This is a genomic window from Bradyrhizobium betae (assembly GCF_004123905.1).
In the GTDB taxonomy this organism is placed as follows: domain Bacteria; phylum Pseudomonadota; class Alphaproteobacteria; order Rhizobiales; family Xanthobacteraceae; genus Bradyrhizobium; species Bradyrhizobium betae_A.
This window is the reverse complement of record NZ_MZXW01000053.1, coordinates 113,045-169,739: the sequence shown is the minus strand read 5'-3', so window position 1 is coordinate 169,739 and position 56,695 is coordinate 113,045. Positions and strand designations below refer to the sequence as shown.

Genomic DNA, 56,695 nt, shown 5'->3' with positions numbered 1-56,695 from the left:
CGCATTCCCGAGAGATCGGGAAAACCCTCCGCGAGTGCCGGCACCGGCTTCATTGCGGCGCCGCGTTCAGCATGGGCTGGGTGACCGCGTTGGCGCCAAGGCCCCATTTGTCGAGAACGGCCTTGTAGGAGCCATCGGCGATCATGGCGGTGAGTTTTTCCGTCACCACTTCGCGCAAGGCGGCGTCATCCTTGCGGAACATGATGCCCTGATAGCCAGTAGACAATTGCGCACCAATGACGCGGTATTTTCCCGGCTCCTGCGATTGCGCATAGGGCAAGGTCTCGCTGCCCTGGACCGCGGCGTCGATGCGACCCTGCTTGAGCTGGTTGCGGACGTCGATCGAGTTTTCGCCGGGCACGTACTGAATGGCGGGCTTGCCGGCCGTCTCGCAATTCTGCTTGCTCCACTTCTCGATCTCGGCCGGGAAGCTGGTGCTGCGGGTGGTGCCGACCTTCTTGCCGCAGAGATCGGTCGCTGCCTTCGCCTCGCTCTCCGCCATCGCGAAGAACTGCGGACCGGTCGCGAGGTAATCGACGAAATCGGCGGTCTCACGCCGCGAGGCGCGGTCGGAGATGCCAGAGATGATGAAGTCGGCGCGCTTGGTCTGGAGCGACGGGATCAGCTCGGCGAACGGCGTCTCGCTCCAGACGATCTTGAGGCCACCGAGCCGCTTGGCGAGTTCGTTCGCCAGATCGATGTCGAGCCCGACCAGTTCGTTGGTGGCGGGATCGCGATATTCCATCGGCGCGTAGGTGGAGTTCACCGTGAGCTTCAGCGTGCCCGCCTGCTTGATCTCCGCCGGAAGCTCGGCCGCCTGCGCGGACGTCACGGCAGCCAAGGCTGCGAAAGCGAGGAAGTGCGAGAGGCGCGTCATGTCAGCTCCTTTGCCGATCTCTTTGCTAACGCCGTGCCATTTGGTTAGTCAGCGTCGAGAACGGCCGGCTCGATGACGCCGGCGCGCTCGGTGATCACCCTGTATTGGTCGGGCCGCCGGTGGGCGGCGAAGTTGAACATCTTGTCCTTGCCCTGGCGGCAGAGATCGAGGTCGACGTCGGCGACGATCACCTCATCCGTGAGCGTCTGCGCCTGTGCGACAATTCGTCCATTGGGATCGACGATGCAGGAGCCGCCGATCAATCCGGAGCCGTCCTCGTCGCCTGCCTTCGCCACCGAGATCGCCCAGGTCGCGTTCATATAGGCGTTGGCCTGCACCACAAGCGTCGAGTGGAAGGTGCGGAGCGCTCCGTCTTCCGTCGTGCCGCCGTTGGGATCGTAGGCCGCCGAATTGTAGCCGATACAGACGAGCTCGACGCCTTGCAGGCCGAGCACGCGCCAGGATTCCGGCCAGCGGCGATCGTTGCAGATCATCATGCCCATGATGGCGTGGGCCCAGGCCGAGCCGGCGCGGAAGGCGGGAAAGCCGAGGTCACCATATTCGAAATAGCGCTTCTCGAGTTGCTGGTAGCGCGCGCCCTCCCGAGGCTCGACCGAGCCCGGAAGATGCACCTTGCGATAACGGCCGAGGATTTCGCCGTCACGATCGACCAGGATGGCGCAATTGTAGCGGCGGCCGTCCGGGGTCAGTTCGGCATAGCCGACATAGAAGCCGACGCGCAGCGCCCGCGCGCGGTCGAACAGCTTGGCCACGGCCGGGTTCGGCATGCCACGCTCGAAATAATGGTCGAGCGCGTCGCCTTCGAGCAGCCAGCGCGGGAAGAAGGTGGTGAAGGCGAGTTCCGGGAACACCACGAGGCTGGCGCCGCGGCCAGCCGCCTCCTCCAGCATGTCGAGCATCCGCTTCAGCGTATGCCCGCGGCTATCGGCTTTTTGCGTCGGCCCCATTTGAGCTGCGGCGGCGCGAAGGACACGAACCAAGATTGCCTCCAATCTGTGCGCAGTGCTGCCTCAATGGGCGAATGAACCCTTTGATGCGACGTGCAAATCCGCCGCCATTACGCTGAAGCAGGGCTGTAAAATCAATTCGTTCTGCTATGATGTTTTGGCCCAGAGTATAATCGGCAGTGATATGAACCTGCGTCAGCTCGAAATCCTGCGTGCCGTCATCCGCCATCGCACCACAGTGGCTGCGGCGGACGAACTGGCGCTGTCGCAGCCCGCGGTCAGCAACGCGCTGAAGACGATGGAAGCGCAGGCGGGCTTTGCGCTGTTCGAGCGCGTCAACAATCGGCTGTTTCCGACCGCCGAAGCAATGGCGCTCTACAAGGAGAGCGAGGCGATCTTCGCGCTGCACGCAAAACTCGAAAGCCGCGTGCGCGATCTGCGCGAGAACCGGTCCGGGCATCTCGCGCTCGTGGCGACGCCGCCGCTCGCCTACAGCATCATCCCCTCGGCGCTGTCGGGCTTCCTGCGCCGCCGCCCGGAGACACGGGTGTTCTTCGACGTGCGTCGCTATGAGGGCATTATCGAGGGCGTACTGAGCCGCGTCGCCGAGCTCGGTTTCGCGCTCGGGCTGACGCATCATCCCGGCATCGCGCATGAAGTCGTGCACACCGGCGAGATGGTCTGCGTGCTCCCGCCGCAGCATCCGCTCGCAGGCAAGCCGGTGATCTCGGCCGCCGATCTGTCCGGCATGCCCTTCATCGGGCTCGAGCGCGGCACCCGGCTTGGCGAGGCCGTGCGCGACAGCTTTGCCCGCGCCGGTGCGCCGTTCCGGCCGACCGTCGAGGTGCGCTACTGCAACACGGCCTGCGTGCTCGCCAGCGCCGGCGTTGGCGCCGCCGTGGTCGATCCCTTCTCGCCGCGGCAGAACGGGGGCCACGGTCTCGTCGTCCGGCCGTTCACGCCGACGACGCGTGCGGTTGCCTATATGCTATGGTCGGAAGCCGAGCCGCTGTCGCGCCTCGCCAAGGCCTTTCTCAACGAGGTGCGCAAGGAAAGCGCGCTGCTGGAGCGCACAGCGCCGCACCAGCAACATGGGGCAGAAAGCGACTAGGCTTCGCAATCGTTTTGACCGGGGAGCACATGGCACGCATCACCATCATCGAGACCGGACAGGTCCCACCGAAATATCGCGAGCAGCACGGCTCGTTCCCGGACATGTTCGAACGCATGGTCCGCGCCGAGGACCCGACGGCCACGGTCGACGTGGTCAGCATCCCGAATGGCGATGCACTCCCCGATCCGGGCAAGCTGGAGGCCGTGCTGATCACCGGCGCCGCCGCCGGCGTCTATGACGGGCTCGACTGGATCGCGCCGCTGGAAGATTTCGTGCGCACCGCTTACGCGAACAAGACGCCGATGGTCGGAATCTGTTTCGGCCATCAGCTGATCGCGCAGGCGCTCGGTGGCACCGTGCGCAAGTCCGAGAAGGGCTGGGGCATCGGCCGGCACGTCTATCAGGTGCTGCCGGAGAACGGCGTCGTCGAGGGCGATGCGGTCGCTATCGCCGCCTCACATCAGGACCAGGTGATCGATCCGCCTGGTGATGCGCTGACGATCCTCTCATCCGAATTCACCCCGCATGCCGGGCTGCTCTACGCTAATGGCGCGACGCTGACCGTGCAGCCGCATCCGGAGTTTGACGTCGGGTTTGCGGAAGTGTGCTGCGAGCTCCGCGACGGCAAGGCGCCGGAGGATGTCGTCGCCGCGGCGCGGGCGTCGCTGTCCGAACCGATGGACAACGCCAAGCTCGGTGGCGCGATCACGCGGTTTCTGGCGAGGCGCTGACTTCACCTCGCCCCGCTTGCGGGGAGAGGTCGGATTGCATCGCAGATGCAATCCGGGTGAGGGGGGGACTCTCCGCGAGTCTCACTGTCACTATTTTTGCGGAAGCGGCCCCTCACCCCAATCCTCCCAGCGCGAGCGAAGCTCGTCGCGGCCCCGTAAGAACGGGGAGAGGGAGAAGAAACACCTCAGAACGGCTCCGTCCCCAGCCCCGGAACATCCGCCGGCCGCGGCCCTGGCGCCGCCCAGTGAAACCGGCGATCCTTCTCCGCAATCGCGATATCGTTGATCGACGCCTCGCGCCGCCGCATCAGGCCGTGCTCGTCGAACTCCCACTGCTCGTTGCCGTAGGAGCGATACCACTGGCCGCTGGCATCGTGCCATTCGTACTGGAAGCGCACCGCGATGCGGTTGCCGTCGAAGGCCCAGAGGTCCTTGATCAGGCGATACTCCTGTTCCTTCTCCCATTTGCGGGTGAGGAAGGCGACGATGGCCTCGCGGCCCTGAAACACTTCCGAGCGGTTGCGCCAGCGGCTGTCCTCGGTATAGGCGAGCGAGACGCGCACAGGATCGCGCGAATTCCAGGCGTCCTCGGCCATGCGCGCCTTTTGCGCGGCGGTCTCACGGGTGAAAGGCGGAAGCGGCGGGCGCGACATGATTGGCCTCATCGGTTGGTTGGGCCGCAATCTATCGCCGCGATTGGTGGAGTCGATAGGCCATCGCAAATCAGGCGATCACTTATCGGGCGATCAGGAAATCAAATCGGCCTTCATCAGCGTGCGGATCGATTTAGGGATCGGCTGGGCGCGGCCGCCGCTGATGAAGGCGACGCGCACCTCGGCTTTCACCAGCACGTCCTCACCACGCCGCACCTCCTGTGACAGCATGATCGAGGCGCCCTTCACCGCGGTCGGCCAGGTCACGACATCGAGCACGTCGTCCATTCGCGCCGGCTTCAAAAAATCCAGATGCATCGAGCGCACCACGAAGGCGAAGCCGGAATCTTCCGTCTCGGCCTGCTCGAACAGCGCCTGCTGCTCGGCGCCCATCAGCCGCAGATGATTGGTGCGCCCGCGCTCCATGTAGCGCAGATAATTGGCGTGATAGACGATGCCGGAGAAATCCGTGTCCTCGTAGTAGACGCGGACTTGCATATGGTGGCGGCCGTCGCGGATCTCGCCGTCCAGATGGGACATCAAGGCACTCATTGGAAATCCGCAACCAATTTCAACGACCGGGCTGCCGCCAGCAATCGCTTATCGTGTGTCCAGATCGAGGCTTCGGTCGTCAACATTGTTGACGCCAACAAGTGGGCATCGACGTATCCGATGCCCAGCCCGGCCAGCTTTCGCTTGACGATGAAATCCAGGACTTCGTCGTTGTTGGCAATTGTCGCCTTTGGAAGAGTGTTCAAATCATCAAGCATATCTGACGTCCTTGGCATCCCCCCCAGGAGCAATTCGCCGATCACGAACGGATGAGTGACAATATCTCCACGATCGAGGAGGTCGGCCAAACGCGCGTCTGCACGACGGAAGTGATCGACCCAGATTGACGTGTCCGCCAGGACTTTCATTTGGGCCGGCGGCGTGGCGGAGCCTTGGCACGAGGCTCAGTACCTCCCATCCGCGCGAGGCGGCGAGCGGCCTCCCTCTCGACGAATGCCTTCAAGGCTTCCCTGACAACAGCCGACTTTTCACTGACGCCCGCAAACTCCTGCGCCTTGGCGAAAAGCTCGTCGTCTATAGCGATTGTGGTTCTCATGGCGGCACCTCTGCATCAAATGTAGCATCATTTGATGTGACTTTCCATGCCTTACGATACCGCCAACCCCGTTCCCCCCAGCGTCACCTCGACGATCTCCGGCGGCACCCCGAAGCGGACGGGCATGATGCTGCAACCGAGGCCGCCGGAAACGATGAGGTCGCATTTCAGCCGGAAGTGACCATAGGCGAGCCGGATGCCGTGCTTCGGCGAAACGGCCGGCGACCAGCCGAGCACGCGGATCTGGCCGCCATGGGTGTGGCCGGACAGTTGCAGCGCGACGCGCGCAGGCACGCGCAGCGCGACGTCGGGCTCGTGGGCGAGCAGGATCACCGGCGCGTCGTCGGTGACCTTCGCCAGCGTGCCCGCGAGATCGTCGGCGCCGAACCGTTGCACGTGGCGATAGCGCGATGCTGGGAAATAGGCGAGCTGGTCGCCGAGGCCGGCAAGCCAGAACGGGCGGCCATCCTTGGTGAGGCGCACGGCGTCATTCTCGTAGACCGGAATGCCGGCCGCCTCCAGTGCGCGATGCGCGATGGTCGGCCCGTGGCCGGCCTGCTGCACGGTCCGGTCATCCCAATAATCATGGTTGCCCATGACGGCATGGACGCCGAGGGGCGCCTTGAGGCCGGCCAGCACCTTGGCCCATTCGTTCGACGGAATGATGCGCGTGACCCGGCGAACGCCGGCAACATAGTCGCCAAGCAGAACAATGAGGTCAGGCTTCAGCGCGTTGGTGCGGTCGACGATCGCCTCGATCCGCTCCAGCGACATCCAGGGATCGCAGGCATGGATGTCGGCGATCACGGCAATCTTCAGCGGAAGGTCCGCCGGCCATTGCCGCGGCGTCGGATGATAGCGGGTGACACGGAGCCGCAGCACTGGCTCGACGCCGACGCCATAGGCCGCTGTCGAGACGCCGAGGGCGGACAGGGCGCCGATGGAACGGATGAGATGACGACGTGTGATCATGGAAGCCCGATGGTGACGTGCTTACGTGATGCGGCCCGATTCAAGCGGAATTGGGGTGCGTTCGTGCAGACGGCCAGCATCCGCGTGCAGACCGTCTGCATAAGGTTACCGGAAATTCATGACAGCAGGCCCGACCGGCATTCGCCCGGATCAGTCGTCGCTCTCGTCGGTGCCGAACAGGCCGAACTGCGCCGCCGCATCGCGCGAGGGCTCGGCGATGCCGAGATGACGGAAGGCGTGCGCGGTGAGCAGGCGGCCGCGCGGAGTGCGCTGGAGATAGCCGCACTGGATCAGATAGGGTTCGATGATGTCCTCGATCGCATCGCGCGGCTCGGAGAGCGCAGCCGCCATCGTCTCGACACCGACCGGGCCGCCGCCATAGTTTTGCGCGATGGTCGTGAGGTAGCGCCGGTCCATTGCATCGAGGCCGGCGGCGTCGACCTCGAGCGCGCTCAGCGCGTGGTCGGCGATCTTGCGGTCGATCGAGGCGGCATCGGCGGCAGAGGCAAAATCGCGCACACGCCTGAGCAAGCGCCCGGCGATGCGCGGCGTGCCGCGGGCGCGGCGCGCGATCTCGTTGGCGCCATCGGCGCTCATTCCGACATTGAGCACGCGCGCGCCGCGGGTGACGATGCTTTCCAGCTCCTCGATGGTGTAGAAGTTGAGCCGGACCGGTATCCCGAAGCGATCACGCAAGGGATTGGTGAGAAGGCCGGCGCGCGTGGTGGCGCCGACGAGGGTGAATTTCGACAGCTCGATCTTGACCGAGCGCGCCGCCGGACCCTCGCCGATGATGAGATCGAGCTGAAAATCCTCCATAGCGGGATAGAGCACCTCTTCGACCGCCGGACTGAGGCGATGGATCTCGTCGATGAAGAGCACGTCGCGCTCTTCGAGATTGGTGAGCAGCGCGGCAAGGTCGCCGGCCTTGGCGATGACAGGACCCGATGTGGCGCGAAAGCCGACGCCGAGCTCTTTCGCCACGATCTGCGCCAACGTGGTCTTGCCGAGGCCGGGCGGACCGACGAACAGCACGTGATCCAGCGCCTCGCCACGCTTGCGCGCGGCCTCGATGAAGATCGACAGGTTCTTGCGCGCCTGCTGCTGGCCGACGAAATCGGACAGCGACTGCGGACGCAGCGCGGTGTCGCCGACATCGTCGGAGCGGCGCTCGGGCGTGACCACGCGATTGACCTTGGGATCGCTCACTTCGCGAGCTCCTTCAGGCCTAGCCGAATGAGCTGCGCGGTCTCGGCGCCTTCACCCGCACTACGCGATGCCGATGCGATAGCCGCGGCGGCTTGCGGCTGGCCGTAACCGAGATTGACCAGCGCGGAAATCGCGTCCGCCACCGGCCGTGGCGCACGCTGCTCGTCGACGGCGCCGGCGAGATGCACGACGGCGGGATCGACATTGGCAAACGCCGGCGCCTTGTCCTTCAACTCGGTGACGATACGCTCGGCGACCTTGGGGCCGACGCCGGGCGTGCGCGCCACCGCGGCCTTGTCGCGTAGCGCAATGGCATTGGCGAGGTCCGACGGCGCGAGCGTGCCAAGCACGGCCAGCGCGACCTTGGCGCCGACGCCCTGCACGGTCTGGAGCAGGCGAAACCATTCGCGCTCCTGGTCGGTGCGGAAGCCGAACAGCTTTATCGCGTCCTCGCGGACATAGGTCTCGATCGACAGCACGGCCGCTTCGCCGGGCGACGGCAGATGCTGCAGCGTGCGCGTCGAGCAGTGCACCTGGTAGCCGACACCACCGACGTCGAGGATGACGAAATCCTCGCCGTAGGAATCGATCAGACCCTTGAGCTTGCCGATCATATCCCCACCACCCTCAGCCTAAGCGCCGTGCTCTGGCGGTGATGGGCGTGGGTGATGGCGATGGCGAGCGCGTCGGCGGCATCGGCTGACGGCGGCTCGGCTTTCGGCAGCAATATCTTCAGCATCATCGCGATCTGGTGCTTGTCGGCGTGGCCGGCCCCGACCACGGTCTTCTTGACCTGGTTCGGTGCGTATTCGGCGACAGAGATGCCGAACATTGCGGGCGCCAGCATGGCGACGCCGCGGGCCTGGCCAAGCTTCAGCGTCGCAGCGCCGTCTTTGTTGATGAAAGTCTGCTCGACCGCGGCTTCCATCGGCTTGTGATCAGACAGAACGGCGGCGAGCCCCTCGTGAATCCCGAGCAGCCGGCTCGCCAGCGGCAAATCATCCGGCGGTTCCACCGAGCCGCAGGCGACGTAGATCAGGCGATTGCCCTCGGCCTCGATCACGCCCCAGCCGGTGCGGCGCAGGCCGGGGTCGATGCCGATGATGCGAACGGGTTGGCGAATCGGGAGTGCGGTCATGGGCCAGTGATAGCGGTTGGCCCATGATAGCGAAACAGAAACAGAACAAAAGTCCCCGGGGAAAGGAGGTCCCGCGCCCCTACCCGCCCATCTTCGCGACCAGCGCGTCCGACACCTCGAAATTGGCGTAGACGTGCTGGACGTCGTCGTGCTCGTTGAGCAGATCCATCAGCTTGAGCAGCTTCTCGCCGGTCTCGTCGTCGACCGCGACCGTGTTCTGCGGCTTCCAGATCAGCGCGGCCTTGCGCGGCTCGCCGAACTTGGCTTCCAGCGCCTTGGCGACGTCGCGATAGCCCTCGGTCGAGGCGTAGATCTCGTGGCCGCCTTCGCCGGAGATCACGTCGTCGGCGCCGGCCTCGATCGCGGCGTCGAGCACCGCATCGTCATCGGCGACGCTGCGGTCGTATTCGATGATGCCGGTGCGGTCGAACATGAAGGAGACCGAACCGGTTTCGCCGAGATTGCCGCCGGATTTGGTGAAGAAGGAGCGGATGTCGGAGGCGGCGCGGTTGCGGTTGTCGGTCAGGGCCTCGACGATGACGGCGACGCCGCCGGGGCCATAGCCCTCGTAGCGGATCTCGTCATAGTTCTCGCCGTCATTGCCGAGCGCCTTCTTGACGGCGCGCTCGATATTGTCCTTCGGCATGTTCTCCTGGCGCGCCGCGATGATGGCCGCGCGCAGGCGCGGGTTCATGTTGGGGTCGGGCGTGCCGAGCTTGGCCGCGACGGTGATTTCCCGCGCCAGCTTGCCGAACAGTTTTGACTTCTGCGCATCCTGCCGCCCCTTGCGGTGCATGATGTTCTTGAATTGGGAATGTCCGGCCATGCGTGATCTCGTAAAGGAATCGTGCGCCAAGGTGAGCGTGGGAAGCGCGGCGTTATAGGCCGCCAACCCACCGGAATGAAAGAGGCTCTACGACTTTAAGGTAACACCGTAGTGCCCCATGCCCAAGAGTGAGGCACCGTTAACCCTGATTTCATTCCAGGCTGCGAAAATAGCGCCCGACCGTTCCCCGACAAGAGTGACGTGATGGCGTTCGCATTATTTCGGAAGCGTCAGCCGGTGACGGCCGCGCCGGCGTCCGCCCCGCAGGCTGCGCCGGTCGCCCCCGCGCCTGCCCCCGGCGAAGCCGATTCCGCCAGGGAAATCCTGGAACTGCTGGAACTCGAGCTCGGTGCGATGATTCGCCAGCTCGAGCGCGCCGCCAATTCGGTTGCTGGCGGCGCCGAGGCGACCGCCACCACGCTTGCCGCCATCCGCGACCGCACCGACGCCCTGACCGGCCGCACCAACGCCGCGCAATCGAACGCCTCCACCTTCGCCCATGCCGCCGACAAGTTCACCCAATCCGCGCAAGGCATCGGGGCGCAGGTGCGCGCGGCCGGCAAGCTCGCCGACGAGGCCAGCGCCGCGGCGCAGGAGGCCCGTGCCAATGTCAATCGCCTGCGCGAGTCCTCCGCTGCCATCGGCAACGTCGTCAATTTGATCGCGCAGATCGCGCGGCAGACGACGTTGCTCGCGCTCAACTCGACCATCGAGGCCGCGCGTGCGGGCGCCGCCGGCAAAGGTTTTGCGGTCGTCGCCACCGAAGTGAAGGCGCTCGCAGTGCAGACCCAGGGCGCGACGGAAGAAATCACGAAGAAGATCGACGCGCTCCAGCGCGACGCCACCGGTTCAGCCGATGCCGTGCACCGCATCTCGCAGGCGATCGAGGCGATCCGCCCGGTATTCGAGACCGTCAACGGCGCGGTCGCCGAGCAGAACGCCACCACCAGCGAAGTCTCCGGCAATGCCGCCAGCGCCTCGGACTTCATCGTCTCGGTCGGCGAGAGCGCCGCCGAGATCGATGCCGCGACCAAGGCCGCCGAGACCCATGGCGAGAGCGTCGCCAGCGCCGGCAAGGCCGTCACCACTTTCGCGCAGAAGCTGAAATCGCGCTGTGCGGTGCTGCTGCGCCAGAGCGAACACGACGACCGCCGCAAGACCGAGCGGCTGCCCTGCCATCTCAAATTCGAAACGGCACGCGGCGTGATGCCGGTCTATGAGATCTCGATGGACGGCGTGCTGATCGGCGGCGCTGACGCGGGCCGGCTTGCCGCACAGGCCGTCGTCGAGGGCACGCTCGAAAACGTCGGCGCCTGTCGCCTGCGCGTCATCGAGCAGTCCAAGGCCGGCGCCCGCGCACAGTTCGTCAGCCCCAATGCCGAGCTGGCTGAGAAGATCGAAGACCAGCTCTGGTCGATCCACGAGGAGAACACGGAGTTCGTCACCCGCGCGATGGAAGCGGGCACCGCGCTGACCCGGATCTTCGAACAGGCGGTCGCGCGCGGCGAGGTCAAAATCGACGACCTCTTCGACACCGACTATGCCGAGATCGCCGGGACCAATCCGCAGCAGTACCGCACCAAATATCTGGACTGGGCCGATCGCGCGCTGCCGCCGTTCCAGGAAGCCTTTCTCGCCAAGGACTCGCGCATGGCGTTCTGTGCCATGGTCGACCGCAACGGCTTCCTGCCGGTGCACAACAAGATCTATTCGCATCCGCAGCGGCCGGGCGACGCGGCCTGGAACATGGCCAACAGCCGCAACCGGCGGATCTTCAACGATCCGGCGGGGTTGGCAGCCGCACACAACCTGCGCTCGTATTTGGTCCAGAGCTACGCCCGCGACATGGGCAATGGCAACACCGTGATGATGCGCGAGATCGACGTTCCGATCCGCGTGCAGGGCCGGCACTGGGGCGGATTTCGTACTGCCTACAAACTCTAGTGCACGCTCAGGCAAGACGCCGGGCGCGAATCATCATCTAAGCTCGGCATTGGAATGGGAATGCCGCGATGAGCCGATCAACGGCTCCGCTTGGAGGAAGCCCGTACATGTCCCTTGCCCAGCTTGCAGTCATGGACACCGGATCGAACCGGACGCTGGCCGAACGGCTGATCGACCAGCTCGCCGACCGCATCGGCGGTCTTGGCGTGGAGCTCGCCGACATCGCCGGCAACGTCCAGGAAGTCGCAAACCGCGTCGCCAACCAGTCGGAACGGTTCCATCATCTCCAGAAGACCGCCGAGACCATGGTCTCGGCCAACCACGACATCGCCAACGCATCGCAAGCAGTGCAGTCGACCACGTCAGCTGCAGTCGGCGAGATCGCGCAGTCGCGCGGGGCCGTCGACGCCGCGGTCAGCCACATCTCCGAGCTCGTCGCGGCCGTGGAACGGATCGAGGCGCGCTTGAGCGCCGTCGGCTCGGCGCTGGCGCAGGTGGCGAAAGTGTCCGGCTCGATCGAGGCGATCGCGAAACAAACCAACCTGCTCGCGCTGAATGCGACCATCGAAGCGGCGCGCGCCGGCAACGCCGGCCGCGGCTTCGCGGTGGTCGCAAGCGAGGTCAAAAACCTCGCGGAGGCCACCCGCCAGGCCACGCATCAGATCTCAGACACCGTGCGCGATCTCGACGGCCAGATCGAAGGCCTGATCGGCGAGAGCAGCGACGCCTCGCAACGCGCCAAGACGGCCGGCGAAGGCGCCCAGCAGATCTCCGGCATCATCTCGCGGGTCCAGCAGGGCTTTGCCTCGGTGGAGGCTGAGATCGACAGCGTCACGCGCGCGGCGACCTCCAATCTCGGCCACTGCGACACGGTCATCAGCGAGCTCAACGAGCTCGCGAAGGGCGTCGACCTGTCCTCGCGCGATCTCAAGAACGCGGATCAGCGCGTGACAAAGCTGCTCGACACCTCCGAAGGCCTGATCGCCTTGATCGCCGACAGCGGCGTGGAGACCTCGGATGCGCCGCTGATCCGTGTCGTCGTCGAGACCGCCAGGCGGATCTCGGACGAATTCGAGGCCGCGATCGGCCGCGGCGAGATCACGCTCGACCAGCTCATGGACGAGAATTACCGGGAAATCCCCGGCACCGATCCGAAGCAATACAACACTGCTTACGTCGACTTCACCGATCGCGTGCTGCCCGCGATCCAGGACCCGATCCAGAAGTCGGATCCCCGCATCGTGTTCTGCGTCGCCTGGGCCAAGGGCGGCTACCTTCCGACCCACAATCCGAACTATCGCCTGCCGCAGGGCAAGGACCCGGTCTGGAACAACGCCAATTGCCGCAACCGCCGCCTGTTCACCGATCGCGCGGTGAAGAAGGTCGCGGCCAACACAAGGCCGTTCCTGCTCCAGACCTATCGCCGCGACATGGGCGGCGGGCAGTTCGTGCTGATGAAGGATTTGTCCTCGCCGATCATGATCCGCGGCAAGCACTGGGGCGCCTTCCGGATGGGCTTTCGGCAGAGCTGACGGCTCTCGCGGCGGCCCTTCAAATCGGAAACCTGCAAAACAACCCCATGCACAGTAGCCGGAGCGTGGGGAATCAACGGCTTGCGCCGCTAGGTCACGACGCCGCTTGACTCGTCGGGCAAAACAGGTGCATAATGCTATTATTCCGAAATTCCTCTACGCTACTTTCCGACAGGATTGAATTGGCTACACCGAGGTCGCACTGAATTCCCGCCAGCCCTTCTCTCGCAGGCGGCAAGCGTCGCACTGAGTGCATCCGTATCCCCATGAGTGCCTCTTCTCTCTCGCCCCTTCGTAGCAGCTATGCGTCTCCTCCCTGATGAGTTCGAGCAAGGCACTGCCGCCAAGGTCACGCGACAGCCTCCAGACTCCGGCCTTGTCTAGCTCCATCAGGGGGCATTGTACTGACCATGAAAAACCTGTCGCTTCGTTCAGCGCTGCTTCTATTGCGCTCATGGCCTTTCGTCGACAGTCGGGATAACCCGAATATTCAGTCTCGCTGACGCCGCAGGCGAGTGTCTCAATGCCCCTCCGGAACGCTACACTTGCGCTCAAAGACATCATTATGAGGTTTCGCCCGGGGATATACTTCTTCCGAAGGAGCATCTCACTTCGGGAGACGTCGTACGTCGCGATATTGCCTGCGATCTGACCAGCAAGGTCGAGTGCAACCACATGGTCCGGCCCGAGCCGGGTGGCCATTTCAGGGAATTCATCAGCCAAACGAGAGCGGAAAATGGCTCGCTGCTTCATCTCTACAGCGTGCTTCTGCCCGTAATCAAAGCCGATCGTTTCGACCCTTTCATAATTCTTGAGAGCCCACGCGAGAACCGTGGCGGAATCCTGGCCGCCGGAGAATAGGACCAGTGCCGCTGAGTTGCTCAATGCTGCTCCCATTGTCGGCGTCGAATCCAATCACACGCAGAATCGATATCCCTAAATATCTTACGGAGTGCGCAATCGATCATCGGGTTGTCCCCGACAGGAAGCAGAGATCGAACGTCTGTTTTTATGCCAACGCAAATCTTTCCGCGACTGTAAGCATAGCCCAGCTCAAAGCACGCCCCTTCATCGATCACCCGCCCGTCCATAACGATCATGAGAATATCGCATCGATCGATTGCGCGGATGTCCGCAGAAAAAATGGAGCTTTTTGCCTCCTCCAAAGACATTCCGCTTGCGACGAGATCGACGAGTAGAGAGCCATCTTCTTGGGGAAGATAAACGTCCGCAAACCCCGTCAAGCTATCGCGCAATAGGACATTCCACTGGCGCTCTTGAGGAGAAAACAGTGGACCAGCCAGATAAATACTGGGTCGGTTAGAAATCAAAGCGCCCCATCCCCGTCAATAATCTCTCTAAGGCGCTCCGCAAACGGAAACTCCTTGTAGCCCTCGTCCAGTAGGATTTTTCTGGCGATCGCCTTGGCGACCTCGCTCGTCGTAAGGTGGCTCGTATCGAGTACCCGATCATCTTGGATTCGGTAGATTTGCCTAAGAGATTTATCCTGCTTCTTTAGCGTCTCCAACTCAAAGCCGAATTTTCCGTCGGGTTCTTTTGAGGAGCTGCGTTGTAACAGGCGCTCTTCGAGAGCGTCGGGCGATGCGCCAAGAAAGAATAAGTGCCCATCCTCGAATGGCTTTTTATATTGTTCGATGCGGTTCCTTAGTTCAATAGCTTTTCGTTTGACTCGACTTTGTCCCCGTTCTTAGAAAAGGCGAATAAGTCAAGGAACGCACGATCCATGATGCGCACGCCGGAGCTAGGGCGCATCATGTTTCGGTTCTTTTCGATCAACCTAGGAAAGAGATAGTCATCGACAATCTTCTGTTCATCAGGGGTGAGACTAGTGTCATCTTGATACATTTCTTTCGGAACGCGTCCACTGAATTCCTCGAATGTCGTAAAGCAGCGCAATGCATCGACTGTCGAGCTCTTCCCGGACGCAACAGAACCAACGATGTAGTACTTTCTGTGGATAGTGCTCTGCGCCCCCATCGCTAGGAGCAGTTCGTCGAATTGCGCCGCCGATGAAGAGTTCAGTAAGTCAATCAATTCCTTATGCTGGGCAGTGGTCAGGAAGATCGTGATCAGATTGTAGACATGGAGGTTAACATCGAAAATGTCGGATCGGACGCCAGCTGACCTCGGTTCGTTGTCCTTTTCGTGGAGCACAAGGAAGTGGTGATTGGCGGGATTTCGCTTTGCGCTCGACCTCAAGATATTCTTCAGGGAGTTGTCATTAAGCGAAAGCCCAAGCAAGACGAACGTTCGAACTGCGAACTGGTTCACCACATATTCTGCATTGTACGAATTTGGCGACAGCATCACGTCCGCAAAGGCATCCTCGGTAAGTACTACTTTCGCGCTACTGCGCCGTGGCTGGTCGCGCGGAAGACTGCCGTTGATGTGGTATATTACTGGTGCGTGCTTTCGTGTTTCGACCTTTGGATAATAAATGATTTCCGGATTGGCTATCGCTGTATCGGGCGCGGCGGTCAGAATTCCCTCGACATGCGCGGTTACAGCTTGGTCAACGATGTCGTCGAAGTTGAGGGTGACGGCGAAGCCAGATTTGCAGACTAGGCTGGCTAGGCCCTTCAAGTAAGTGTGCTCCTTAGTAATCTCCTCGAAGGTCTTATCGGCAACATCTTGATACAGACATTGCCGAATCTTCTGCTTCCAGGCTGAGTTGACGCGATCCTCGTGGTAGCGGTCGGGTGGATTGTCCGCAGACTTGGAATAATCTGCATGGTGATGCCGATAGAGAATCTCAGCAAGGAACGTCTCTGGAAAGCGTTCCTTTTGGTGCTGAGCCGAAAGTAGGTCAGAAATTCCTGCTGCCTGTGCTAAGCGGCTGACTAGCACACCCCACAGAGGGATCTTTGCGTCGAATGACACCCCCGCGCCCAAGACAAGGCCAAGGCGTCTGTGTTCGGAAGCTCGCTGCCAAAGGTGGGTGAGCCACAGCGGAAGCTTAGGCTGTTCTTTAATGGCCTGTGCAAGAGCGTATGCGGAGGGCTTTGTTGCAACAATACGCCGCCGACTACGCGGTGGCTTTCTTCGAGAAACAGAATGGCTGACTCTCTTAGGTGACATGTTGTGCTCTGTTGCTAGCGATAACCATTTTTGTTCAAGTACGCCTCAAGCAATGCTAGGAACTTCAAGTCGTATTGTTCGCCAACGTCGCGAACATTCCAAAGACCCGTTTCTTTGATGCTGGCCTTGTCAGAGAATTTCCCGAGCCAATTCGGGCTGCCTGATTCAAGCGCACAAAGGTGTTCGGTGAACATCGCGATGAATTGTCGTTCAACTGTTGCTCGCATACTGCTCTTACCGGCCGTGTCGATAACCGGAATGGCGAGGACACGAAGATTTCCGATGTATTGAGAGACCCTTGCCTCTAGAGCCGCCTCGCGATCGGTGATGTCTCGGGGAGCGGATTGTCCTTTGCCCCAATCCGGATATTGATCTTGGAGGCTGTCACGCTCAATGAGGGCGCGGCCAACGTGAAGACGGAATACCGAGGCTCGATGATTGCCTTGACCTGCCTTCGTTCCGAAATGAGTTCGTAGTCGGTTTCTGAGGGTGGCCGTCGATCCCGCAGAGATTCCATGTGTGCCGATACGAACCAGTCGTGGAAAAACTGTTGAAAATCTGGTCGCTTCCGACCCATCGAAGAAGAAGTACACTCCATGTGATGGAAGATCGGTCGCTAGTAAGTCGGCGAGGCGGGGCGGCGTTCGCGATTCTGAAATCCGCTCAAAAAGTGCATACGCGCTCCTGATCGCAGCGCCCCTGCGTTCGATCTTGATTGCCTCATTGAGAAACGCGAGGCGTGTTCCCAGCGACAGGGAGCGCATCGGCGTAAAATAGTTCAATGGGTCGCTGCTGCCCGCCTCAACGAGCGGAGCAAAGTAGTCGTCGCCAGCGAGTACGATAAAGTCCTTCGTCTGAAGTTCGCGTAGTTGCTTGTCCACTCGCTGAGCCCACTCTTGTTTTTCCTTTTTCGTCGCTGTCTTGAGGGTTTGCTCGTAAGGCTCTATCAGCTCGTCGGGACGCAGCAGGCCGTACTTCGCCGACAAAATGTAGAACGGTACACCCCAAAGCTCGGTAAGTTGAAGCGATTTTCGATACAGAGGGGACACGTACATGTCCCTAGCAATGTCCCGGTGGCCGCCCTTACTCTTGCTGCAAGAGATGAGAGCAACGAAGTTGGCAACATCCGGCCGTACCGAATCAGAGCTGGTGAGTGCCAGCCGGGCCAGAGATGTTTGTGCGGTAGTTGGTTTCATTCGGATCGGGCGCTGAATGCACAGGTTGGAGAGGGGGCCGAGTGGGCGGGATTCTATGAACCGGTTTGAGGTTGCTGGCCATTCACGCTAACCGGGGCCGCATTGTCGAAGTCGAACGAGGGCTCGCCCATTCGCCGGTGATCAGATTGCGGTTGATCGGGTGATTTCAAGACCGAGGCCTTGAGCCGAGCAATCCGTTCCTGAATCTCTTCGGTAGAAACCTCAATGCGAAGCTTCTCTTGTACAAATCTAAGCCGCGCGTCGCACTCGCGAATTAGTTCGGCCCAAGACTTTACCCATACTCGGTGATTAGGTTTGTCGATAAAAAGTCCTGCAGGGCGGTTTTCTTGAGTGATGCGCTGCCCGACGACGTCGTCGTACTTCGTCGTTACAAGGAAGAAGTGCCACTGAGTGGAGGTGTTTATGAAATCCGGTTGAGCCAAAATTGCGTTCACATAGTCCTCAAGCTGATCCACCTCCTTTCGGCCTATCTCCAAAGACGGGCGCTTTAGTTCGATAAGGAGATATTCATGCAGGTTGGCGTTCTCTCTGGGAACCACCCGTCCCAAGAACGAATCGATCCGGCCAATTCGTCCGTCCGGCTTACGAACTTTAGCGCCCCGCTTTCGCTTTAAAGCGAGCTCGTCCGACACGCGATCCATAATTTTGGTCAAGCCCGCTTCTGCCATTGTTAGGTGAAACCCCTCGCCGAATATCCACGTGTTGTCTCGAATAAGCGCGTCGAGTTCGCCTCGCTCCTTGATCGTGTTGCGATGCTTCGGTTCGAAAACGATCTCACGAAGAACTTCCAGCGCAACTATCCGGTTCGCAACCAGGCTGGATGCCGAAATGATGTTGCCCAGCTCTGTCCTCTCCAGTAGCTGAGAGAACTCGTCTTGCCGGACTTTCGGAAGATTAAACACGGCCTTCAGGATTCGTGTTACCGACTCCGGATTATTCTTCAGCGCTTCTTTCAGGAGCCCGAGAGCGATCTTTTTTAGAGGATTATCGGCCTTCTTGAAGTCTTTTGAATATGAAACAGCAGCATGTGTGGCGATGTCGAAGACCTGCCGTTCGTGTCGCTCAATCTCATCGCGAGGGTCCCCTTCATAAGGGTAGACACCGGCATCTTTCAGTTCTTGGATAAGCTCGCCAGATCTCTCCGCCTTCCGAGCGCGAAAATAGTCCCCCAAAGTATCTCGAATGTATTCTAGTACTCGCGCGAACGCGGGGTCTGCTAGCCCCCCGTCGAACTCGAGAAGATGAGCCTTAGCGATTTCGTTAAAGAAGGGCGTATAAGCATAAGCCGAGAAGCTAAAGTCGGGTGCCGTGACGCTTGCAGGCAGCGATCCGAGAACGACGCCTGCTTCGCCGCCGAAATAGATCTTTCGTTCGGCAACATGCGATTTCCACTCAATAACGCGCAAAGTCAGGTCTTTAACCGTGCGCCCCGGACATATTATTGGTTGAGACGGAAATTGATAAGAGTGTTCGATGGTCTTGTCCGGATCGACTGCATGTTGATCATAGACAATCTTGACGTCCGGATACTGCAGTATGTAGGGCGCGAATGTTGAGTCGAATTCCGATCGAGCATCTTCGCCACCGAGCCAATCAAATGTATTTTTCAGCGGCGAGAGTTCGACGACCGTGCCGGTGGGCTCGTTGGCTGGGACGGAAGTCGGCTCTGACACCGAACTGTTCTGGAGATGGTTGGCGTCAATTTCTATCTTGATCTGAAAGCGCCCCTCGTTCGTCTCGTAGACAGAGGTCCAGCGAGCGTTCTGGGCAAGCGAGTAGAAGCGCAATCTACCCTGGCCCTCCTTCCCGTGGATCGCGCGGCCGCGCTTAGTTGTTCTTGCGGCGTGCAATTTCCAGGACTCGCCGAGGCTCTCGAAGTCGTGCTCTGCGCGGCTCTGAGAGATGCCCGACCCATTGTCACGTATAACAATGGCCACGATGCCGCCAAGCGATGTTCGGTCTAGATCGACGCTTATCTCCGTGGCGTCAGCGTCGAGAGCATTCCAAACATACTCAGCAATGGCCTTGATGTTGTCGCGGGTGCTCGCGACCCTCTGAAGATGATCGTTCTTTGCCTTCAGCGTTAGGACGACCATTTCGATTTCTTAGGGGCTTGAGGGCGATATTGAGCAGCTAGGGTGGGAAAGGATGAGCGACCAAATCGCGCTACTATATTTCTAGCAACGTAAAGTCGTTTCTTCAAGGAAGATGGACCCTACGATTGGGTGCCCCCCCGCAACAAAAACACTGATTGGGGCACAGAAATTTGGATATGCGCAGCGGCGATGTGACGTCTCGCTAAGGCGTTGCAGCGAAGCCCCGGCCGAGCCGCTGCAGCCGCGCCACGGTACGCGCCACCTGCACAGCCGCCCACTCCGTTGAGCCGCAAGGAGTAGGAACGCCCCGGTTCGTAAGCGCCCTAGCTAGGCCGCTGAACGACGTGATGCCGCTGGATTAAAGGTCCCGAACTATGTGGGCGAGGTCAGCCGCCCGCTCATTGGGCGCGGTTACTTGGGCTTCCGCCGAGCCGCACTCCGCGTCTCTTCGCAGCCGCGAGAACCGCCTTGGTGCGGCCTGAGATCGCGCGGCGCTCTTCATCCGTGACCTGACGCCGCGGCCGCCGCCTGAGCGCGCGCCTCGTCCTTCGAGACGACCGCTTCGCGGTCTCCTCAGGATGAGGCTAAGCAGCATCGGTGCCCGTTGAAATTGCTGCCGCATACACCGCCCTCATCCTGAGGGCCCGCCGCAGGCGGGCGTCTCGAAGGATGGCCACAAGCGAGCCCGTGCCGCCGCCCGACTTTCCCAAACGCACGACTTTCGTCATCGCATGGTTTTGCGCATTCGCACGAACGAATGCGGCGATCAACGATGCATGCCGCAAAAATGCGTCAAAACATGACGCTTATCATATCAATTAGCCCAAAACGCTTGCAGCGATCGCCGCACAAATTCGTGAACGTCATGGCCTGAGGCCTCAGTCGCGCAAATATGCATTGCGGGAAATTTCGACGCTTCATCGTTTCGCATCGGTATGATTATGGTCGCGCGGAAGTTCGCCGAACCGATCGCCGTAAGCGATCCAGAGCAAGGGGATGCATATGGCAACAACTCTCACCGTCAACGGCGAAACGAAATCGTTCGACGCGCCACCGGACATGCCGCTGCTGTGGGTGCTGCGTGACATTCTCGGGATGACTGGCACCAAGTTCGGCTGCGGTATCGCGCAATGCGGCGCCTGCACCGTGCATGTCGACGGCAAGGCGGTGCGCTCCTGCGTGCTGTCGGTCAGCGCCGTCGCGAACCGCGCCATCACCACCATCGAGCATATCGGCAGCACGCCTGCCGGCGCGAAGGTGCAGAAGGCCTGGTTAGAGGCCGAAGTCGTCCAGTGCGGTTATTGCCAGTCCGGCCAGATCATGTCGGCTGCCGCACTGCTGGCGTCGACGCCCAACCCTGACGATTCCGACATCGACGCTGCGATGGCCGGCAACATCTGCCGCTGCGGCACCTATGTGCGCATCCGCGAGGCCATCAAGCACGCCGCCAACGGCCAGTCCTGAGGTCCGCCATGAATGCACATCATAACGTCTCCCGCCGCACGCTTCTGACCGGCGGTGTCGCGACCGGTTTCCTGCTCGCCTTCCATCTGCCGCTGCGCGCCGCCCCCAACGAGCCGGTGCAGCCGCCCGACGTGACCGACGGCAAGTTCGCGCCCAACGCCTTCATCCGCATCGACGCGGACGGCGCGACGACGCTGGTGATGCCGCAAGTCGAGATGGGACAGGGAATCTACACCGCGGTTTCGATGATCCTGGCCGAGGAACTCGACGCCGACTGGTCGCAGGTCAAGCTGCTGCACGCCCCCGCCAACGAGAAACTTTACGGCAATCCGATCTTCATCATTCAGGCAACCGGAGGCTCCACATCGGTCCGGGCGTTCTGGAAACCGCTGCGTGAGGCCGGCGCAAGCGCGCGCGCCATGCTGGTGCAGGCCGCGGCCGCGCAATGGCAGGTCGAACCTGCCAGCTGCACGACATCGAAGGGCCAGGTGACGCACAAGGCGAGCGGCCGCACGCTCTCCTATGGTGCGCTGGCGGCCGCCGCGAGCGGCCAGACGCCGCCCAAGAACGTCCCGCTCAAGGACCCCAAGGATTTCGTCTATATCGGCCAGCCGTTCAAGCGGCTTGATACCCCCGACAAGGTCAACGGCAAGGCCGTCTACGGCATCGACGCCATCGTGCCGGGCATGAAGTTCGCCACGCTGGCGCAGTGCCCGGTGTTCGGCGGCAAGGTCGGCAAGGTCGATGACCGCGAGGCCCGGAAGATTCCCGGCGTGCGACAGATCGTGGTGCTCGACGATCTCGTCGCCGTTGTCGGCGATCACATGTGGGCTGCGAAGAAAGGCCTCGATGCGCTCGAGATCGAGTGGAACGAGGGACCGAACGCAAAGATCAATTCGAAAGCGGTCTGGGACGATCTGCGCGCCGCCAGCGCAAAGGACGGCGTGGTCGCCCAATCCACCGGCGACATCGGCAAGGGCCTCGCGGTCGGTGAAAAATTCGAGGCTTCGTTCGAACTGCCCTTCCTGGCCCATGCCACGATGGAGCCGCTGAACGCCACGGTTCATTGCAAGCCGGATTCCTGCGAAATCTGGACGGGGACGCAGATCATGGCGCGCGTGCAGTCGGAGGCGGCGAAGGCCGCCGGACTCCCGGTCGAGAAGGTGACCGTCAACCAGCATCTCCTCGGCGGCGGCTTCGGCCGCAAGCTGGAGCCGGACATGGTGGTTGCCGCCGTTCGCATCGCCAAGCAGGTCGACGGGCCGGTCAAGGTGGTGTGGACCCGCGAGGAAGACATTCAGCACGATGTCTATCGACCGGTCTATCGCGACACGATCGCGGCGAGCCTGTCCGGTGGCAAGATCGTCGGCTGGAAATACAAGATCACGGGTGCGGCGATCATCGCGCGCTGGCTGCCGCCGGCGTTCCAGAAGGGCATCGACATCGACGCGATCGATAGCGCCACCGACGTGCCCTACGAGATCCCGAATGTCCACGTCGAATATGTCCGGGCCGAACCGCCGGCGATCCCGACCGGCTTCTGGCGCGGGGTCGGCCCCAACAACAACGTGTTTGCGGTCGAAAGCTTCATGGACGAACTGGCGCGCAAGGCGGGCAAGGACCCGGTCGAGTTTCGCCGCGGCATGCTGGCCAATTCGCCACGCTTCCTGTCCGTGCTCAACCTCGCCGCGGAAAAGGCGGGCTGGGGTCAGCCGCTGCCGGCGCGCGTCGGGCGCGGCGTGTGCTTGCAGCCGTCCTTCGGGAGCTGCATCGCCACGGTGGTGGAAGCGGAAGTCGACGAGCAGGGCGAGATCAAACTGCGCCGCGCGACCTCCGTGGTGGATACCGGCATCGCCGTCAATCCGGATACGATCGTGGCTCAGGTCGAGGGCGGGCTGATCTTCGGCCTTACCGCCGCGCTCTATGGCGAGATCACCATCGACAAGGGGCGGGTGCAGCAATCCAACTTCCATGACTACCGGATGCTGCGGATCAATCAGACACCCAAGATCGAGGTTCATGTCGTCAAGAGCGGCGAGGCACCCGGCGGGATCGGCGAGACCGGCACGACCGCCGGACCGCCGGCGCTTCGCAACGCGATTTACGCCGCAACCGGCGTGGCGCTGCGGCGTCTCCCGATCGATCGGAAACTGCTGGCTGCGGGGAAAAAGGCATGAGCGGCAAGATGCGTATCCTCACTGGCGTCATTGTGATCGGCGTCGTCGCAGCAGGGCTCGGCGTCTGGATCATCCGCGGGCCCGGCCCGCTCGACTTTGCCGGCGGCCCGAAAGTGGCGCTGGCGGATTACCGCGCCGGCAAGCCGACCGGCGTGCCTGCCAAGCTCGAAAAGGCGAGCCTGGTCGAACGCGGCGAATATCTAGCGAAGGCGGCGGACTGCATGGTCTGCCACACCAAACCCGGCGAGAAGGACTATTCCGGCGGGCTCGGCTTCAAGCTGCCGTTCGGCACGCTCTATTCCACCAACATCACGCCGGACAAGGACACCGGCATCGGCAATTACAGCGACCAGGATTTTCTCAACGCAGTCCAGCGCGGCAAGCGGCATGACGGCGCGCGGCTCTATCCGGCGATGCCCTACACGTCCTACACCTACATGAGCGACGACGACGTTTTGGCGGTGAAAGCGTATCTGTTCAGCCTGCCGGCAGTGCGCGCGAAGCCGCCGGAGAACACGCTGTCGTTCCCGTTCAACCAGCGCTGGGCGATGATCTTCTGGTCGGCCGTGTTCAATCCGGACACGCGTTATATGCCTGACACCTCGAAGAGCCCGGAGTGGAACAGAGGCGCGTATCTGGTTGAAGCGCTGGCGCATTGCGGCGAGTGCCATACACCGCGCAATCTCGGCTTTGCGCTCGATAACCGCAAGAAATTCGGCGGCGCGATTACCGCCGGCTGGCGCGCCTTCAACATCTCCTCGGACAAGGCGACTGGCTTGGGCAATTGGCGCGACGAAGACCTGACCTCCTATCTCTCGCTCGGCCATGCGCCGGGTCACGGCTCGGCCTCGGGTCCGATGGGCGAAGCGGTCGATCACAGTTTTAGCCAGTTCGCGCCCGAAGACATCAGCAGCATCGTTGCGTATCTGCGCAGCGTGCCGCCCGTGCCCTCGCCCGACCTGCCCGCGACCACGGCGCCTGTCGCACCCGCCTCGCACAAGGACGGCGTGACGGCGGACGCCCGCGGCAAGATGCTGTTCGCCGGCGCCTGCGCCAGCTGCCACGGCTGGAGCGGCGAGAGCCCGGTCTCGCCGATGGCGACGCTCACCGGCACCTGGGCGGTCAACGACCCCGCCGCCACCAACGTCGCGCAGATCGTGCTGTCGGGCACCAAGCGGCACACGCCGGATGGTGCGTTATCGATGCCGGCGTTTGGTAACGCGTATAGCGACGACGAGATCGCGGCGGTGGCGAATTACGTCACGGCGCGATTTGGCACGAAGGGCTCGAAGCTGACGGCGAAGGACGTGGCGGAGCTGCGGGAGCAGACGGCGGAGTAGTGCTGCTGCGTTACTTGCGTCGAGAGATTGACGCGTGATCGCGCGTCAATCTCAACTGTCGTCCCGGACAGCGACGCGCAGATCCGGGACCCATAACCACAGGGAGGAGTTTGGCGACGACTCGGAGTGACCAGCTTCCCGCGGCAACTACTCCCTGGGGTTATGGGTCCCCGCGCCCCGTGCGCAATTGCGCACTAGGCGGGGACGACACTGAGTATGCCGCACCACTCAGTCTCGTAGGGTGGGCAAAGCGAAGCGTGCCCACCACCTTTAACGATCGAGAAAGATCGTGGGCACGGCGCAAGTGCGCCTTTGCCCACCCTACGACACCGGGTGTGCCGCGCTGGTCAGCTCAACCAGAACCTCGGCGTCGCCGGCTCAAGCCTTCCGCCTGCACGCACCGGCGCGATCTTCAGCGCGAGGCCCGTCGCGTCGTCCGTTTCCACTGCAACGCCGCTGAGCGTCGCCGCACCCGCCGCCGGCTCGAATCTCCCCGACGGAATCCCCGACGTGAACCTGCGCAGCGGCTCTTCCTTCTGCATGCCGATGATGGAATCGTAATCGCCGGTCATGCCGGCGTCGGTCATGTAGGCGGTGCCGCCCGTGAGGATCTGGTGGTCGGCGGTCGGCACGTGCGTATGGGTGCCGACGACGAGGCTGGCGCGGCCGTCGCAGAAGAAGCCGATGCCCTGTTTCTCGCTGCTCGCCTCGCAATGGAAATCGACGACGATGGCGTCGGCGGCAACGCCGAGCGGACAGGCACCGAGCTCACGCTCCAGCGCTGCGAAGGGATCGTCGAACGGGGTCATGAAGACGCGGCCGAGCGCGTTGACGACGAGGGCGTGCTTGCCGTTCTTGGTCTCGACGAGGGCAGCACCGCGGCCGGGTGTGCCGCGCGGATAGTTCGCGGGACGCACAAGGCGCTCTGCGCGCTCGATGAAGACAAGGGCCTCACGCTGGTCCCAGGAGTGGTTGCCGAGCGTCACCGCGTCGGCGCCGGCGTCGAGAAACTCCTGGTAGATCGCTTCCGTGATGCCGAAGCCGCCGGCGGAATTCTCGCCGTTGACGACGACGAAATCGAGCGACCAGTCCTTGACCATGCCGGGGAGATATTCGGCGATGGCGTTGCGGCCGCTACGGCCGACGACATCACCCACGAAGAGAATGCGCAACTTCAGAACTCCGGAAATCAAACACGTCCGATTCCGTTAGCACATAATCCAGCGCCACGTCGTGGGATAGTGCCGGAACGGCCTTGATCTCCTGCGCTGCAAAAGCAAGCCCGATGCCGACGATGTTCTTGGCTTTGCGCAAATGCGCGAAGGTGTGGTCATAGTGCCCCGCACCATAACCGATGCGATGGCCGAGACGGTCGAACGCCGCGAGCGGCGTCAGCATGATGTCGGGGATCACTTCGGCGGCGGCAGGCGACGGCTCGGGAATGCCGAGCGGGCCGAGCATCAGGCGGTCGTTCGGATGGAAGAGGCGGAAGATCAGCGACTGGCCGCGCGCGGTGACGCAAGGCAGCGCCAGCCTGGCGCCCTCTTCCGCGAGCTTCCTCAGCAGCGGCATCGGATCGATCTCGCTGCGGATCGGCGAATAGCCGGAGACGATGCTGCCGGGCAGCAGATCGAACGGCAGCCCGCGCTTGGCGAGCTTTGCAGCGGCGGCGGTGCGCTTCTTTTCGCTCAGCGCATCGCGCGCCGCGAGGGCTTTGGCACGGAGGTCGGCTTTCGAAGTGGACATGCGCGTTTCCCCCGAAGGCGAAGTCTTGCTCCGCCGTCATCGTCCGCCTTGTGCGCCCTTGCGCACCGGGGCGGACGATCCAGTATTCCAGAGACGCCAATGCAAGAACCTCGACGCCGCGGCGTACTGGATGCCCCGGTCAAGCCGGGGCATGACACCGAGATTGATTGAACCGCAAGCGTGTCGGGGACGCAATTCGACGAGCACGAACCAGAAGGACGTAACAGTGCGAAGCCGCGGACGCCGTTGAAGCACTCGATCCCGGAGTTCCCTACGAAAGTAGGTGGGCACCATATGTCCGGGCCCACGGGCCCGGCCAGGGACAGTTCCCTAAAGGATCGATAAGGCCCCGGGGATATATGGCTCCTGACGCGCGTCGCAGCCTCGCCTGGGCAATGTAACAACGATACTGACGAATCGCCAGCCCGGCTTGCAGTTGCAGCTCCCTCTCCCGCTTGCGGGAGAGGTCGGCGCGGAGCGCCGGGTGAGGAATGTCCCGTCGCGGCGACACCCTCTCCCCGACCCTCCCCCGCAAGCGGGGGAGGGAGCTCCCTACCCGATCGCGATGCCGTTGCCGACGGTCCGGTTCAGGACCTGGGCCGACTTCTCGATGCGTTCGGCGGCGGAATTCAGTGCGTTCACCACCGCGGTCTGCGTCATCCTGGCGCGCTCGACGGCGGCGTTGCGGAAATCCCTGAGCTCGGTCAGCTCCTGCTCCATGGTGCGGATGCGGTTGCCGGAATCGACCAGCTCGTCGCAGACGGTCAGCGCCGCCATCACGGTGAGCCTGGCATCGCCGATCTCGCCGAACTTTCCGCGCAGCGACTGAATCCGCGTTTCCAGGCCTTCGGCGAGCTTGAGCAGCCGCACCTCCTGGCCCTCTTCGCAGGCCATGCGGTATTGCCGGGCGTTGATGGTGACGTTGATGTGGCTCATCCGTCCTCTCCGGTATCGAGCACCGAGCGTATCGTGACGATTGCGGAATCCAGCCGATCGGAGATCTCGCGATTGGTGCGCTCGAGCTTGCGCGACTTCATCAGCGCGCCGTCGAGCTCATCGGCTAACCGCGAGCGATCCGCGCCGAGCGCTTGAATCCGCGCCGCAAGCTCGTTCTCGTCGCGATCAGCATCGCGCCGTCGCTCGACCGCGCTTTCGAGCGCGTCGAGTGCTGCCATGAGCCTGCGGGTCGCGATCTCGATCTCGACGGCCGAGGACTCGGTCATGGCAGAGCTGTTGGAAACGCGATCGTTCATGCAGTCAGCGGCGGAACCTGTGGCCTTGCCCGTGGACTGTACCTTGGGCTTTTTCTGGGGCTTGCCGTCCGGCAAAAGACTCGGTTCGGCAAGCGGTTAGAAGCAGAAATTTACGTGGCAAGCTAGCGGAGCGCAACGCCGCCGCGAAACTATGCACTGCTAAGCAACTTTTACGGCCAAACCGGCGTTTGATTGCCTTGGCCTGCCGGAACCGAGATGCTATCCCAGCCGCGATCTTCTGTGGCCGCCAGGCTCCCCCACGCGGCCCGCACCACCGCCAAGCGCCTCATTTCAGACGGATTTCAGACATGCCGCAAGTCGACCACAACCGTATGGCCAACGCGATCCGTGGCCTCTCGATGGACGCTGTCGAGAAGGCGAAGTCGGGCCATCCCGGCCTGCCGATGGGCGCGGCCGACATCGCCACGGTGCTGTTCACGCAATTCCTGAAATTCGACGCCGCCGCTCCCGAGTGGCCCGACCGCGACCGCTTCGTGCTCTCGGCCGGCCACGGCTCGATGCTGCTCTATTCGTTGCTGCACCTCACCGGCAGCTCCGAGATGACGATCGACCAGCTCAAGAATTTCCGCCAGCTCGGATCTCTGACGCCCGGACATCCCGAACACGGCCACACCAAGGGCGTCGAGACCACGACCGGTCCGCTCGGCCAGGGCATTGCGACCGCCGTCGGCATGGCCGTGGCCGAGAAGATGCTCGCCGCCGAGTTCGGCAAGAAGATCGTCGACCACCATACCTACGTGATCGCGTCCGACGGCGATCTGATGGAAGGCATCTCGCAGGAAGCGATCGCGCTGGCCGGGCACTGGAAGCTCAACAAGTTGATCGTGCTCTATGATGACAACGGCATTTCGATCGACGGTCCGACCTCGCTGTCCGACTCCGTGGACCAGGTGAAGCGGTTCAAGGCGTGCGGCTGGGCCGCCGAGAAGATCGACGGCCACGACCAGGCCGCGATCGCAGCCGCGATCACGCGCGCGCAAAAATCGAACAAGCCCACGCTGATCGCATGCCGCACCACCATCGGCTTCGGCGCGCCGCACAAGGCCGGCACCAACAAGGTCCACGGCGAAGCGCTTGGCGCCGACGAGCTCAAGGCCGCCAAGGAAAATCTCGGCATTTCGCTCGAGCCGTTCTCGGTGCCCGACGACGTGCTCAAGGCCTGGCGTGAGGCCGGTCACCGCGGCGCCGCAGCGCGCCAAGAGTGGGAAGGGCGGCTCGGCGAACTCGGCAGCCGCAAGCGCGCCGAGTTCGAGCGACGGCTCCGTCACGAACGGCCGCCGGCGCTGGCGAAGGCGTTCAAAACCTACAAGAAGGAGTTGCTGGAGAAGCCGATGACAGCGGCGACCCGCAAATCGTCGGAAGCCGTGATCGAGGTGATCGCCGGTGCGATGCCGATGGAATTTCTGGCGGGCTCGGCCGATCTCACCGGCTCCAACAACAACAAGGCGAAGTTGGCGACCGCGTTTTCGGCCAAGACGCCGAAGGGCCGCTTCATCCATTACGGCATCCGCGAGCTCGGCATGTGCGCCGCGATGAACGGCATTTTCCTGCACGGCGGCTTTGCGCCGAACGGCGCCACCTTCCTGGTGTTCACGGATTACGCCCGCCCGGCTATGCGGCTCGCCGCGCTGATGGGCGCCGGCGTGGTCTACGTGATGACCCACGATTCCATCGGTCTTGGCGAGGACGGTCCGACCCATCAGCCAGTCGAGCATCTGTCGGCGCTTCGGGCCATTCCCAACATGCGGGTATTCCGTCCCTGCGACGCCGTCGAGGTGGCCGAGTGCTGGGAACTGGCTCTCAATCGGATCGACGGCCCGACCGTGCTGGCGCTGACGCGACAGAACCTGCCGCAACTGCGGACGAGCGTGAACGAAAACCCCTGCCAGTACGGTGCCTACGAACTGGTCGCCGCCGAGGGCGAAGCCAAGGCGACGCTGTTCGCCTCCGGTTCCGAAGTCGAGATGGCCGTCGCGGCCCAGAAGCAGCTCGCCGAGCGCGGCATTCCGACACGGGTGGTCTCGGTGCCGTCGCTCGAGCTGCTGCTAGCGCAACCAAAGGAGCGCCGTGACGCCATCATCGGCAATGCGCCGGTGAAGGTGGCGATCGAGGCCGCGGTGCGCTGGGGCTGGGACGCCGTGATCGGCCAGGACGGCGAATTCATCGGCATGCATTCATTCGGAGCCAGCGCCCCTCTCAACAAGATCTTCCCGCATTTCGGCATTACCGCCGAGGCTGCGGTTAACGCTGTGCTGAAGCGCGTTACCTGAGAGTTGAGCTTGCCAAAAAAAAGGACTACGTAATCTCTCATATGATCAAGCACCGCCCGGCTGAACCGGGCGTCCGCCCCTAAAAAACCCTCGCAGGCGTGTATGGCGCGTTGTGCGGGAAGATTAGGCGTTATCGAGCCCGTCATTGAACGGTCATAAGGAGATGAAACATGGCAGTCCGCGTCGGAATTAACGGTTTTGGCCGCATCGGCCGCAACATCCTGCGGGCTATCGCCGAGTCCGGCCGCAAGGACATTGAGGTCGTCGGCATCAACGACCTCGGCCCGGTCGAGACCAACGCCCATCTCCTCCGCTTCGACAGCGTCCATGGCCGCTTCCCCGGCACCGTCACCGTCGATGGCGACTCCATCAGCCTCGGCAACGGCAAGATCAAGGTGACCGCCGAGCGCGATCCCACGAAGCTGCCCTGGAAGGATCTCGGCGTCGACATCGCGATGGAATGCACCGGCATCTTCACCGCGAAGGACAAGGCCTCCGCGCATCTTACCGCCGGCGCCAAGCGCGTTCTCGTTTCCGCGCCGGCCGACGGCGCCGACGCCACCATCGTCTACGGCGTCAACCATGAGACGCTGACCAAGGATCACATGGTGGTCTCCAACGGAAGCTGCACCACCAACTGCCTCGCGCCGGTCGCCAAGGTGCTGAACGATCTCGTCGGCATCGAGACCGGCTTCATGACCACGATCCACGCCTATACCGGCGACCAGCCGACGCTGGACACGCTGCACAAGGATCTCTACCGCGGCCGTGCGGCGGCGATGTCGATGATCCCGACCTCGACCGGTGCCGCCAAGGCGATCGGTCTCGTGCTGCCCGAGCTGAAGGGCAAGCTCGACGGTGTCTCGATCCGCGTGCCGTCCCCGAACGTCTCGGTCATCGACCTCAAGATCGTCGCCAAGCGCGCCACCGACGCCAAGGAGATCAACGCGGCGATGAAGCGCGCCAGCGAGCAGCAGCTCAAGGGCATCCTCGGCTACACCAATCAGCCGAACGTCTCGATCGACTTCAACCACGACCCGCACTCCTCGACCTTCCACGAGGACCAGACCAAGGTGCAGAACGGCACGCTGGTGCGCGTGATGGCCTGGTACGACAACGAGTGGGGTTTCTCGAACCGCATGGCGGACACCGCCGTCGCGTTCGCGAAGGTGATCTAAGGGGAGCGTCATGCTTCCTGCCTGGATCGGAATTCCCGGCGCCATCCTGCTGTTCGCATTCATCGCGTATGCGTGGCGGCAGGGAAGCAAGGTAACGACCAGGCAGGAAGGCAATCCGCCCGAGCGCGATGCGTCGTAGCGTCGCCAGCTAACGAGTGATCAGCACATGGCCAAATTCCGCACCCTCGACGACGTCGACGTGAAGGGCAAGCGCGTGCTGTTGCGCGTCGACCTCAACGTGCCCATGGACAACGGGCGCGTCAGCGACGCGACCCGGCTCGAGCGCGTCGCGCCGACCATCACCGAGATCTCGGACAAGGGCGGCAAGGTCATCCTGCTCGCGCATTTCGGTCGCCCCAAGGGACGCGACGCCAAGGACTCGCTCAAGCCCGTTGCGGAATCGCTGTCGAAGGTCGTGAAGAAGCCGGTCGCCTTCGCCGATGACTGCATCGGCGAGCCCGCGGCCACGGCCGTGGCGGCGATGAAGGATGGCGACATCCTGTGCCTGGAAAATACCCGCTTCCACAAAGAGGAAGAGAAGAACGACCCGGCCTTCGTCTCGGAGCTGGCAAAGCTCGGCGACATCTGGGTCAGCGACGCCTTCTCGGCCGCGCACCGCGCCCACGCCTCGACCGAAGGCCTCGGCCACAAGCTGCCGGCCTATGCCGGCCGCACCATGCAGGCCGAGCTCGACGCGCTGGAGAAGGCGCTGGGCTCGCCGACCAAGCCCGTCATCGCGATCATCGGCGGCGCCAAGGTCTCGACCAAGATCGACCTGCTCGAAAACCTCGTCAGCAAGGTCGACGCGCTGGTGATCGGCGGCGGCATGGCCAACACCTTCCTGCACGCCCAGGGCGTCGGGGTAGGCAAGTCGCTGGCGGAGAAGGATCTCGCTCCGACTGCGCTGCGCATCATGGAGAAGGCGGAAGCCGCCAATTGCGCGATCATCCTCCCCGTCGACGCCACCGTCGCCTATCATTTCGCGGCCAACGCGCCCTCGCACGCCTATGGGCTCGATGCGATCCCGGCCGACGGCATGATCCTCGACGTCGGCCCGCAATCGATCGTCCGCATCCACGCCGCGATCGACGACGCGGCGACGCTGGTCTGGAACGGCCCGCTCGGCGCCTTCGAGATGCAGCCGTTCGACCGCGGGACCATGTCGGCCGCCAAGCATGCCGCCGAGCGCACCAAGGCGAAAAAGCTGATCTCGATCGCGGGCGGCGGCGACACCGTCGCGGCCCTCAACCAGGCCCAGGTGGCCGGTCAATTCAGCTATGTCTCGACCGCAGGTGGCGCATTTCTTGAATGGATGGAAGGCAAGCCCCTGCCCGGCGTCGAAGTGCTTCGCACCAAGTAACTTGGCATCAAGTCATTCATCGGCGAACAGCTAGCGGCCCCAGGGGCCCAAACCGGAGAAAAACACACATGGCTCGGATCACGTTGCGTCAATTGCTCGACCATGCGGCTGAGAACGATTACGGCGTACCGGCCTTCAACATCAACAACATGGAACAGGCGCTGGCGATCATGGACGCGGCCAATCAGGTCGACGCGCCCGTCATCATCCAGGCCTCGCGCGGCGCGCGCTCCTACGCCAACGACATCATGCTCAAGCACATGATGGACGCGGTCACCGAGATCTATCCGCACATCCCGGTCTGCGTGCATCTCGACCACGGCAACGAGGCCGCGACCTGCATGACCGCGATCCAGGCCGGCTTCACCTCGGTGATGATGGACGGCTCGCTGAAGGCCGACGGCAAGAGCCCGGCCGACTGGACCTACAATGTCGGCGTCACCAAGACCGTGACCGACATGGCCCATCTCGGCGGCATCTCGGTCGAGGGTGAGCTCGGCGTGCTCGGCTCGCTCGAGACAGGCATGGGCGACAAGGAAGACGGCCACGGCGCCGAGGGCAAGCTGTCGCACGATCAGTTGCTCACCAACCCGGACGAGGCAGTGAAGTTCGTCCAGGAGACCAAGGTCGACGCGCTCGCGATCGCCATGGGGACTTCTCACGGCGCCTACAAGTTCACCCGCAAGCCTGACGGCGATATCCTCGCCATGAAGGTGATCGAGGAGATCCACCGCAAGCTGCCGAACACGCATCTGGTCATGCACGGCTCCTCCTCGGTGCCGCAGGACCTTCAGGACATCATCAACGAATTCGGCGGCAAGATGAAGCCGACCTGGGGCGTGCCTGTGTCCGAGATCCAGCGCGGCATCAAGCACGGCGTGCGCAAGATCAACATCGACACCGACAACCGCATGGCGATGACCGGCCAGATCCGCAAGGTGTTCAAGGAGCACCCGGAAGAGTTCGACCCGCGCAAGTACCTGAAGCCCGCGATGGAAGCCATGACCAAGCTGTGCAAGCAGCGGCTCCAGGAGTTCAATACCGCGGGGCAGGCCTCCAAGTTCAAGAAGGTCCTGACCCCCGCCGAGATGGCCAAGCGCTACGCCAAGGGCGAGCTGGACCCGAAGGTAGCGTAAGGCCAATGCTCCATCGTCCCCCTCGCCCCGCTTGCGGGGAGAGGGTTGGGGTGAGGGGGAGTTTCCCCGGGGACGCTGGCAGTTGGACTCGCGGAGAGTCCCCCTCACCCGGATTTTACGCTACGCGCAAAATCCGACCTCTCCCCGCGTGCGGGGCGAGGTGAACTATTGCCAGCCGCTCCTTTTTCGCTCCAACTGACCTCCCGCCCCCCTTTACCCTGCGACCAACGTTAACTCGGCAATTGCCCGAGAACGGTCTAACTTCACGGGCAAGGGCAGAATCGTTTTGGGAGGACCTCTCGATGAATCTGACTGAACTCAACAAGATCGCGACCGCCATGGTCGCGCCGGGCAAGGGCATCCTTGCCGCCGATGAATCCTCCGGCACCATCAAAAAGCGGTTCGACGCGATCGGCGTGGAATCGACGGAAACCAATCGGCGTGACTATCGCGAGATGCTGTTCCGGTCGAAGGAGGCCATGAGCCAGTATATTTCCGGCGTGATCCTCTATGACGAGACGATCTGGCAGACGGCCGCGGACGGCACGCCGCTGGTGAAGCTGATCGAACAGAGCGGCGCCATTCCCGGCATCAAGGTCGACGAGGGCACGCAGGCCCTGCCGATGTGCCCAAACGAGCTCGTCACCGTCGGGCTCGACAAGCTCGCCGAGCGCCTGAAGAAATACTACGAACGCGGCGCCCGCTTCGCCAAATGGCGCGCGGTGATCGATATCGGCAGCGGCATTCCCTCGATGACCGCGATCAGCGTTAACGCCCACGCGCTGGCGCGCTACGCCGCGCTGTGCCAAGCCGCGCAGATCGTGCCGATCGTCGAGCCGGAGGTGCTGATGGACGGCGATCACGACATCGATCGATGCTACGAGGTGACGCAACGCGTGCTCAATAAGACGTTCCAGGAATTGCGCGTGCAGCGCGTCGCGCTCGAAGGCATGGTGCTCAAGCCGAACATGGCGATCTCTGGCAAGAAGTGCACGAAGCAGGCCTCCGTCGAGGAGGTCGCCGAGAAGACGATCCGGCTGCTGAAGGCCTGCGTGCCCGCGGCGGTGCCCGGCATCGCCTTCCTCTCCGGCGGCCAGTCCGACGAAGAGGCGACCGCGCATCTCAATGCCATGCACAAGCTCGGCCCGCTGCCCTGGGGCCTCACCTTCTCCTACGGCCGCGCGCTGCAAGCCGCGCCGCAGAAGGCCTGGTCCGGCAAGGCCGAGAATGTCGCGGCCGGCCAAAACGCATTCAGTCACCGTGCACGCATGAACGGCCTCGCCTCCAGGGGCGAATGGCAAACCAGCCTGGAAAAGAAGGCAGCCTAGATCTTGTCGAACAAGCCGCCTCCGCCGCGCCCGGCGCCGCGTCTCTATCTCGCGACGCCTGTTGTCGATGATCCCACAGCGCTCCTCGCCGCGCTGCCGGACCTGCTCGCCGCCGCCGACGTCGCGGCCGTGCAGCTGCGGCTGAAGGAGACCGACCAGCGCACCATGATCTCGCGCATCAAGGCCTTGGCGCCGCCGGTGCAGAAGGCAGGCGCGGCGCTGCTCGTCGACGGCCATCCTGAACTGGTCGCACGCGGCGGCGCCGACGGCGCACACCTGCCCGGCATCGCCGCGCTGAAGGAGGCGCTGCCGTCGCTCAAGCCCGATCGCATCGCCGGCGTCGGCGGGCTGACGACGCGGCACCATTCCATGGATGCGGGCGAGATTGGCGCGGACTATGTGCTGTTCGGCGAGCCTGACGCGAAGGGCCAACGGCCGTCGTCGTTGGCGATTGCCGAGCGGCTGGACTGGTGGGCCGAGCTGTTCGAGCCGCCCTGCGTCGGCTTTGCGACGTCGCTGGAAGAAGCCCACGACTTCGCCGCCAGCGGTGCCGATTTCGTGCTGGTCGGCGAGTTCATCTGGGCCGATCCGCGCGGAGCCAAGGCTGCATTGATCGAGGCCGAGGCTGCGATCAAGAAGGGCTTTGCGGCTGCGCCCGTGGACCAGGAGCCTGCGGGTGAGGAGCACGGCTAGCGCCCGTCATGAAGCTCCCGCGCATCACCATTTTGGCCATGCTGCTGCTCACCGTGCCGGCGGCCGCGCAGCTCCAGATCACGCCGCCGGCGGCAATTCCGAGCCCGCCCGCAGAGAAGCAGAAGCCCAAGCCGCCTCCACCCGCCAAGAAGAAGGAAGCCGCGCCGGCGCCAAAACCTTCGGCCTCGCCCAAGCCCGCCGCTTCTCCGAAGCCGGCGCTGCCCGCGACCGTGATCCCCGCGCCTGCGACCGATACGCCAGGTGTCGATCTGGTATTTGGCGCCTATCAGCGCGGCCAGTACAAGTCGGCGTTCGACCTTGCCACCGCCCGTGCCGCGAACGGCGATCCCAAGGCGATGACCATGCTGGGCGAGCTCTATTCCAACGCCATGGGCATCCGCCGCGACTACGCCCAGGCGCTCGCATGGTACAAGCGCGCCGCTGACGCCGGTGACCGCGAGGCGATGTTCGCGCTCGCCATGCTGCGCATGTCCGGCCGCGGCGGTTCCGTCGACAAAAGCGAGGCGGTCAAGCTGATGGCCTCCGCCGCCAAGCTCGGCGAGCCCAAGGCCGCCTATAACCTCGCCTTGCTGTACCTCGACGGCCAGACCCTGCCGCAGGACGTCAAGCGCGCCGCCGAGCTCCTGCGTCAGGCGGCAGATGCCGGCCTGCCCGAGGCGCAATACGCGCTCGCGACCTTCTACAAGGAAGGCACCGGCGTGCCGAAGGACCCCGAAAAGGCCGTGCGGCTGCTCCAGGCGGCCTCACTGGCCGACAATGTCGATGCCGAGGTCGAATACGCCATCGCACTGTTCAACGGCACCGGCGCGCCGAAGGACCAGCCGGCCGCTGTCGCGTTGCTCCGCAAGGCCTCCCGCCAGGGCAGCGCGATCGCGCAGAACCGGCTGGCCTGGGTGCTGATCAACGGCATGGGCACGTCCGTGGACAAGGTCGAAGGCTTCAAATGGCACCTGGTGGCCAAGACATCCGGCAAGGGCGATCCGGAGCTCGACAAGCAATTGGCCGACCTGCCGGCCGAAGACCGCTCCAAGGCCGAGGCCGCGGCCAGGAAATGGCTCGGGACCAAATGACTTGACCTTGAGCCCCTCGCAGGGCACGCAATCCCGTCAAATGGCGCGATTTTGCGCCCCTCCCCCTTCCGATCAAGACCAGAGCTCATGCTGTATTCCGCAACTATCAACGTCATGGTCAAGGCCGCGCGCCGCGCCGGCCGCAGCCTCAAGCGCGATCTCGGCGAGATCGAGCATTTGCAGGTCTCGCTGAAGGGCCCGGCCAATTTCGTCACACTCGCCGACAAGCGCGCCGAGGAGATCGTCTACCAGGACCTCACCAAGGCCCGCCCCGGCTACGGCTTCATCGGCGAGGAAGGCGGCACCCGCGAGGGCAGCGACAAGAGCCACACCTGGATCGTCGACCCGCTCGACGGCACCACCAACTTCCTGCACGGCATCCCGCAATTCGCGATCTCGATCGGCCTCGTCCGCGAGGGCACGATCATTGCCGGCGTGATCTACAATCCCGCCAATGACGAGCTCTACATCGCCGAGCGCGGCAAGGGCGCCTTCCTCAACGACCAGCGCCTCCGCGTCGCCGGCCGCCGCCAGCTCAACGAATGCGTGGTGGCCTGCGGCCTGCCCCATATCGGCCGCGGCGACCACGAGGAATTCCGCCGCGAGATGACCGCGATCCAGGACCGCGTCGCAGGCTTGCGCCGCTTCGGCGCCGCCTCCCTCGACCTCGCCTTCGTCGCCGCCGGCCGCCTCGACGGCTATTGGGAGCGCAATCTGCAATCCTGGGACATCGCCGCCGGTATGCTGATGGTGCGCGAAGCCGGTGGCACCGTGAGCGATATTGCGACGCCGGGGGATGCGCTGGTTACGGGGCACGTGGTGTGCGGCAATGAGTACGTGCACGGGGAGCTGGTGAAGATTTTGCGGAAGTAGAGCGAGGCTTCGGACCGAGCGCACGGACAGAAACGGACCTCAACCTGCCGACGATCCCCGCCAAAGAAGCCGAAAATGACCCGAAGCGGACGCGGCGCTCGACGCGGCTGCGATGCGAAAATGCGGTTCGAGGAGATTACCTCGACCCCAGACTCTCTGCGAAACGCAGAAGGTAGCCGTCAGGGTCTTGGACCAAGAATTGCCTGTTGCCTCGCTCCTCTCCTGCTACCCGATACCAAGCGTCATGACACTCTCTAAAGAGAGGCCATTTCTCCCGCTTCAGTGCATCGAGAAGCGGTGCCACGGAATCAACGAACATCTGAAAGTTGATCCCGCGTCCCAGAGGTCTTTGTAGAGGCCCAGTTTCCCAGTTACCATTTTGCTGGTTCAGCATGACCTGGCATCCTTGTAGCTCGATGTACATGAAGCGATTTTCAGGTCGTTGATACGCGATTTGGAAACCGAGTATATTGCACCAAAAATTCTTGCTCTGTTCCAGGTCAAACACGTCCAGTTCGGGGACGAGCCGCGCAAAGCCGCCAGTTGGTAATCTATCTGGTGGTGTTCCCATGGCTTTCCTCCCTCATTCGCAATCGATGCAGTGCGCTTAAGCACAACACTGCTCTCTCGCAGGAAAAACGGATATCATCGACGGCGCGCTTTGACGACCGCTTGCGGTCCATCGCGTCATTTGCTGTGGCTGCACAAAGGTGGTCGTTATCGGCGCAACGCGGACATGGCCCACGGGTTATGAGTACACGGCCTAAGAGTCATCATCGTCCGGCTCCTCCTCGCGATATTCACCGGCCATCGTCAAGCCCTCGATATTCGTGGCGCCTTTGGACTTGATGACACGGCGAATTGGGACCGCACTCTCGCTTCGCAACGCCTCCATCAGTTGTTCCGAATGGGTGACGATCCAGATGTCGGCGCGGTGTGAAGCCTTGGCGATCAGCCGGGCCAATGGCGCCAGCAGCGACGGATGCAGGCTGGTCTCGGGTTCGTTCAGCGCGATGAACGGCGGCAGCCGATAGCCCATGAACACCGCGAGCAAACAGATGTATTTCAGCGTCCCGTCGGACAGTTCATGCGCCCCGAACGGCCGCGGCATGTCCTCCAGCTGCAGAGCGAATTCGCACACGCCGTTGTTTTCCCATGCACTGAGCTCGGCGCCCGGGAATGCATCCTGGATCGCGTCCTGGATGTCGGTGGCGTCCTGCCGAATGGTATAAAGTGTCGCCAGGGCGGCAGCCAGATCGCTTCCATCAGCGCTGAGCGAGGGCGTCGTGATCGCGAGGCAGGGCTTTCGGATCAGCGATGCCGGATCGGTACGGAAATCGTGATAGAAGCGCCAGCCCAGCATCGCGTTTCTGATCAGATCGATCTCGGGGCATTCCTTGCCGTTGTAAAAGCCCGCAAGCGCCGGCTCGGACGGCAGCACCGCGTCCTTGTGGTTGACCCATGCGCCGCTGTCATCGCGGACGCTGACGAGCGAATTCTTCCGCTCCATTAGTTTAACCGTTCGTTTGCCCTGCGTCGTCTCGATGCTTTCTTCCTTGATCATCGGCTCGCCGGCAAACGACGCCGAAAGCGGGCTGGGAAATCCGATCTCAATGGAATATTTCAGGCGATCGAATCTGGCCGACAATTGCAGTCGCCCGTCCTCGCCGCGTTTGCGGATACCCGACCAGCAGACCGAATTCAATCCGCCTTCGTCGGCGATCGTCCGCGTGATCCGCCCGGTCGCCGCGTCGCGCAACAGCGACAGGGACTTGTAGAGATTGGATTTGCCGACACCATTCTCACCCACAAACACGGACAAGGGGTGGATGGGAATGGAGAGCCGCCGGATGGAGCGATAGTTGGAGATCGCAATGTCGGTCGGACGCATCACATCCTCTCAATCGGCGGGCGGTGTGTGCAGTCACGATGTCGCGTGAATGCGCATTCGTTCAATCCAGGGATGCAGTCTGGATTGACACCCACGAGAAAGCAAGCCGGCCGATCCGGCGTTCAGTGGCCGACTCTCACCAGCGCAGGCGAATGTGCTGAGCAGTCTGGGCGAAGAGGGCCGCTCCAAACCCGACTGTCATCATCCGCGAAGGCGGATGATCCAGTATTCCAGAGACGTCTGTTGGATACGGAAAGGCCGCGGCGTACTGGATGCCCCGCCTACGCGGGACATGACATCTCACGTTACAGCTTGGCCGGCGCGGGCGGCCCGTACGTCTCGGCCTTCTGCTTTTCTGCCTCTTCCCGATCCCCGCCCAGCACGCGCTGCACCGAGACAAAGAACACCGGCACCATCAGCAGCGCCAGGATCACCACCGCGATCATGCCGCCCATCACGACGCTGCCGAGCGCCTGCTGGCTGGCGCCGCCGGCGCCGTGCGCGATGGCCATCGGCAGCACGCCGCAGATAAAGGCGAGGCCGGTCATCAGGATCGGGCGGAAGCGCAGGCGGCAGGCTTCGATGGTGGCGTCCACCAGCGGCTTGCCTTCCTTGCGCAGATCCTTGGCGAACTCGATGATCAGGATCGCGTCCTTGGCGGCTAGGCCAATGATGGTGATGAGACCGACGGTGAAATAGACGTCGTTGGGCAGGCCGCGCAGCATCGCCGCGACGACGGCGCCGACGATGCCGAGCGGCACGGTGAGCAGCACCGCGAGCGGAATGGTCCAGCTCTCGTAGAGCGCGGCGAGACACAGGAACACCACGAACACCGAGAGACCGAGCAGGAACGGCGCCTGCGAGCCCGACAGCTTTTCCTGGAGCGACTGGCCGGTCCATTCATAGCCGAAGCCGCGCGGCAGCCTGCCGGCAAGCTTCTCCATCTCGGCAATCGCATCGCCCGAGGTGAAGCCGGGTTTTGCCTCACCGGAGATGCGCACCGCCGGATAATAGTTGAAGCCGGCAATCTGCGTCGGGCCGCGCGCCCATTCCACCGTGGCGAAGGACGAGAACGGCACCAGCTGGCCGCGGCTGTTCTTGACGTTGTAGTTGAGGATGTCCTCGGTCCGCATGCGGTCGCGGGCATCCGCCTGCACCACGACGCGCTGCATGCGGCCGCGGTTCGGGAAGTCGTTGATGTAGTTCGAGCCGAGATTGGTCGAGATCGTGTTGTTGATGTCCTCGAAGGTGACGCCGAAGGCGCCGGCCTTCTCGCGGTCGATCACGAGATTGACCACGCCGGCCTCGGGCAGGCCTTCGACATAGACCTTCTGCAGCACGGAGCTCGCATTGGCTTCCGCGATCAACTGGTCGGCGGCGCGCATCAGGGCCGGATAGCCCTTCTGGCCGCGGTCCTGGAGACGGAACGAGAAGCCCGAGGAGTTGCCGAGATTGTCGATCGGCGGCGGCTGCAGCGCCGAGATCTTCGCGTCGCGGATCGACGACCCCAAATCGCGGTTGATGTCGGCGACGATTGCCGCGGCCGACTCCTTCGGCCCGCGCTCCGACCAGTCCTTCAAGGTGATGAAGGCCTGCGCGGTGTTCATGCCCTGGCCGGAGAAGCTGAAGCCGGTGAGGAAGGTGACGTTGTCGACGCCCGGCCGCTGCGCCAGGTATTTTTCGACCTTCTCGATCACGGCTTCGGTGCGGCCGTAGGACGAATCCGACGGCGTCTGCACGTCGGTGGTGACAAAGCCCTGGTCGTCGACGGGCAGGAAGCCGCCGGGCAGGCTGACGAAGGCCCAGGACAGGCCAACCAGCAGGGCGACATAGACCAGCATCAGCCGCCCGGTGCGCTTCAGCGAGAAGCCGACGGTGCGGGAATAGCCTTCCTTGCCGCCTTCGAGCGTGCGGTTGAACCAGCCGAACACGCCCTTCTTCGCATGACCGTGGCCGGCCGTGACGGGCTTGAGCAAGGTCGCGCACAGCGCGGGCGTCAGCGACAGCGCGAGGAACGCGGAGAAGCCGATCGCGGCCACCATGGTCACCGAGAACTGGCGGTAGATGATGCCGACCGAACCCGGGAAGAACGCCATCGGCACGAACACCGCCATCAGGACCAAGGTGATGCCGATGATGGCGCCTGATATCTGCGACATCGCCTTGCGTGTCGCGTCCTTCGGCGGCAACCCCTCCTCGCTCATGATGCGCTCGACATTTTCGACCACGACGATGGCGTCGTCGACGAGGATGCCGACCGCGAGCACCATGCCGAACATCGAGAGCATGTTGATGGAATAGCCGGCAAGCAGCAGCACGCTACAGGTGCCCAGCAGCGCCACCGGCACCACGATGGTGGGGATGATGGTGTAGCGGATGTTCTGGAGGAACAGGAACATCACCACGAACACCAGCACCACGGCCTCTAACAGCGTCGTCAGCACCTTCTTGATCGAGGCCTCGACTACGGGCGTGATGTTGTAGGGGATCTCGTAGGCGATGTTGGCCGGGAAGAAGCGCGACAGCTCCTTCATCTTCTCCTCGACCGCGCTCGCGGTCGCGAGCGCGTTGCCGGTCGGCGACATCAGCACGGAGAGACCGGCGGTCGGCTTGCCGTCGAGCCGCGTGTTGAACTGGTAGCTAAGGCCGCCGACCTCGATGCGCGCGACATCGCGCAGGCGTACGGTCGAACCATCGGGGTTGGCGCGCAGGATGATCGCGCCGAATTCATCGGGCGAGGAGAGCTGGCCCTTGACCAGCACCAGCGCGGAGGTGCGCTGGCTCGACGTCGATGGCTCGGCGCCGATGCTGCCCGAGGCGACCTGTGCGTTCTGCGCTGATATCGCCTTGTTGACGTCGTCGGCGGTCAAGCCATAGCCGACCAGCTTTGCCGGATCGACCCAGACACGCAGCGAACGTTCGGTCGAATAGAGAGTGGCGCGGCCGACGCCGGGGATACGGCGGATTTCGCCCAGCACGTTGCGGATCATGAAGTCGCCGAGACCGACCTCGTCGAGGCTGCCGTCGGTCGAGTTCAGCGTGATGATCTGGAGCACCGCACTCGAGGCTTCCTCGATCAAGATACCCTGCTGGATCACCGCGCGCGGCAGCCGCGCCTCGACGCGCTTGATGCGGTTCTGCACCTCGACCGAGGCCGCGCTGGTGTCGGTGCCCGGCTGGAAATTGGCGATGATCTCGACCTGGCCGAGCGAGTCGCTGGTCGATTCGAAATTGAGAATGCCGGAGGCGCCGTTGAGCTCCTCCTCGATCAGCCGCGTGACGCTGTTGTAGAGGTTTTCCGGCGAGGCGCCGGGATAGCTGGTCGAGATCGAGATCGAGGGCGGCGCGATGATCGGATATTGCGCGATCGGCAGCAACGGCACCGCGATCGCGCCGATCAAGCAGATGAACAGCGCGACGACCCAGGCGAAGATCGGCCTGTCGATGAAGAAGCTCGGCATGGCGCGTTACCGCGTGACCTTGAGGGCGTGGCGGTTGTCTGCGCTCGCCTCGGCCTCGGACCAGGATTGCGGCGTGACCTTGTCGCCGGCTGCGAACTTCTGGAACCCTTCGACCACGACCTTGTCGCCGGCCTTCAGGCCTTCGGTGACGAACCAGACGCCGTCCTGCACCGAGCCGGTACGCACCGGCTGCACCGCGATGCGGTTGTCGTCCTTGACCACGAACACTTCGCTGCCGCCGCCGCCATTGCGCTGGATCGCCTGCTGCGGCACCGCGATGGCGTCGGAGTCGAGACCCTGGTCGAGGCGGACGCGGACATACATGCCCGGCAGCAGCTCGCGCTTGGGGTTGCGGAACTCGCCGCGCAAGGTCACCTGGCCGGTATGGGCATCCACCTTGGCCTCGGAGAACAACAGCTTGCCGTCCAGTGAATAAACCGTGTTGTCGTCGAGCACGAGGCGCACCTTGACCGCATCGGCCTCGATGCGATCGAGATCGCCGCTCTCGAAGGCGCGGCGGAGCTGGTTGAGCTCGGTCACCGACTGGGTGAAGTCGGCATAGATCGGATCGAGCTGCTGGACGGTGGCGAGATTGGTTTCGTTCTGCACGACCAGCGCGCCCTCGCTGACGAGCGCCGCACCGACCACGCCGTCGATCGGCGCGCGCACGGTGGCATAGTCCAGATTGAGCTTTGCGCGCGCGAGGTCGGCCTTGCGTCCTTCGACTTCAGCATAGGCTTGGCGTTCGGCGGCAACAGCCTTCTCGTTCTCGGCCTCGGGCGCGGCACGTTGGCTGGTGAGCGTGGCGATGCGATGCGCCTGCTGCCTGGCCTGCATCAGAGCGGCGTCGGCCTTGGCGAGCCCGGCCTCGTTGGCCATCACCTCGACCTCGAACGGACGCGGATCGATGCGATAAAGCGGATCGCCGGCCTTCACCTCGCTGCCCTGACGGAACAGGCGCTCGACCACGATGCCGGAGATACGCGGCCGCACCTCGGAGACGCGCGTTGGCGCAATGCGGCCCGGCAGCTCACGCACGACCGCGCGGGGCTGCGGCTTCACGGTGACGACGCTGACGTCGGGATCGGCGGGCTGGGCAGCGGAAATGGCGGAATTCGATTCGTCGCAAGCCGCGAGCAGCGGCGCAAAGGTCGCGAGCATCATTGCAACGCATGCCGATCGCGCGCGAAGTCCTGACATGAAGTTAAGTGCCCCGATATTGTTGAAACTGATCACGTTCCGCGCGAGCCCGTTCTGGGCGATTCCGCGCGACTGTTGCCGTCAACATAGAATGGACGTGCTGCGACGCAACGGATGGCGCGGGCGGCTCAATGTCACACGAGCTATCGCGCTGAGTTGTAGAGACTTTTGCGGACTCACCGGATTGTTATCCTGGTTCCATCCCGGCGTGCTGCGACAGAAGAGCGCAACGGAACGTTACGAAGCGCAGTGCGCTCGGTGAGCGGATGGCTCACCACGTGGTGCGAAAGCCGCCGGTGCCCTTGTAATTGCGGTTGTCCGACCCGTCGTTGAGGCTCGCATTGTAGGACACCTCGCCGAAGATAGCGTAACGCCCGTTGGCCCAACTGTAGGTGCCGCCGCCGCCGATGCTGGCCCACAACCGATCCTGCGCATTGGCAAAGCCGATGCCCGCGACATCGACCTTGGTGCCGTTGAAGAATTCGTAGCGCAGATTTGCGATGCCGTAGATGTCGGATCGCACGATGCCCGTGCCGTCGTTCCAGGTCTTCTGATGGTCGAGCGCAAGCCCGGCCCGGCCGAGCAGGCTGTCGCCATCGCGCAGTGACACCGACGCACCGAACCGGTCGGCAAAACCATCGAAAGCGACCTTCGCATAGGAAAGCTGCGCCTGCGGCGTCAGCGACCAGCCGTTGCCAAAACCGATGCGCTTGCCGGTTTCGGCGCTGATGGCATAACCGACCCCTTCGTTGCCGTGGGTCAGGCTACCAGCCAGCACGGAAGACAGATCGCTGCGGTAGAATATCGACTGCGCCTGACCGTCGACATAGAAGCCGTTGTCGCCATACCAGGTCAACGTGCCGCCGACGCCCGTTCCCTCGACGCGGAGACGACCATTGCCGTAGAACGAGGCGACATCGGCGGTCGTCAGGCCATATTGCGCGGTGAGGCCGACGATCAGCCGCCCTCGCTCGTTCTCCAGGGCGAGACCATCGAGGCCCGTCTGCACTTTCAAATGATCGGCTTTGTAGGTCGAACCGGTGGTGTTGGAGGGCTGCAAGTCGGAATGCCCGCCCTCGATGCGGCCCCAGAACGCCGTGGACGCCGGCGAAGCCGCGGCTGTCGCCGGCGCGGCACCGGCGCGCGCCATCGCATCGCTGCCGCCCCAATAGCGGTTGCCGGCACGCTGCTGCAGCGTCGGCAGATCGTTCATGCCGAGCAGTACCTGCGCATAGTTCTCGTAGAGGGGAATGCCGGGCTGGTAGAGCGGACCGGAAGGTGCCGAGACCGGCGGATTGATCAGGCTCGAGCGCAGATACCAATCGCCGTCACCGGGACTGGCGATGCCATTCTTCTGCAATGTGTAGGCATAGACGCCGCCAACCACCGCCTGCTCGCCGTGCAACACGTAGTTGCCGAGAAGCGCGAAGCTGCCATTGGACGCGCCGACGACGTCGACCACCTTGATGCCTTCGACGGTCTGCGCACCGGCGCCGCCCACATTGGTGACGCGCAGCGACGATGTGCCCGACGTGCTTCCCTGCACCCGCAACAGGTCAGTCGGCGAACTGTCGCCGCCGAGCCGGCTGTTGAGCTGCGCGGTGCCGCCATTGCCCACGTAATTGCCGGTCACGGTGAGCGTCGTTCCCGGCGCGCCGCCGAGCGTAACAATGCCGGCATTGCCAAGCGATGCCAGCGTCTGGTTGAAGCCGGCGAGGTCGAGCGTGCCGCCGGAGGCCACGTTGAAGGACGAGGCCGCGCTGAGCGTGTTTGTGGCCCCGGCGCGCAGGGTCCCGGCGTTTACATTGGTCGCACCGTTGTAGGTATTGGCGCCGGTCAGCGTCTGCGTGCCGCCGGTGACTGTCAGGCCACCCGTGCCACCGATCACGCCGGCGAACGTGTCGTTCGCGTTGGTGATCGTCAGGTTCTTCACGCCGAGGCCGACGCCGCCGCTGCCGGCGAGGCTCTGGATGCTGGTGCCGCCAGCGGTGATGCCGGAAATGTCGAACGTCCCGTTGGTGACGACGCGGCTCGAATTGCTGATCGCGCCCGCGCCAGTGAGCGCAAGGATACCGGCCTGGATCACGGTCTGGCCGGCATAGGGGCTGCTGGCGGCGAGGTTCAGAGTGCCGTTGCCGGTCTTGGTCAGTCCACCGACGCCCGTGAAGGCGGAGGTGGCATCGGTGCCGACCGTAAACGCGCCGGTGTCGATCGTCAGCCCGCCCGCGAGGATGTTGAGCTTGGTGCCTGAAAATCCGTTGATGAAGGTCGCGTTGCTGGCAGTCGCTTTCAGGATACCGCTGTCGAAGTTGGCTTGGCTCGCGCCGAGCCCGCCCCGCAAGACTTGGGTTACTAGCGTGCCGCCGCCGCTGATGTTGAGCGTGCCTGAGCCGCCCAGCTGTCTTCCAACACCAACTCCGCCGTTGGCGGTCACCTGTGCGCCATTCTCAATATTGAGCGTTCCTGTCCCGGAGTTGCCGACAGATAAAGTGGTGCCGGAGAGAATCCACTTCGATCCGGCTCCGGTGACAGTGACGGTACCAGCACTTCCTGCAGCCGAGCCGATCGCAAGAATGGTCCCGGTGCTGGTGAGCGTACTGCCGTTCTGAATCGTCAAATTGGCTGAGGTGCCATTTAGACCGACGAATATGTTACGAGTTGCCCCGCTTGCCGGACCATTGACGCCGAGCACTGTCGGATTTGCAGACGACGGATCGATGGTTGCAAAGGTTGCGGCGGTCGGCGCCAGCCCGCTGCTCCAGTTCGAGCCGACTGTCCAGTCGGAGCTCGTGGCTCCAGTCCACGTTTGGGCCGCCGCTGATCCCGCGGACAGGGCCGTCAGCGCCGCCGCCGACATGGTTGCAAGGAGGAAGCGAAGCAGTCGCGCTTGGGTGTTGCCGGGTGCAGATCGCCGAGTCCGCTTCGGACTCCCGTGAAGCATGTCATCTGATTGTCGTCGGATCGTCGCAGCAGCCCCGATGCATTCGCGCATGCGTCATTCCAATTGCGTCCACACCGTTCGAGGGTGCGGATTTTCTTGTCGTGGTCCACGAAGTACAACCAGGACGCTAGGCCAGCAGAAACAATCAGACAATAATCGAAACTCGCATCTGCAAAGAAACACGCGGCGTGTGCCGTTTGCGCAACGAAAGACGCTTAACAATTTCTTTCAAGAGCGCGGCGCTAACCCGCCGCCTTCATCCGGTAGCGGCTGACGCCCCATTCGGTTCCATCGGCGTAGCCGAACAGGCCCGATGTCGCGAGCAAGAACCAGCGCCAGCGCCGCATCCACAGGGCGGTCTCCTCGCCATAGACGTTGCGCAAGGAGGATTCGATCGCGTCGCGATGTGCGTCGAAATTGGCGAGCCAGTCATTGGCGGTGCGCTGATAATGCGTGCCGCTCCAACACCATTCCTTCTCGATCGTGAAGATGTCGCCGAATTGCCTGACCAGGTGATGGCTCGGCATCAGCCCTTCCGTGAGGATGTGCTGCGCGATCCAGTCCTCGCGATTGGCCCGGTCGAGCAGATGGGAGCCGGAGCGATGGGTGACGATGTGCATGAAGAAGCGCCCCTCCGGCGCGAGCCATGACCGCACCCGCGTCATCAGCTTGCGCCAGTTCATCATCTGCTCGAACATCTCGATCGAGACGATGCGGTCGAACTGGCCGTCGGGCGCGAACACGTTCATGTCTGCGGTGATCACGCGCAAATTGAGCAACCCGCGCTGTTGCGCGATGTCCTCGACATAGGCGCGCTGGCCTTGCGAGTTCGACACCGCCGTGATCTTCGCATGCGGAAACTGCCGGGCCATCCACAGCGACAGCGAACCCCAGCCGCAGCCGAGTTCGAGGATGGTCTGGCCGTCGGCGAGGCCGGCATGCTCGACCGACTGGCGCAGCGCCTCCTCCTCCGCCTCCTGCAAGGTGCTCGCATCGGTCTTGTAGAAGCAGGACGAGTATTTGAGGTTGGGGCCGAGCAGCTGCGCAAAGAACGAAGCGGGCGCGTCGTGATGCCCGGCATCGGCGTCTCCGGCGATCGGCCGCAGCATCATCCTTCCTGCGAAGGCGGCATCGTCGGCCGCACCCAGCGCGGACAGGCGCGTCGCCGATCGGGAGCACAGGCGCTGGATCGCGGCGCGGATCACGACGTCCGGCAGGGGCACGCGTTCGGCCGTCCCGATGATCGCGGAAACGACGCTCATATGACCCCCTTGGTCAAAACGCTGGTCCCCATGCAAAGATTCCGACCTGAGCCTGCGGAATGCCGATGTTTTGGAAGATGCGCAGGTATCAAAGCCCGGTTTCAGCATTGGGTTCCGCACTGCCCCCCGAAATCGGCGCATCCGGCGCTTTTTTTGGGCTGGCGCTGTGCCATAGTGCGCACCGCAAGCAAGTTCGTAACGGATGATACCGGCCATGCCGTCAGGCGCCTCGCCCCGCTCCCCCATCGACATCGAATATACAAAACTGTCCTCGCCCAGCGTCTTCCTGGTGCGGATGCTGGTTTTTCTGGTGCTGTGCACCCTGGTGGGCGTGGTGCTCTACAAGCAGATCATCCAGGCCTTTTTCGCCAATCCGGGCCTCAACGCCCTGATCGGGGCGGTGCTGTTCATCGGCATCGTGCTGGCCTTCCGCCAGGTGATCCGGCTCTACCCTGAGGTGTCCTGGGTCAACAATTTCCGCATCGCCGATCCCGGCCTGGCGCCGGCCCGCCACCCAAAGCTGCTGGCGCCGATGGCGATGATCCTGGGCGGCGAACGCACCGGGCGGATGACGATCACCCAGACCACGATGCGGCATCTGCTTGATTCGATCGCGACCCGCCTCGACGAGGCCCGCGACATCTCGCGCTACATGACCGGCTTGCTCGTGTTCCTCGGCCTGCTCGGCACCTTCTGGGGCCTGATCGAAACGGTCGGCTCGGTCGGCAAGGTGATCGACGGGCTCAAGGTCGGCGGCGATTCCGGCGCCCTGTTCGACACGCTGAAGGAGGGCTTGGCCGCCCCGCTTGGCGGCATGGGCATCTCGTTCTCCAGCTCGCTGTTCGGCCTCGCGGGATCGCTGATCCTCGGCTTCCTCGATCTGCAATCGAGCCAGGCGCAGAACCGCTTCTATACGGATCTGGAAGACTGGCTCGCCACCACCGTGCGCGAATATGGCCACGGCGAAGTGGCTGTCGCGTCCGGTGGCGGCAGTAGCGTTGCCAGCGGCGAGCTTCAGGCCGCGGTCGAACGGCTGCGCATCGTGCTCGAGGAAGGCACGGCAAGCCGCAGCACCACCGCGTCGATGGCGAGCCTTGCCGAAGCGATCCAGGCGCTGGTCTCGCATATGCGGACCGAGCAGCAGATGATCCGCGAATGGGCCGACGGCCAGGGCGAGCAGAACCGCGAGATCCGGCGCCTGCTGGAGCGCATCGCGCGTCAGCCCGAGAAGGGTTAGCAGCATGGCTCTGGCCCGCGGCCGCCGCAGCGACAGCTCCTTCAACTACTGGCCCGGCTTCGTCGACGCGCTGTCGACGCTGGTGCTGTCGATTGTGTTCCTGCTGTCGGTGTTTTTGGTCGTGCAGTTCTTCCTGTCCCAGGAGGTCACCGGCAAGGACAAGGCGCTGGAGCAGCTCAACGCCAAGATCGCGCAGCTCAACGAGCTGCTCTCGCTGGAGAAGCTGGGCAAGCTCACGCTCGACGACCAGGTCTCGTCGCTGAAGGCGGGCCTTGCCTCGGCCGAGAGCGAGCGCGACCGCATCAAGGGCCTCTATGACGGGCTCGCCGCTGCCGGCAACGACGCGCAGGGCAAGAGTTCCGAACTCGGCAAGGCGCTGGACTCGGAGAAGGCGGTCTCGGCGCGGGCGCTGGCGCAGATCGAGGTGCTGAACCAGCAGATCAGCGCGCTGCGGCGACAACTCGCGGCACTCGAAGAGGCGCTCGACGCCTCCGAGAAGCGCGACAAGGAATCGCAGAACCGCATCGCCGATCTCGGCTCGCGTTTGAACGTGGCGCTGGCGCAGCGCGTGCAGGAATTGTCGCGCTACCGTTCGGAATTCTTCGGTCGCCTGCGCGCCATCCTCGGCAACCGTCCGGACATCCGCATCGTCGGCGACCGCTTCGTGTTCCAGTCCGAAGTGTTCTTCGACACCGGACAGGCGGTGCTGCTGCCCGAGGGCCGCGCCGAGCTCGACACTTTGGCGGCCGCGCTGATCGAGCTCGACAAGAAGATCCCGAGCGATATTCCCTGGGTGCTGCGCGTCGACGGCCATACGGATGTGCGACCGGTGAGCGGCGCGAACTTCAAGTCGAACTGGGACCTGTCCGCCGCACGCTCCATCTCGGTGGTGCAGTATCTAGTCTCGCTCGGCGTCCCCGCCCAGCGCCTCGTCGCCGCCGGTTTTGGCGAATTCCAGCCGCTCGACACCGCCAACACGGAGGAGGCCTACAAGCGTAACCGCCGCATCGAGCTGAAGCTGACGGAGCGGTAGTGAGCGCGCTCCGCCTTCGCCCCTACCGCGACGAGGACGAAGCCGCCTCGATCGACCTCTGGCATCGCACCTGGCAGCAGGCCTATCCGCAGATCGATTTTGCAGCCCGGCTGGACTGGTGGCGCGAGCGCTGGCGGAAGGATCTGGTGCCGAAGGCGTCCATTGTCGTCGCCGAGCAGGACGGCGTGCTGACCGGCTTCGTCACCATTGACGGCGACGGCTATCTCGACCAGCTCGTGGTCGATCCCGATCACTGGGGCTCGGATGCCGCGCGGCTGCTGGTGGATGAGGCCAAGCGCTTGTCGCCGTCGGGCATCACGCTGCTCGTCAACAAGGACAACAGCCGAGCCATCCGCTTCTACGAGCGCAACGGCTTTTCCCATGCCGGCGATGACGTGAACCCGACCTCGGGACGGCCGGTGCTGAAGATGGTTTGGCCGGCGTGATATCTGTCACGCAGGGATCTCGAGACGTTTGCTATTCGTGCGGGTGACGGCAAGCAGATGGAGAGGATCGATGAAGCTGAGCGACCTGACCAAGGGTTCAACGGTCCTGCTGGGCGTCATCGTCGCCGGATATGTGTCGACGACCTATGTCGACCACCGCTTCGCCGCGCCGCTCAAGCCGGCGAATGCGCCTGCTCCGACAAGCAGCCCAACTCCAACGAACGGCCCCGCTCCATCGGCTTGCGTCGATGCGGACGGGAGATGGATGAACTGGCCGTGGCCGAACGTGCCGACGCTCTCGCCGAAGTGCAAATAAGCGCTGCAAAATCAAAATCGCGAAAACTACCTCATGCTCATCGTCAAATTCCTGGGGAGCCGGCGCGTCGGCCTGTAGCATCGCAATATGATCTCTCGACGTCATCTGCTGCGAGCGCCTTTGATGTTGCCGGCAGCTCTCGCGCTGGACGCCATCCCCGGCGGATCGCACGGACCAGCGGTTCGCGTGGTCGCCGACACCGCGAACAGCTTCTACGTCATGTCGCAGAATGTCAGCGGCACCGCTTTTGCCTATCATTTCATTCGCCACATAGGGGGCAATTCGGCAACCGATCTTGCCGGCTCCTGGCCGAATTGGCGTTATGCCGGTTGCGCCGAATTCCCGAGCAGCCCGGTGCCCCCAACGGCGACGCCGTTGCGGACGTTCTCGAACGACATCGGGGCGCAGGACTACGCCTTCGTGTTGCCGACATCCGCGGGCAAGTTCGCCGGGTCCTATCACGGCGTCGGAGCCGACGGTTCGCTGACAGCCGAATCTCTGACGATCGACGGGCGAGCCTTCGACCCGACCTCGCGTGGTGCGATCGGCAGTCAGATCGTTCTCACGCACAGCGTCTCGATCACCGATGGCACCAGCACCGTCACGGTTACGGGCTTCAAGGTAACAATCAACGCGAGCGGGATATTCTTCGACCCCGGAACCATCTCCTCCACGGCCGTCCTGCCGACTGCGTTCATCGGCATGGGCATCGCGACGGGGACATTTGACGAAGGGAGTTTCACGCTCGCCAGCGGCGGCATCGTGTACAAGGCGCCGATCTCGGTTGGCGCGACGACCTACGGCCGCACCTATCTGCAAAAGGCCAATATGGTGAGCCTTCGCCGAACCTCGGACGGAGCGACTGTGCGGTTCACGACAAATGCGCCGACGATCGCGGGCTATCGCAGAACGTCGGTCGTGCGGGACACCACCCTTGACCGATCGAAGTTCTACTTTGATTTTGGAAACGCGGACAGGGCATTCGGCTCGGTGACCGGAATAGCATGGTCGCAGATCTACGAGCTCGGCGCCGCCGGCGCGGCTAAGTTCGCGGCGAACTTGATCAGGAACGGCACGTTTGGCTCCAACGTCACCGGATGGACGGTGCCTCGCACCGGAGGCAGCATTGCATGGAACGCAGCCAATGGAGGCGTGCTGCGGCAGACCCGAGGTGCCACCTCGGGGGACGCCAGAGCGATCCAGGCAGTGACAACGACCGTTGGCGTGCCGCACCTGCTGGCCGCCGAGAACAGTTTTATGCCGACTGTCGCAGGCACCTCTTCGAACCCGGGCTCGCTGGGCTTGACCAACGCCGCCAGCGGCAGCACCGCAACACCAGCGCCAGCCTATTCCCCGGTCGCCTTCGACCGGAACGGGTACAACGCACACGTCGTCATTCCGACCGCGACGACCCAGTACGCCATGCTGCTCATGCGGGCCGGAACTGAGTCCGGCAACGATGCTACAATCGGCACCTGCGACTGGGACAACGTGGGCTTGTTCCCGCTCACGCCCTAGCGGTGATCCGAGCCGATCGGCTGTTCCGGCGAACCAGGTCCTGATCCCGAGGTGCCGATGGGCTGACCATTTGCGCTATGGCCGACTCCCCCCCGGGCGCGCTGACGGCGCCTGGGGCTGCATCAGCCGGGGCAGTGTTGGCGCCGGTCACGGCATTCGTTGTGGCGTTCACGTTATTGGCGTTGGTATGGGACTGCTGAGGATTGGTGGTGTTGGGGTTCGATGGAGCCGCGGATGTTCCGGTGCTCGATATCGCGCCGCTCGGCCCGTTCGGATTGAAATAGTTCGTCGGATGATTTGGCGTCGCCTGCGGCTGACTCGAAGTGGAAAATCTTCGAGGCGGGTCACAACTCGCTTAAAGTAACCAGGTGATCACCTGCCAGCTGACCCACACCATAGCGGCGATCCACGCGATCATCGCGATGCCGATCAAGCCGAAGTAGGTGATCGAGAGAAGGGATTTGCCCAGCCGACTGCCCTCACCAATCGATGCCAATTCTTCGGTTCTGTCGAGCATGTCGATTAGATCCTCTCTTTTGGCAGAAAATATTGGCTGCGGGGCAAGAGGGGCAACCAGTCCCTGCGGTTAACCTCACCGGTCAACCTTAAGGCCCGTCCCGTGAAAATCTGGCCGGAGCTCTCCAGGATCATCGCGGCTGACGCACGAAGGATCGCGCCCGCTTGGTCTCGTACCTCGATTGCGATCCGTCCTGGCAGGCAACCACGCGCACCGTCCAGTATCGTTTGACCGAGCGGCTCGAGCGCCAGACGTCCAGCATCGTCGATTTCTGGGAGATCAACGCCTTCAACGTCAATCTCGATACCGGCGCCGTCGTGATGGTCGAAGCAGAACTTGGGCATGCGGCGCTAACTTGGCCCATGCCGTCGAGTTCCTGTTTTTCCCGACTTCAAGCAATCGGGGTTTCGAGGATGCCTTAAGGGCCGCAATCGACATTCAGCAACGGCTCGCTCCGAGGCAGGCACCGGAGTGATCATTGGTCATGTTCAGCGAGCTTCGCGCGAGTGCTTGCTCACTGTTTCGACGGAACCGACGGCGTTTGCTCCGCCGGAGATGAAGGGAGTCCAAGACTGGTCCGGGCATCTTCGGTATGCCACGGTCGCCAGGCCGGCTCAGCGGCGACGCGCCGCGCATCTTCAACGCGTTCTGCCGCGATCTTTTCGCGATGGGTCAAACCGGTCAGAGGGTCTCGCTCTTCAACGTCGGCCGCGAAGGTGGAACTGGTCGCCAGGGCGAGTAGCGCGAAGGCCAATTTGAGTGTCTTCATTTCAGGAGCTTATACGAGATGCGGCGACAAAGGCGGCCTTTGTTCAACCGCAATTGAACGTGCTGCATCGGATCGGCTGGCTTCCGCGAGATAAGGTGGGCTATCGACCGCTGGCCGAACAACTTCGTGTCTTACGAACCCTTACGGCCCCGAAAAGTTGGATGGGCGGCCTAAGGCCAGGCGCCGTTGGATCCGCGATACAACTCCAATCCGCCCCCCGACCCGATGCGACGCCGGATGCAACGGACGGGGACTTCGAGCAGAGATGGCCGGCGAACAGATGGTGCCATTCGCCTGGGTCCCGCGCGTTAAAGAGAAACTAATTCGCATGCCAGCGGGCGGTCGGACGTCGGCCGCCTAGTCGACCGAGCTGCCGCGAACAAGGCGTTTTTTCAGGCGCGCGAACTCCGAGACCCAGCCTCACGCCCCCTCGAACTGCAACCTCGCCAGCCTCGCATAGAGCCCGTTCGCAGCCACGAGCTCGGCATGCGTGCCCTGCTCGACGATCTTGCCCTGGTCCATCACCAGGATGCGGTCGCAGGAGAGCACGGTGGCGAGGCGGTGCGCGATCACCAGCGTGGTGCGGTGGCGCATCAGCTCTTCCAGCGCGGTCTGGACCAGCGTCTCGCTTTCGGCGTCGAGCGCGGAGGTGGCTTCATCGAGCAGCAACAGCGGCGCATCACGCAAAACGGCGCGGGCGATGGCGATGCGCTGGCGCTGGCCGCCGGACAAGGTCACGCCACGCTCGCCGAGCGGAGTGTCGAAACCTTCGGGCAGCCGGCGGATGAATTCGGCGGCGTGCGCGAGTTCGGCGGCGCGCTCGACCTCGGCGTCGGTCGCGTCGGGCCGGCCGAAGCGGATGTTCTCGCGGGCGCTCGCGGCGAACACGTTGGATTCCTGCGGCACCAGCGCGATGCGCGCGCGGAAGTCGCGCGGATCTGCGGATCTGACCGGCACGCCGTCGAGCGAGATCGTGCCGCCCCTGGGATCGTAGAAGCGCAGCAAGAGATGAAAGATCGTGCTCTTGCCGGCGCCGGAGGGACCGACGATCGCGACCTTCTCGCCGGGGCGCACGGTGAACGACACGGCGTCGAGCACTTTGACGTCGGGACGCGCGGGATAAGCAAAACTGACGTGATCGAAACCGACCTCGCCGCGCGCCGGCACCGGCAGCGCACGCGGCGACGCAGGCGCCTTGATCTCGGGCTGCACGTGCAAAATCTCGAACAGGCGCTCGGCCGCGCCTGAGGCCGCCGAGACCTCGCCCCAGACTTCGCTGAGCTGGCCGAGGCCTGCCGCGGCGAAGGCGGCATAGAGCACGAACTGGCCGAGCCGGCCCGGCGAGATCGTGCCGATCAGCACGTCATGCGAGCCGATCCAGAGGATCGCGACCACGCTTGCGAACACGATGAAGATGATGATGGCGGTGAGCACCGCACGCGCCTGGGTCGACGTGCGCGCGGCTTCATAGGCCTGCTCGACCTCGCCGGCGAAACGCTTACCGGCGAGCCCTTCGCTGGTATAGGCCTGCACGGTGCGGATCGCGCCGATCAGCTCGCCCGCATAGGCAGTAGCATCCGCCAGCGTGTCCTGCGCATTGCGCGACAGACGCCGCACCCAGCGCCCGAAGGCGACCAGCGGCAGCACGATCAGGGGAATGGCGAGCAGCACGAAACCTGAGAGCCGCGGGCTGGTGATCACCATCATCGCGGCAGCGCCGAAGAACATCATCAGATTGCGCAGCGCGATCGAGACGGAGGCGCCGACGGCGGATTTGATCTGGGTGGTGTCGGCGGTGAGCCGCGACACCAGTTCGCCGCTGCGCGCGGAATCGAAGAAGGCCGGCGACAGCGAGAGCAGATGGGCGAAGACGTCGCGCCTGAGATCGGCGACGATGCGCTCGCCGATCGTCATCACGAGATAGTAGCGTGAGGCGCTTGCGAGTGCGAGCACCGCGACGACCGCGATCATCACCGAGAAGTAGCTGTTGATCAGCGCGATACCTTCAGGCGTCAGGCCGAAATCGATCATCCTGCGCACGGCGACCGGCACCAGCAGCGTGGTCAGCGCCGCGACCGTCAGCGCGACGAAAGCCAGCGCCGCACGGCCGCGGTAGCGGGCCACATAGGGCGCCAGCGCCAGCAGCGGCCGCAGCTTGGCGCGGCTCTTGGCGGGCTGCTCGATCAGCTCGGCTTCGATCGACGGGGCTTCTGCTGGCCCGGTTTCAAGCCGTTCTACTGCGCTCATGGGATCCGACCGTAAGAGAGGAGTCCGCTCCAAATAGGCCGGAGGAGCGGGAGTGGCAAATCCGGGATGTCCCTTAGGGGACGGCCCGGTTGTCCTGTCCCCACAATGGCTTGTTTTGAGGGGGCAGTTGTCTTTAAGGGGTCTCTGGGGTATAGAGCGCCGAAATCCGTCATCGATTATCACTCAAGTGAGCGGCGCCGGTCGCCCTAGGAATTGCCATGAAAGCCGAAATTCACCCGAATTATCATACGATTAAGGTCGTGATGACCGACGGAACCGAGTACCTGACCCGCTCCACCTGGGGCAAGGAAGGCGACACGTTGAACCTCGATATCGACCCGAAGTCGCACCCGGCCTGGACCGGCGGCAACGCCCAGATGCTCGATCGCGGCGGCCGCGTCTCGCGCTTCCAGAAGAAGTTTTCGGGCTTTCTCAAAAAGGAT

53 protein-coding genes and 1 other RNA gene (2 of these 54 cut by a window edge) are annotated in these 56,695 nt (G+C 63.3%); 22 read left to right on the top strand and 32 right to left on the bottom strand.

Annotated features, from left to right (window positions below; all coding sequences use genetic code 11):
• The 3 genes in view from B5V03_RS35910 to B5V03_RS35900 are tightly spaced (at most 44 nt apart) and all read right to left on the bottom strand, a layout consistent with a single transcriptional unit that may run on beyond the window.
• Positions 1–53, bottom strand: the start of a protein-coding gene (locus B5V03_RS35910; protein WP_164988513.1) for an amino acid ABC transporter permease. The gene continues 805 nt to the left of window position 1, outside the view; 53 of the gene's 858 nt are visible here — the first part of the coding sequence; it begins with the start codon at positions 51–53; its stop codon lies off the left edge, out of view.
• Positions 50–877: an ABC transporter substrate-binding protein gene (locus B5V03_RS35905; protein WP_129275106.1), complete on the bottom strand. Its 828-nt coding sequence runs from the start codon at positions 875–877 to the stop codon at positions 50–52. The genes B5V03_RS35910 and B5V03_RS35905 overlap by 4 nt, the downstream gene beginning before the upstream one ends.
• A gap of 44 nt (positions 878–921) precedes the next feature.
• On the bottom strand, positions 922–1,878 hold the full coding sequence (locus tag B5V03_RS35900; protein WP_129275105.1) for an N-carbamoyl-D-amino-acid hydrolase: 957 nt from the start codon (positions 1,876–1,878) through the stop codon (positions 922–924).
• 151 nt (positions 1,879–2,029) lie between these two features.
• On the opposite strand from B5V03_RS35900, the gene B5V03_RS35895 reads away from it, so the two are divergent.
• Positions 2,030–2,956: a LysR family transcriptional regulator gene (locus B5V03_RS35895; protein ID WP_129275104.1), complete on the top strand. Its 927-nt coding sequence runs from the start codon at positions 2,030–2,032 to the stop codon at positions 2,954–2,956.
• A 29-nt stretch (positions 2,957–2,985) separates the two neighbouring features.
• A complete protein-coding gene (locus B5V03_RS35890; RefSeq protein ID WP_129275103.1) occupies positions 2,986–3,690 on the top strand; it encodes a type 1 glutamine amidotransferase in 705 nt (234 codons plus the stop codon).
• A 185-nt stretch (positions 3,691–3,875) separates the two neighbouring features.
• On the opposite strand, the gene B5V03_RS35885 is transcribed toward B5V03_RS35890, so the two are convergent.
• From B5V03_RS35885 to B5V03_RS35845, 9 genes are all read right to left on the bottom strand, one after another.
• Positions 3,876–4,343 (bottom strand): DUF1348 family protein, encoded by a 468-nt coding sequence (locus B5V03_RS35885; RefSeq protein WP_129275102.1) that lies wholly within the window; start codon positions 4,341–4,343, stop codon positions 3,876–3,878.
• A gap of 93 nt (positions 4,344–4,436) precedes the next feature.
• Positions 4,437–4,841, bottom strand: a complete 405-nt coding sequence (gene ybgC / locus B5V03_RS35880; protein WP_245502466.1) for a tol-pal system-associated acyl-CoA thioesterase — start codon at positions 4,839–4,841, stop codon at positions 4,437–4,439.
• Between the two features lie 50 nt (positions 4,842–4,891).
• Complete coding sequence (locus tag B5V03_RS35875; protein ID WP_129275100.1) at positions 4,892–5,263, bottom strand: type II toxin-antitoxin system VapC family toxin; 372 nt, start codon at positions 5,261–5,263, stop codon at positions 4,892–4,894.
• Positions 5,260–5,451: a type II toxin-antitoxin system VapB family antitoxin gene (locus B5V03_RS35870; RefSeq protein WP_129275099.1), complete on the bottom strand. Its 192-nt coding sequence runs from the start codon at positions 5,449–5,451 to the stop codon at positions 5,260–5,262. The genes B5V03_RS35875 and B5V03_RS35870 overlap by 4 nt, the downstream gene beginning before the upstream one ends.
• Before the next feature lie 51 nt (positions 5,452–5,502).
• Positions 5,503–6,423 (bottom strand): metallophosphoesterase, encoded by a 921-nt coding sequence (locus B5V03_RS35865; protein ID WP_129275098.1) that lies wholly within the window; start codon positions 6,421–6,423, stop codon positions 5,503–5,505.
• A 150-nt stretch (positions 6,424–6,573) separates the two neighbouring features.
• Positions 6,574–7,632 (bottom strand): Holliday junction branch migration DNA helicase RuvB, encoded by a 1,059-nt coding sequence (gene ruvB / locus B5V03_RS35860; protein WP_129275097.1) that lies wholly within the window; start codon positions 7,630–7,632, stop codon positions 6,574–6,576.
• Positions 7,629–8,246, bottom strand: coding sequence for a Holliday junction branch migration protein RuvA (ruvA, locus tag B5V03_RS35855; RefSeq protein ID WP_129275096.1), 618 nt, complete (start codon positions 8,244–8,246; stop codon positions 7,629–7,631). Before ruvA ends, ruvB begins: the two co-directional genes overlap by 4 nt.
• The gene (gene ruvC, locus B5V03_RS35850) at positions 8,243–8,770 is read right to left on the bottom strand and encodes a crossover junction endodeoxyribonuclease RuvC (RefSeq protein WP_129275095.1); all 528 of its coding nucleotides are present in this window, start codon (positions 8,768–8,770) and stop codon (positions 8,243–8,245) included. Before ruvC ends, ruvA begins: the two co-directional genes overlap by 4 nt.
• A 79-nt stretch (positions 8,771–8,849) precedes the next feature.
• On the bottom strand, positions 8,850–9,596 hold the full coding sequence (locus B5V03_RS35845) for a YebC/PmpR family DNA-binding transcriptional regulator (RefSeq protein ID WP_129275094.1): 747 nt from the start codon (positions 9,594–9,596) through the stop codon (positions 8,850–8,852).
• Positions 9,597–9,800: 204 nt separating this feature from the next.
• Between B5V03_RS35845 and B5V03_RS35840 the strand changes: the two genes are divergently transcribed.
• Together B5V03_RS35840 and B5V03_RS35835 are read left to right on the top strand one after the other, a co-directional pair.
• Complete coding sequence (locus B5V03_RS35840) at positions 9,801–11,540, top strand: methyl-accepting chemotaxis protein (protein WP_129275093.1); 1,740 nt, start codon at positions 9,801–9,803, stop codon at positions 11,538–11,540.
• Positions 11,541–11,647: 107 nt separating this feature from the next.
• Positions 11,648–13,072, top strand: a complete 1,425-nt coding sequence (locus tag B5V03_RS35835; protein ID WP_129275092.1) for a methyl-accepting chemotaxis protein — start codon at positions 11,648–11,650, stop codon at positions 13,070–13,072.
• A 186-nt stretch (positions 13,073–13,258) separates the two neighbouring features.
• Here the strand turns inward: B5V03_RS35835 and queC are convergent, their stop codons facing one another.
• The 5 genes from queC to B5V03_RS35810 all read right to left on the bottom strand — a co-directional run bounded on the left by queC (position 13,259) and on the right by B5V03_RS35810 (position 19,484).
• Positions 13,259–13,957, bottom strand: coding sequence for a 7-cyano-7-deazaguanine synthase QueC (gene queC, locus B5V03_RS35830; RefSeq protein ID WP_245502448.1), 699 nt, complete (start codon positions 13,955–13,957; stop codon positions 13,259–13,261).
• Entirely contained in the window at positions 13,954–14,403 is a 450-nt protein-coding gene (locus tag B5V03_RS35825; RefSeq protein ID WP_129275090.1) for a nucleoside 2-deoxyribosyltransferase, read from the bottom strand. Before B5V03_RS35825 ends, queC begins: the two co-directional genes overlap by 4 nt.
• A gap of 334 nt (positions 14,404–14,737) precedes the next feature.
• A complete protein-coding gene (locus B5V03_RS35820) occupies positions 14,738–16,171 on the bottom strand; it encodes an SIR2 family protein (protein WP_129275089.1) in 1,434 nt (477 codons plus the stop codon).
• Between the two features lie 14 nt (positions 16,172–16,185).
• Positions 16,186–17,367: a DUF6884 domain-containing protein gene (locus B5V03_RS35815; protein ID WP_349643413.1), complete on the bottom strand. Its 1,182-nt coding sequence runs from the start codon at positions 17,365–17,367 to the stop codon at positions 16,186–16,188.
• Positions 17,368–17,420: 53 nt separating this feature from the next.
• Entirely contained in the window at positions 17,421–19,484 is a 2,064-nt protein-coding gene (locus tag B5V03_RS35810) for an ATP-binding protein (protein WP_129275087.1), read from the bottom strand.
• A gap of 1,002 nt (positions 19,485–20,486) precedes the next feature.
• Between B5V03_RS35810 and B5V03_RS35800 the strand changes: the two genes are divergently transcribed.
• Genes B5V03_RS35800 through B5V03_RS35790 form a run of 3 tightly spaced genes read left to right on the top strand, consistent with a single transcriptional unit; the run spans position 20,487 to position 24,465 of the window.
• Complete coding sequence (locus B5V03_RS35800) at positions 20,487–20,948, top strand: (2Fe-2S)-binding protein (RefSeq protein ID WP_206736237.1); 462 nt, start codon at positions 20,487–20,489, stop codon at positions 20,946–20,948.
• Between the two features lie 8 nt (positions 20,949–20,956).
• Entirely contained in the window at positions 20,957–23,125 is a 2,169-nt protein-coding gene (locus B5V03_RS35795; RefSeq protein WP_164988512.1) for a xanthine dehydrogenase family protein molybdopterin-binding subunit, read from the top strand.
• On the top strand, positions 23,122–24,465 hold the full coding sequence (locus B5V03_RS35790) for a cytochrome c (protein ID WP_129275084.1): 1,344 nt from the start codon (positions 23,122–23,124) through the stop codon (positions 24,463–24,465). Before B5V03_RS35795 ends, B5V03_RS35790 begins: the two co-directional genes overlap by 4 nt.
• Positions 24,466–24,812: 347 nt before the next feature.
• On the opposite strand, the gene B5V03_RS35785 is transcribed toward B5V03_RS35790, so the two are convergent.
• The 5 genes from B5V03_RS35785 to B5V03_RS35765 all read right to left on the bottom strand — a co-directional run bounded on the left by B5V03_RS35785 (position 24,813) and on the right by B5V03_RS35765 (position 27,464).
• Positions 24,813–25,637, bottom strand: a complete 825-nt coding sequence (locus tag B5V03_RS35785) for a TIGR00282 family metallophosphoesterase (RefSeq protein ID WP_164988511.1) — start codon at positions 25,635–25,637, stop codon at positions 24,813–24,815.
• Positions 25,615–26,211, bottom strand: coding sequence for a 5-formyltetrahydrofolate cyclo-ligase (locus B5V03_RS35780; RefSeq protein ID WP_129275083.1), 597 nt, complete (start codon positions 26,209–26,211; stop codon positions 25,615–25,617). Before B5V03_RS35780 ends, B5V03_RS35785 begins: the two co-directional genes overlap by 23 nt.
• A gap of 227 nt (positions 26,212–26,438) precedes the next feature.
• A non-coding RNA gene (ssrS, locus tag B5V03_RS35775) (6S RNA) lies at positions 26,439–26,599 on the bottom strand.
• A gap of 164 nt (positions 26,600–26,763) precedes the next feature.
• Positions 26,764–27,147, bottom strand: coding sequence for a cell division protein ZapA (locus B5V03_RS35770; protein ID WP_129275082.1), 384 nt, complete (start codon positions 27,145–27,147; stop codon positions 26,764–26,766).
• A complete protein-coding gene (locus tag B5V03_RS35765) occupies positions 27,144–27,464 on the bottom strand; it encodes a DUF4164 domain-containing protein (RefSeq protein ID WP_164988548.1) in 321 nt (106 codons plus the stop codon). The genes B5V03_RS35770 and B5V03_RS35765 overlap by 4 nt, the downstream gene beginning before the upstream one ends.
• A 308-nt stretch (positions 27,465–27,772) precedes the next feature.
• Here B5V03_RS35765 and tkt point away from each other — a divergent pair, with 308 nt between their 5' ends.
• From tkt to B5V03_RS35720, 9 genes are all read left to right on the top strand, one after another.
• A complete protein-coding gene (gene tkt, locus B5V03_RS35760; protein ID WP_129275081.1) occupies positions 27,773–29,755 on the top strand; it encodes a transketolase in 1,983 nt (660 codons plus the stop codon).
• A gap of 170 nt (positions 29,756–29,925) precedes the next feature.
• Complete coding sequence (gene gap / locus B5V03_RS35755; RefSeq protein ID WP_129275080.1) at positions 29,926–30,933, top strand: type I glyceraldehyde-3-phosphate dehydrogenase; 1,008 nt, start codon at positions 29,926–29,928, stop codon at positions 30,931–30,933.
• A gap of 10 nt (positions 30,934–30,943) precedes the next feature.
• The gene (locus tag B5V03_RS42855) at positions 30,944–31,072 is read left to right on the top strand and encodes a hypothetical protein (RefSeq protein WP_283811563.1); all 129 of its coding nucleotides are present in this window, start codon (positions 30,944–30,946) and stop codon (positions 31,070–31,072) included.
• Positions 31,073–31,099: 27 nt separating this feature from the next.
• Positions 31,100–32,293 (top strand): phosphoglycerate kinase, encoded by a 1,194-nt coding sequence (locus B5V03_RS35750; protein WP_129275079.1) that lies wholly within the window; start codon positions 31,100–31,102, stop codon positions 32,291–32,293.
• Between the two features lie 68 nt (positions 32,294–32,361).
• Positions 32,362–33,429, top strand: coding sequence for a class II fructose-bisphosphate aldolase (gene fba / locus B5V03_RS35745; protein WP_129275078.1), 1,068 nt, complete (start codon positions 32,362–32,364; stop codon positions 33,427–33,429).
• A 302-nt stretch (positions 33,430–33,731) separates the two neighbouring features.
• Positions 33,732–34,757: a class I fructose-bisphosphate aldolase gene (locus B5V03_RS35735; protein WP_129275077.1), complete on the top strand. Its 1,026-nt coding sequence runs from the start codon at positions 33,732–33,734 to the stop codon at positions 34,755–34,757.
• A gap of 3 nt (positions 34,758–34,760) precedes the next feature.
• Positions 34,761–35,450, top strand: coding sequence for a thiamine phosphate synthase (locus B5V03_RS35730; RefSeq protein WP_129275076.1), 690 nt, complete (start codon positions 34,761–34,763; stop codon positions 35,448–35,450).
• 8 nt (positions 35,451–35,458) lie between these two features.
• Positions 35,459–36,541 carry a tetratricopeptide repeat protein gene (locus B5V03_RS35725; protein WP_129275075.1) on the top strand — a complete coding sequence of 361 codons (1,083 nt, stop codon included), beginning with the start codon at positions 35,459–35,461 and terminating at the stop codon, positions 36,539–36,541.
• An 87-nt stretch (positions 36,542–36,628) separates the two neighbouring features.
• The gene (locus B5V03_RS35720; protein WP_129275074.1) at positions 36,629–37,414 is read left to right on the top strand and encodes an inositol monophosphatase family protein; all 786 of its coding nucleotides are present in this window, start codon (positions 36,629–36,631) and stop codon (positions 37,412–37,414) included.
• Positions 37,415–37,550: 136 nt separating this feature from the next.
• Here B5V03_RS35720 and B5V03_RS35715 read toward each other — a convergent pair whose 3' ends face one another.
• From B5V03_RS35715 to B5V03_RS35690, 6 genes are all read right to left on the bottom strand, one after another.
• The gene (locus B5V03_RS35715; RefSeq protein WP_129275073.1) at positions 37,551–37,985 is read right to left on the bottom strand and encodes a bleomycin resistance protein; all 435 of its coding nucleotides are present in this window, start codon (positions 37,983–37,985) and stop codon (positions 37,551–37,553) included.
• 192 nt (positions 37,986–38,177) lie between these two features.
• The gene (locus tag B5V03_RS35710) at positions 38,178–39,305 is read right to left on the bottom strand and encodes an AAA family ATPase (protein ID WP_129275072.1); all 1,128 of its coding nucleotides are present in this window, start codon (positions 39,303–39,305) and stop codon (positions 38,178–38,180) included.
• Between the two features lie 305 nt (positions 39,306–39,610).
• A complete protein-coding gene (locus B5V03_RS35705; protein WP_129275071.1) occupies positions 39,611–42,766 on the bottom strand; it encodes a multidrug efflux RND transporter permease subunit in 3,156 nt (1,051 codons plus the stop codon).
• A 6-nt stretch (positions 42,767–42,772) separates the two neighbouring features.
• On the bottom strand, positions 42,773–43,966 hold the full coding sequence (locus B5V03_RS35700) for an efflux RND transporter periplasmic adaptor subunit (protein ID WP_129275070.1): 1,194 nt from the start codon (positions 43,964–43,966) through the stop codon (positions 42,773–42,775).
• A gap of 271 nt (positions 43,967–44,237) precedes the next feature.
• A complete protein-coding gene (locus B5V03_RS35695) occupies positions 44,238–46,823 on the bottom strand; it encodes an autotransporter outer membrane beta-barrel domain-containing protein (protein WP_433995368.1) in 2,586 nt (861 codons plus the stop codon).
• Between the two features lie 326 nt (positions 46,824–47,149).
• On the bottom strand, positions 47,150–48,169 hold the full coding sequence (locus B5V03_RS35690; RefSeq protein WP_129275068.1) for an SAM-dependent methyltransferase: 1,020 nt from the start codon (positions 48,167–48,169) through the stop codon (positions 47,150–47,152).
• Positions 48,170–48,383: 214 nt separating this feature from the next.
• On the opposite strand from B5V03_RS35690, the gene B5V03_RS35685 reads away from it, so the two are divergent.
• The 5 genes from B5V03_RS35685 (at position 48,384) to B5V03_RS35665 (ending at position 52,719) form a co-directional block, all read left to right on the top strand.
• Positions 48,384–49,406, top strand: coding sequence for a flagellar motor protein MotA (locus B5V03_RS35685; RefSeq protein WP_164988508.1), 1,023 nt, complete (start codon positions 48,384–48,386; stop codon positions 49,404–49,406).
• Between the two features lie 4 nt (positions 49,407–49,410).
• Complete coding sequence (locus B5V03_RS35680) at positions 49,411–50,439, top strand: peptidoglycan -binding protein (RefSeq protein ID WP_129275066.1); 1,029 nt, start codon at positions 49,411–49,413, stop codon at positions 50,437–50,439.
• Positions 50,439–50,885 carry a GNAT family N-acetyltransferase gene (locus B5V03_RS35675; protein WP_129275065.1) on the top strand — a complete coding sequence of 149 codons (447 nt, stop codon included), beginning with the start codon at positions 50,439–50,441 and terminating at the stop codon, positions 50,883–50,885. Before B5V03_RS35680 ends, B5V03_RS35675 begins: the two co-directional genes overlap by 1 nt.
• Positions 50,886–50,955: 70 nt before the next feature.
• Positions 50,956–51,201, top strand: a complete 246-nt coding sequence (locus B5V03_RS35670) for a hypothetical protein (protein ID WP_129275064.1) — start codon at positions 50,956–50,958, stop codon at positions 51,199–51,201.
• A 186-nt stretch (positions 51,202–51,387) separates the two neighbouring features.
• Positions 51,388–52,719: a hypothetical protein gene (locus B5V03_RS35665; protein ID WP_245502446.1), complete on the top strand. Its 1,332-nt coding sequence runs from the start codon at positions 51,388–51,390 to the stop codon at positions 52,717–52,719.
• A 355-nt stretch (positions 52,720–53,074) separates the two neighbouring features.
• On the opposite strand, the gene B5V03_RS41855 is transcribed toward B5V03_RS35665, so the two are convergent.
• From B5V03_RS41855 to B5V03_RS35650, 4 genes are all read right to left on the bottom strand, one after another.
• Positions 53,075–53,236, bottom strand: coding sequence for a hypothetical protein (locus tag B5V03_RS41855; RefSeq protein ID WP_164988507.1), 162 nt, complete (start codon positions 53,234–53,236; stop codon positions 53,075–53,077).
• 5 nt (positions 53,237–53,241) lie between these two features.
• Complete coding sequence (locus B5V03_RS43095; RefSeq protein ID WP_433995367.1) at positions 53,242–53,580, bottom strand: DUF6894 family protein; 339 nt, start codon at positions 53,578–53,580, stop codon at positions 53,242–53,244.
• Between the two features lie 170 nt (positions 53,581–53,750).
• A complete protein-coding gene (locus B5V03_RS35655) occupies positions 53,751–54,005 on the bottom strand; it encodes a hypothetical protein (RefSeq protein WP_129275061.1) in 255 nt (84 codons plus the stop codon).
• A 420-nt stretch (positions 54,006–54,425) separates the two neighbouring features.
• On the bottom strand, positions 54,426–56,252 hold the full coding sequence (locus B5V03_RS35650) for an ABC transporter ATP-binding protein/permease (RefSeq protein WP_129275060.1): 1,827 nt from the start codon (positions 56,250–56,252) through the stop codon (positions 54,426–54,428).
• A 218-nt stretch (positions 56,253–56,470) separates the two neighbouring features.
• On the opposite strand from B5V03_RS35650, the gene rpmE reads away from it, so the two are divergent.
• On the top strand, positions 56,471–56,695 hold the 5' portion of the coding sequence (gene rpmE / locus B5V03_RS35645) for a 50S ribosomal protein L31 (RefSeq protein ID WP_008137002.1). It continues 3 nt past the right edge of the window; the window shows 225 of its 228 coding nt (coding positions 1–225); the start codon lies at positions 56,471–56,473; its stop codon lies off the right edge, out of view.

What these genes read in the sequence shown, in the direction of transcription:
- B5V03_RS35710 (WP_129275072.1), bottom strand. Translation starts at nt 39,305, where the DNA reads ATGCGTCCGACCGACATTGCGATCTCCAACTATCGCTCCATCCGGCGG.
- B5V03_RS35770 (WP_129275082.1), bottom strand. Translation starts at nt 27,147, where the DNA reads ATGAGCCACATCAACGTCACCATCAACGCCCGGCAATACCGCATGGCC.
- B5V03_RS35685 (WP_164988508.1), top strand. Translation starts at nt 48,384, where the DNA reads ATGCCGTCAGGCGCCTCGCCCCGCTCCCCCATCGACATCGAATATACA.
- B5V03_RS35735 (WP_129275077.1), top strand. Translation starts at nt 33,732, where the DNA reads ATGAATCTGACTGAACTCAACAAGATCGCGACCGCCATGGTCGCGCCG.
- B5V03_RS35905 (WP_129275106.1), bottom strand. Translation starts at nt 877, where the DNA reads ATGACGCGCCTCTCGCACTTCCTCGCTTTCGCAGCCTTGGCTGCCGTG.
- B5V03_RS35895 (WP_129275104.1), top strand. Translation starts at nt 2,030, where the DNA reads ATGAACCTGCGTCAGCTCGAAATCCTGCGTGCCGTCATCCGCCATCGC.
- B5V03_RS35865 (WP_129275098.1), bottom strand. Translation starts at nt 6,423, where the DNA reads ATGATCACACGTCGTCATCTCATCCGTTCCATCGGCGCCCTGTCCGCC.
- B5V03_RS35655 (WP_129275061.1), bottom strand. Translation starts at nt 54,005, where the DNA reads ATGAAGACACTCAAATTGGCCTTCGCGCTACTCGCCCTGGCGACCAGT.
- B5V03_RS35725 (WP_129275075.1), top strand. Translation starts at nt 35,459, where the DNA reads ATGAAGCTCCCGCGCATCACCATTTTGGCCATGCTGCTGCTCACCGTG.
- B5V03_RS35870 (WP_129275099.1), bottom strand. Translation starts at nt 5,451, where the DNA reads ATGAGAACCACAATCGCTATAGACGACGAGCTTTTCGCCAAGGCGCAG.
- B5V03_RS35765 (WP_164988548.1), bottom strand. Translation starts at nt 27,464, where the DNA reads ATGAACGATCGCGTTTCCAACAGCTCTGCCATGACCGAGTCCTCGGCC.
- gap (WP_129275080.1), top strand. Translation starts at nt 29,926, where the DNA reads ATGGCAGTCCGCGTCGGAATTAACGGTTTTGGCCGCATCGGCCGCAAC.
- B5V03_RS35650 (WP_129275060.1), bottom strand. Translation starts at nt 56,252, where the DNA reads ATGAGCGCAGTAGAACGGCTTGAAACCGGGCCAGCAGAAGCCCCGTCG.
- fba (WP_129275078.1), top strand. Translation starts at nt 32,362, where the DNA reads ATGGCTCGGATCACGTTGCGTCAATTGCTCGACCATGCGGCTGAGAAC.
- B5V03_RS35885 (WP_129275102.1), bottom strand. Translation starts at nt 4,343, where the DNA reads ATGTCGCGCCCGCCGCTTCCGCCTTTCACCCGTGAGACCGCCGCGCAA.
- tkt (WP_129275081.1), top strand. Translation starts at nt 27,773, where the DNA reads ATGCCGCAAGTCGACCACAACCGTATGGCCAACGCGATCCGTGGCCTC.
- B5V03_RS41855 (WP_164988507.1), bottom strand. Translation starts at nt 53,236, where the DNA reads ATGCTCGACAGAACCGAAGAATTGGCATCGATTGGTGAGGGCAGTCGG.
- B5V03_RS35680 (WP_129275066.1), top strand. Translation starts at nt 49,411, where the DNA reads ATGGCTCTGGCCCGCGGCCGCCGCAGCGACAGCTCCTTCAACTACTGG.
- B5V03_RS35840 (WP_129275093.1), top strand. Translation starts at nt 9,801, where the DNA reads ATGGCGTTCGCATTATTTCGGAAGCGTCAGCCGGTGACGGCCGCGCCG.
- B5V03_RS35820 (WP_129275089.1), bottom strand. Translation starts at nt 16,171, where the DNA reads ATGTCACCTAAGAGAGTCAGCCATTCTGTTTCTCGAAGAAAGCCACCG.
- B5V03_RS35890 (WP_129275103.1), top strand. Translation starts at nt 2,986, where the DNA reads ATGGCACGCATCACCATCATCGAGACCGGACAGGTCCCACCGAAATAT.
- B5V03_RS35670 (WP_129275064.1), top strand. Translation starts at nt 50,956, where the DNA reads ATGAAGCTGAGCGACCTGACCAAGGGTTCAACGGTCCTGCTGGGCGTC.
- B5V03_RS35715 (WP_129275073.1), bottom strand. Translation starts at nt 37,985, where the DNA reads ATGGGAACACCACCAGATAGATTACCAACTGGCGGCTTTGCGCGGCTC.
- B5V03_RS35810 (WP_129275087.1), bottom strand. Translation starts at nt 19,484, where the DNA reads ATGGTCGTCCTAACGCTGAAGGCAAAGAACGATCATCTTCAGAGGGTC.
- B5V03_RS42855 (WP_283811563.1), top strand. Translation starts at nt 30,944, where the DNA reads ATGCTTCCTGCCTGGATCGGAATTCCCGGCGCCATCCTGCTGTTCGCA.
- B5V03_RS35790 (WP_129275084.1), top strand. Translation starts at nt 23,122, where the DNA reads ATGAGCGGCAAGATGCGTATCCTCACTGGCGTCATTGTGATCGGCGTC.
- ybgC (WP_245502466.1), bottom strand. Translation starts at nt 4,841, where the DNA reads ATGCAAGTCCGCGTCTACTACGAGGACACGGATTTCTCCGGCATCGTC.
- B5V03_RS35815 (WP_349643413.1), bottom strand. Translation starts at nt 17,367, where the DNA reads ATGAAACCAACTACCGCACAAACATCTCTGGCCCGGCTGGCACTCACC.
- B5V03_RS35720 (WP_129275074.1), top strand. Translation starts at nt 36,629, where the DNA reads ATGCTGTATTCCGCAACTATCAACGTCATGGTCAAGGCCGCGCGCCGC.
- ruvA (WP_129275096.1), bottom strand. Translation starts at nt 8,246, where the DNA reads ATGATCGGCAAGCTCAAGGGTCTGATCGATTCCTACGGCGAGGATTTC.
- B5V03_RS35750 (WP_129275079.1), top strand. Translation starts at nt 31,100, where the DNA reads ATGGCCAAATTCCGCACCCTCGACGACGTCGACGTGAAGGGCAAGCGC.
- B5V03_RS43095 (WP_433995367.1), bottom strand. Translation starts at nt 53,580, where the DNA reads ATGCCCAAGTTCTGCTTCGACCATCACGACGGCGCCGGTATCGAGATT.
- B5V03_RS35795 (WP_164988512.1), top strand. Translation starts at nt 20,957, where the DNA reads ATGAATGCACATCATAACGTCTCCCGCCGCACGCTTCTGACCGGCGGT.
- B5V03_RS35845 (WP_129275094.1), bottom strand. Translation starts at nt 9,596, where the DNA reads ATGGCCGGACATTCCCAATTCAAGAACATCATGCACCGCAAGGGGCGG.
- B5V03_RS35690 (WP_129275068.1), bottom strand. Translation starts at nt 48,169, where the DNA reads ATGAGCGTCGTTTCCGCGATCATCGGGACGGCCGAACGCGTGCCCCTG.
- B5V03_RS35695 (WP_433995368.1), bottom strand. Translation starts at nt 46,823, where the DNA reads ATGTCGGCGGCGGCGCTGACGGCCCTGTCCGCGGGATCAGCGGCGGCC.
- B5V03_RS35875 (WP_129275100.1), bottom strand. Translation starts at nt 5,263, where the DNA reads ATGAAAGTCCTGGCGGACACGTCAATCTGGGTCGATCACTTCCGTCGT.
- B5V03_RS35705 (WP_129275071.1), bottom strand. Translation starts at nt 42,766, where the DNA reads ATGCCGAGCTTCTTCATCGACAGGCCGATCTTCGCCTGGGTCGTCGCG.
- B5V03_RS35700 (WP_129275070.1), bottom strand. Translation starts at nt 43,966, where the DNA reads ATGTCAGGACTTCGCGCGCGATCGGCATGCGTTGCAATGATGCTCGCG.
- B5V03_RS35780 (WP_129275083.1), bottom strand. Translation starts at nt 26,211, where the DNA reads ATGTCCACTTCGAAAGCCGACCTCCGTGCCAAAGCCCTCGCGGCGCGC.
- B5V03_RS35835 (WP_129275092.1), top strand. Translation starts at nt 11,648, where the DNA reads ATGTCCCTTGCCCAGCTTGCAGTCATGGACACCGGATCGAACCGGACG.
- B5V03_RS35800 (WP_206736237.1), top strand. Translation starts at nt 20,487, where the DNA reads ATGGCAACAACTCTCACCGTCAACGGCGAAACGAAATCGTTCGACGCG.
- ruvC (WP_129275095.1), bottom strand. Translation starts at nt 8,770, where the DNA reads ATGACCGCACTCCCGATTCGCCAACCCGTTCGCATCATCGGCATCGAC.